Raw genomic sequence first — 57,671 nt, forward strand, 5'->3', positions numbered from 1 at the left:
AAAGAGTAAAACCAAAAGAGCAAAACCCAAAGAGCAAAACTAAAGAGTAAAACCAAAGAGTAAAACCAATGAGTAGAACCCAAAGAGCAAAATCAAAAGAGCAAAACTAAGAGTAAAACCAAAAGAGCAAACCCAAAGAGTAAACCCAAAGAGTAAAACCAAAAGATTAAACCTAAAGAGTAAAACCAAAAGAGTAAAACCAAAAGAGTAAAACAAATATCTTTGGGCAGCCGGAAATATTGTCGGCTGCCCGTATATCGGATTGAGCGGGTGATAGCGTGTCAGTGTCAGCGGTACAGCAGCAAGTTGAAGAAAGGCAAGGAGAGCAGGAAGCCAAGCAGCAACGGAGCAGCAGACTCTTTTTCCTCGTGATTGTATTTATGTTTTGGTTCTCTTCTTATATCTATGTTCCGGTATTGTCGCCGTACGTGGAGCATCTTGGTGCCTCTTACGTCATGGTTGGAGCGGTGCTTGGCATCTACGGCCTGATGCAGATCCTGTTTCGCGTGCCGATCGGTATCGGTTCGGATCTGCTCAACCGGCGCCGTCCGTTTATTATGCTTGGGCTAATCGCCAGCGGCGGGAGCTGCCTGCTGTTTATGGCCGGCTCGCAGCCCGGCTGGGCGCTGGCCGCCCGGGCCGTGTCGGGGATCGCCGCATCGGCCTGGGTCGTATACTCCGTGATGTTCAGCGGATATTTCAAAAAGGAAGAAGCCGGTTCGGCGATGGCGATGCTGCAGTTTACGACGGTCGTTGCCCAATTGACCAGCATGATGATCAGCGGGTATATGGTCGATCACTGGGGCTGGCATGCCCCATTTATTGCCGGTACCATCGTGGCGGTCGCGGCCATTCTGCTGAGCTTCCGGCTGCCGGAGCAACGGCGGGATCCGCAGGCGAGTGCGATCCGGCTCAAGGATTTGGCGTCTGTCATTAAGGAGCCGCTGCTGGTAAAGGTATCGCTGCTGTCGGTACTGGCGCATTGCGTGCTGTTTATTACGATGTTCGGCTATACGCCGAATCAGGCGCTGGACATCGGGGCCAGCAAAGGCGACCTCGGCTGGTTGACGCTGGCGTTTATGCTGCCGCATGCGCTGGCTACGCTGTACGGTTCGCGGATGTTCGGCCGGTGGCTGGGCGATCGCGGAACGCTGATGCTCGGTTTTGCCGGAAGCGCCTTGTTTACGCTGCTGATTCCCTCCATGCCGACATTGCTCGCGCTATGCGCGACGCAGATTGGCAACGGTTTTATGCAGGGATTGATTTTTCCGTTATTGCTGGGCAAATCAGTGGCTAGCGTGGAGCCGGCCAAACGGGCAACGGCCATGGGTTTTTATCAGGCGGTTTATGCCATCGGCATGTCCGGCGGGCCGTTTGTGGCGGGCTGGATGAGCGCGGAATACGGCTTGACCGGCGGGTTCTGGCTTGGAGCCATCGCTGCCGCGCTTGCGGCGGTGTTGTCCTTCCTGTGGATGAAAGAGCGGAAAGAGTCTTCGGCAAAAGAGCTCGCGAAATAGGCAAGCCGTGTGCGGGACAAATTGGTTTTTCGGCAAGAAGGGGACTATAATAGAAATAGAGCTAGCCGCTCGCGGCGGGGGAGGCCTGTAAGGGGAATGGTAAGACTTGTCTTGTTCTGGTTTGTGATTATTAATGTGATCGGTTATGTGGTGATGTCGGAAGACAAGAACAAAGCCCGTAAACGGAGGGACCGGGTGCCGGAGCGGACGTTGTTTCTGCTGGCCTTTATGGGCGGATCGCTCGGCGTCCTGATCGCCATGTACCGCAAACGCCACAAGACGCGCCACGCTTCCTTCCGGATCGGCATTCCGCTTCTGCTGCTGCTCAACATGGTACTCTATGGTTACTTTTTAAGGTAACGGGTTAATGAGGATTTGGGCAACATATTCTTCGCAAAAGAGGTGGCACACATGTTATTCTCAAAAATTTTGCTTGCCTATGACGGTTCCAAAGCTTCCAACAAAGCGCTGGAGCGGACCATTGAACTTGCCAAGGTGACGCCGGGTTCCTCCGTGTATGTCGTGCATGCGTATGATTTTCCACGGTTTTTTATCGGGGAAGCGATCGCGCCGGTGCCGGCATCGGTGAACAAGGACTATTATGATCTTGCCGTGCAAACGACGGAAGAAGTAAAAAGCCGGCTGGAAGCCGAAGGTCTGAATGCGACCGTGGATATGGTGCAGGGGCCTCCTGCCGAGGTAGTGCTGAATTATGCCAAGGAGCAGGCGGTAGACGTGATTGTGATCGGCAGCCGCGGACTTGGCGGTATCCGGGAGTTCGTGCTCGGCAGCGTCAGCCATAACGTCGTACAAAACGCGCGCATTCCGGTGCTGGTCGTTAAATAATATAGCGGGAAAAGAGCGCCTAGGCGCTCTTTTTTTCTGCGCGGCAGGCGGCGAGCGATGTCGAAACTGCGCGGGAGATGTGCCTAAAAGCGAACGATTTTCATCCTGATTATTACAATGTTCGTGTTTAAGTTGACATCTCGTGTAGGGCATTGTTAAACTGAATCTATGAAGAGCTCGTATATATCCGGGAATATGGCCCGGAAGTCTCTACCCGGTAACCGTAAACTGCCGGACTACGAGGAATAGGGAAGGCTTCGGCGCTAGATGCACCGCTCTGTTCAAGGGGCGGCAGACGGCGCGCCCGCAACCGGATTTTTGCGCGAGCGAATCGCGCTCCGGGCAGGTCTGACCTCTCATTCCTTTGTAGTCTGGGTCCACCCGCAGCATGTTGCGTCTGGAATCCAGGCTTTTTTTTTCGGTATTATGGAATAATAGAGAAGTTCAATCTGGAATGGAAGGTAGGCTGAAATCATGTCTGTGCAAGTTGGCGTCATCATGGGCAGCACATCGGACTGGGAGACGATGGAGCATACCTGTGCAGTGCTTGAAGAGCTGGGCGTACCCTATGAGAAAAAGGTGGTTTCGGCGCATCGCACGCCGGACCTGATGTTTACGTATGCAGAGGAGGCGGCGGGCCGCGGGCTGCGCGTGATTATCGCCGGCGCGGGCGGCGCGGCGCATCTGCCGGGCATGGTGGCGGCAAAGACGCTCCTGCCGGTCATCGGCGTACCGGTGCAGTCCAAAGCGCTGAGCGGACTCGACTCGCTGCTCTCCATCGTCCAGATGCCGGGCGGCATTCCGGTGGCGACTGTGGCGATCGGCAAGGCCGGAGCGGTGAATGCCGGTTTGCTCGCGGCGCAAATGATCGGCGCGTATGAGCCTGAGGTGCAGGAGCGCCTGCGGCAGCGGCGCGAAGCGCTGACCGCGGCCGTGCTGGAAAGCAGCGATAGCCTATGAGCGGCTGGAAGGAACGGAAGCCGGATGGCGCGGCAGAGCGGCGATACGCAGCGGATCGCGGCGGGACGGAGAGCGGAAATGCCGGCGAAGCAGCGAGTTACGCAGTTCCAAGCGGCGGCGCTGAGCACGCGCATGTGGCCGATGTGAAGCGCTCGGCGCGGACGCTGGCGCCCGGCGCGACGGTCGGCGTGCTCGGCGGCGGCCAGCTCGGGCGCATGATGGCGCTGGCCGGCAGCGCCATGGGCTACCGCTTCGTGGCGCTGGACCCTGCGCCGGATGCGCCGTGCGGTCAGGTGTCGCCGCAGATCACCGCGGCGTACGATGACCGCGAGGCGGCGCGCGAGCTGGCGCGCCGCTCGGACGTGATCACGTACGAATTCGAGAACGTCGACGCGGGCGTAGCCGCGCTGCTGACGGAGGAAGCGTACGTGCCGCAAGGCAGCCGGCTGCTGTATACGACCCAGCACCGGCTGCGCGAGAAAGCCGCCATCGAGGCGGCAGGCGTGCCGGTCGCCCCGTACCGGGCGGTCGGCAGCCTTGCCGAGCTGCAGTCGGCGGCGGAAGAGCTTGGCCTGCCCTGTGTGCTGAAGACCGCCACAGGGGGCTATGATGGTAAAGGGCAGGCCGTCATCCGCCAGCCGGAAGAGCTGGATGCCGCGTTCCGGCAGGTGGCGCCGGGCGCGGACCTGGACGGAGTGCCGGTTCCCGAGCTGGTCTTGGAGAAATTCGTCAAGTTCCAGTGCGAAATTTCCGTCGTGACGGCCCGCAGCGCGTCGGGAGAAGTCAAAAGCTTCCCGCCTGCGGAGAACATTCACGTCAACAACATCCTGCACCTGTCTATCGTGCCCGCAAGAGTACCGGAGGAATTGCAGCGGCGGGCCTGCGAGCTGGCCGAGCGGCTGATCGCCGGACTGGAGACGGTCGGGCTGCTGGCGGTAGAGATGTTCGTGACGGAGGACGGCGAGTTGTTCGTCAATGAATTGGCGCCGCGCCCGCATAACTCCGGGCATTACACGATGGATGCCTGCGTGACTTCGCAGTTTGAGCAGCATGTGCGGGCGATCTGCAATTTGCCGCTCGGCGACACCTCGCTCACCAGTCCGGTGGTCATGGTCAACATTCTCGGACAGCATCTCGAAGGCGCAGTCCAGCGCATCACTGAACCGGATGAAGCCGCAAACCGGCTGGGCGTCAGCCCTAAGCTTCATATATACGGCAAAACCGAAAGCAAAACCGGCCGCAAAATGGGCCACATCAACCTGCTCTGCAAGGACACGCAAGACGGCTTGTCCTGGGTAGAGGAAACTAACCTTTGGAGGAACTGAAATCCTATGATCGAACGTTACAGCAGACCGGAAATGCGGGCCATCTGGACCGAAGAAAATAAGTTCAACGCCTGGCTGGAAGTCGAGCTTTGCGCCTGCGAAGCTTGGGCCGAACTGGGTGTCATCCCGCAAGAGGACACCGTCAAGCTACGGCAGAACGCGAAATTCGACATCGACCGCATCAGCGAAATCGAGCTCGAAACGCGTCACGATGTCATCGCTTTTACCCGCGCCGTGTCGGAAAGCCTCGGCGACGAACGCAAATGGGTCCATTACGGCCTGACCTCCACCGACGTGGTAGATACGGCGCTCGGTTACCTGCTGCGCCAGGCGAACGAGATTTTGGAGAAGGACATTCTGAATTTCATCGAAATTCTCAAAAATAAAGCCATTGCCTACAAAGATACGCCGATGATGGGACGCACCCACGGCGTCCATGCCGAGCCGACGACCTTCGGCCTCAAACTGGCATTGTGGCTGGAAGAAATGAAACGCAACCTGGACCGTTTCCGCCATGCCGCGAAGGGTGTCGAATTCGGCAAAATCTCCGGTGCGGTCGGAACCTATGCCAACATCGACCCGTTCGTCGAAGAATTTGTCTGCCGCAAGCTGGGCACCAGCCCGGCGCCGATTTCGACGCAGACGCTGCAGCGCGACCGCCACGCCGAATATATGGCGACGCTGGCGCTGATCGCCACCTCGCTCGATAAGTTCGCGACTGAAATCCGCGCGCTGCAGAAGAGCGAGATCCGCGAGGTCGAAGAAGCTTTTGCCAAAGGACAAAAAGGCTCCTCGGCGATGCCGCATAAACGCAACCCAATCGGCTGCGAGAACATCTCCGGCCTGTCCCGCGTCATCCGCGGCCATATGATCTCCGCATACGAGAACGTAACGCTGTGGCATGAACGCGACATTTCCCACTCCTCGGTGGAGCGGATCATTTTGCCGGATGCGACCATGCTGTTGAACTACATGCTGAACCGCTTCGGCAATATCGTGAAGAACCTGACCGTATTCCCGGACAATATGAAGCGCAACATGGAGCGCACCTACGGTGTTCCGTTCTCCGGACGGATTTTGACCAAGCTGATCGACAAGGGCTTCAGCCGTGAGCAAGCGTATGACACGGTGCAGCCGCGGGCCATGCAGGCTTGGGAGACGCAAACCCATTTCCGCGACATCGTGGAAGCGACGCCGGAGATTACTTCGGTCCTCAGTCCGGAAGAAATCGTCGATGCGTTTAACCCGGCTTGGCATCTAAAACATGTCGATACGATTTTCCGCAAGCTGGGCCTTATTGATTAATATGCTGAAGCCTTAAGGGGGAAAGGTCATGACACATCCGGCTGTAGCCACTGCCGTGGAGCTCATCGATGCGCCGTTGATTTACAAAGGAAAAGTTCGCGAGTTGTATGATTTGGGGGAAGAAATGCTCGTTGTGGTCACCGACCGCATCTCGGCTTTCGATTATGTGCTGGAGCCGGCAGTGCCGGAAAAAGGCAATGTGCTGAACCGCCTGAGCGCGTTTTGGTTCGGCGTGACGCATGATCTGATCGACAACCATGTCGTGCATATCGACGTGGACAAGCTGGGCGGCATCGTCCGCGACCGCGAAGCGCTGCGCAACCGGATCATGGTGGTACGCAAAGCCGAGCGGATCGACATCGAATGCGTGGTGCGCGGCTGCATTACGGGCGGCGGCTGGCGGCAGTATCAGGCGACCGGCAAGGTCAACGGCATCGCGCTTCCGGCAGGACTGCGCAAAAATGCGCAGCTGGCGGAGCCGATTTTTACCCCGGCGGCCAAAAACGATGTCGGCCACGACGAAGATATCCCGTTCGAACGGATGCAGGAGCTGGTCGGCGTGGAGCTTGCGCTGGAGCTGAAGGAGAAGAGCCTTAAGCTGTTTGCTTTTGCCCGGGAATACTGCGCGGAGCGCGGCATTATCCTGGCCGACTGCAAATTCGAATTCGGCATTCTGGACGGTAAGGTCATTTTGATCGACGAGATTTTTACGCCCGACGCTTCCCGCTTCTGGGCCAAAGAGAACTTCGCTCTGGACATTGAAATCGACAGCATGGACAAAGAGCCGGTACGCACGTATTTATCCGCTTCTTCCTGGGATAAGAACAGCACGCCGGACCCGCTTCCCGCAGAGGTCGTGGAAGAAACGACCCGCCGTTATCTCGATATTTATCACCGTCTGACCGGCAAGGCCCTGTAAACGCAAACGTAATTCAAGCCCACTTTATTTTAGGAGGAACTACTAGCAATGTTAAAAGCGACCGTTTATGTCACCATCAAAAAAAGCGTGCTCGATCCCCAGGGCGTAGCCGTGCAAGGCGCGCTGCATTCCATGGGTTTTCAGGAAGTGGAAAGCCTGCGCATCGGCAAATACATGGAGCTGACGCTGGATACCGATAACCGCGCGGAAGCCGAAGCCCGTCTCAAGGATATGTGCGAGAAGCTGCTGGCCAACACGGTGGTTGAGGATTACCGCTACGAATTGGAGGACTAAACGTCATGAAATTTGCTGTACTTGTTTTTCCGGGCTCCAATTGCGACATCGACTGCTATAAAGCAGTGGAAGACACGCTGGGCGAACCGGTGGATTATGTGTGGCATACCTCGACCGACCTGTCGGCGTATGACTGCATTCTGGTGCCGGGCGGCTTCTCTTACGGCGATTATCTGCGCTGCGGGGCGATCTCCCGTTTTGCTCCCGTAATGGCGGAAGTGGCCAAAGCGGCGGAGCAGGGCAAGTTCGTACTGGGCATCTGCAACGGGTTCCAAATCCTGACCGAGGCGAACCTGCTGCCAGGCGCTTTGCTGCGCAACACGTCGATGAAATTCCGCTGTCATGACACGGTGCTTAAGGTCGTGAATAATACAACCCCGTTTACTATCGATTATGCGGAAGGCGAGGAGATCGTCATTCCGATTGCCCATGGCGAAGGAAACTACTATTGCGACGAGGAGACGCTGGCTGAGCTGCAAAAGAACAACCAGATCGTGTTCACATACGGCGAGAACCCGAACGGCTCGCTGTCCGATATCGCGGGCGTCAGCAACGTGAACGGCAACGTCGTCGGCATGATGCCGCATCCGGAGCGCGCGGTGAGCAGCCTGCTCGGCTCCGAAGACGGCAAACGGATGTTTACATCCATTCTCAAGACATGGAGGGATCGTTATGACGCAGCAGCTATCCGTTAAGGAGCCGACCGCGGAGCAAATCGCGGAGCAGAAAATTTACAGCCAATTCGGTGTGTCGGACAGCGAATACGAACTGATCACCCAGTTCATGGGACGCCTACCGAATTATACGGAGATCGGCGTGTTCAGCGTCATGTGGTCCGAGCACTGTGCCTATAAAAATTCGAAGCCGCTCCTCAGCCGCTTCCCGACCAGCGGACCGCGCGTCCTGATGGGGCCGGGCGAAGGCGCGGGGATCGTCGATATCGGCGACAACCAGGCGGTCGTGTTCAAAATCGAAAGCCATAACCACCCGTCAGCGGTAGAGCCGTATCAAGGCGCGGCGACCGGCGTGGGCGGGATTATCCGCGATATATTTTCCATGGGCGCAAGACCGGTAGCCTTAATGAACTCGCTGCGCTTCGGCAAGCTGGAGAGCGACCGGGCCAAATATTTGTTCGAGCATGTCGTGTCCGGCATCGCCGGCTATGGCAACTGCATCGGCATCCCGACGGTGGGCGGGGAAATCATGTTCGACGACAGCTACGACGGCAATCCGCTCGTCAACGCAATGTGCGTCGGCCTGATCGACCATGACAAAATCCAGCGCGGCGTCGCCAGGGGTGTAGGCAATCCGGTGTTCTATGTCGGACCTCCTACCGGACGTGACGGCATTCACGGCGCTACCTTTGCTTCCGTGGAGCTGAGCGAAGAATCTGAAGCGAAAAAGACGGCGGTGCAGGTTGGCGATCCATTTATGGAGAAGCTCGTCATGGAAGCCTGCCTGGAGCTGATCGATACCGGCATTGTGCTGGGCATTCAGGATATGGGTGCCGCCGGCCTGACCTGCTCCAGCTCGGAGATGGCGAGCAAAGCCGGAAACGGCCTGGAGCTGTATCTGGATCAAGTGCCGCAGCGTGAAGAAGGCATGACTCCTTATGAAATGATGCTGTCGGAATCCCAGGAACGGATGCTGTTCGTTGTCGAGCCGAAGGATGAAGCGCAGGCGCAGGAGATTTTCGACCGCTGGGGCGTCATCTGCTGCAAGGTCGGCAAAGTCACGGACGACGGCCGCCTGAAGCTGTACCATCACGGCGAAATCGTCGGCGATATGCCGGTGAAGGCGCTCGTAGACGAATGTCCGATTTATAAGAAGCCTTCGGCGGTTCCCGCTTATTATGAAGACAACGCTAAGGTGGATACGCTGCGCTACGAAGAGGTTACAGACCTTGGCGGCGCACTGCGCAAAGTGCTGGGCTCGCCGACGGTGGCCAGCAAGGCATGGGTGTACAATCAATACGATTACATGGTGCGTACGAGCACCGCTGTCCGTCCCGGCTCCGATGCCGCGGTGGTAACCATTCACGGCACGCGTAAGGGACTCGCGATGACGACCGACTGCAACGGGCGTTATGTGTATCTCGACCCGGAAGTCGGCGGACGGATCGCCGTCAGCGAAGCGGCGCGCAACATTGTCTGCTCCGGCGCGAAGCCGCTGGCGATTACGGACAACCTGAACTTCGGCAGTCCGGAGAAGCCGGAAATTTTCTGGCAGATGGAAAAAGCCGTCGACGGCATGGCCGAAGCCTGCCGCGTGCTGGATACGCCGGTTATCGGCGGCAACGTCAGCCTTTACAATGAAAATGCCACCGGAGCCATCTATCCGACCCCGGTTGTCGGCATGGTAGGTCTGGTTGAAGATACCGACCATATTACGACGCAAGCTTTCAAGCAGGAAGGCGACGCCATTCTGCTGCTGGGCACCACGTACGCCGAGCTGGGCGGCAGCGAATTCCAATATGCCGTACACGGCGTAACGGAAGGCCGCCCGCCGGCGCTCGACCTGGCGACCGAGCAAAAGCTGCATGGCGCCGTGCTCGAAGCGATCCGCGCAGGCCTTGTGACCTCGGCGCATGACCTGTCCGAAGGCGGCCTCGCAGCCGCGCTGGCCGAAAGCTGCATCGGCGGCCGCATCGGCGCGAACGTGGAGCTGTCCGCAGGATCGCTGCGCCATGATGTGGCGCTGTTCAGCGAAAGCCAGTCGCGCATTCTGCTGACCGCTTCGCCGGCCCGTGCCGACGAGCTGAAAGCCGTAATTGCCGCAGCGGGCGTGCCGGTAGAGATCATCGGCACCGTCGGCGGCGACCGGCTGCGCGTCCATCTGGACGGCACAGCTGCGCTGGATGAAGAAGTGAGCGGACTCAAACAAGTTTGGGAGGATGCTATTCCATGTCTTATGAAATAAAGACCGGGAACAAGCAGGCGGACCCTATCCTGTGGACCGGCGAGTATTACAATGAGGGCACGGTCTCGGGCGATATTTTTGACACTTTAAAAGAAGAATGCGGCGTCTTCGGGGTCTTCGGACACCCGGAGGCGGCCTCCATGTCGTATTATGGCCTGCATGCCCTGCAGCACCGCGGCGAAGAAAGCGCCGGGATCTGCGTCACCGACGGCAAGCAGTTCAACTATCACCGCGGCATGGGCCTGGTGAAGGAAGTATTCGACAAGGACAAGATCGCGTCGCTGGTCGGCGGCATGTCCATCGGACATGTACGCTATTCCACCAGCGGCGACAGCCGGCTGACCAACGCCCAGCCGCTGATCTTTAAATACCGCGACGGCGATCTGGCGATCGCGACGAACGGCAACATCGTCAACGAGCCGCTGATCCGCAAACAACTGGAGCAAAGCGGGTCGATCTTCCAGACGACCAGCGACACCGAGGTGCTGGCGCATCTGATCGCGCGCTCGCCGAAGGATTTCGTCGAGGCGAGCAAAGACGCGCTGCGCCAGCTGGTCGGCGGCTTTGCCTTCCTGCTGATGACGAACGACAAGCTGATCGTGGCCTCGGATCCGAACGGACTGCGTCCGCTAGTCATGGGCCGCATCGGCGAAGCCTATGTATTTGCGTCCGAGTCGTGCGCGCTGGAAGTGATCGGGGCCACCCTGGTCCGCGATATCCTGCCGGGCGAGCTGCTGGTGCTCGACCGGGACGGCATGCGCGAAGACCGGTTCGCCGAGCCGCAGCGCAAGGCGCTGTGCGCGATGGAGTACATCTACTTCGCGCGCCCGGACAGCGACATGAATGGCTCCAACCTGCACACCGTCCGCAAGCGGATGGGCAGCCGGATGGCGCTCGAATCGTTCGTGGACGCCGACATCGTAACCGGCGTTCCGGATTCCAGTATCTCTGCGGCGATCGGCTATGCCGAGCAGACGGGCATTCCTTATGAGCTCGGACTGATCAAGAACAAATATACCGGCCGGACATTTATCCAGCCGAGCCAGGAGCTGCGCGAGCAGGGTGTGAAGATGAAGCTGAGCGCCGTGCGCCGGGTCGTGGAAGGCCAGCGCGTCGTCATGATCGACGACTCCATCGTGCGCGGCACCACCTCGCGCCGGATCGTCAACCTGCTGCGCGAAGCCGGAGCGGTGGAAGTCCATGTGCGGATTACGTCGCCGCCGTTCAAGAACCCTTGCTTCTACGGCATCGACACGCCGGACCGCCGCGATCTGATCGCTTCTTACAAGTCGATCGAAGAGATGCGCGAGGAGATCAACGCCGATTCGCTGGCATTCCTCTCGCCCGAAGGATTGATCCAATCCGTGGGCGGCCATAATATCGGCGATTACAAAGGCGGGCTTTGCCTGTCCTGCTTCGATAACGATTACCCAACGCAGGTGGATTTCGGCGGGGAAGAGAAGGACGGCTGCAGTTGCTAAGTTTCCCTCCCCCTAAGTCCCCCTTGCCAAGGGGGATTCCGAGAGCGCTGCCCTCCGGCCACCCGAAAGCTTGGCGGTGGGAGTTTGGTCCTTTCTTGCTAAGGAAGCGCTGGCGCAGGGCTCGCTTTATCCCTGTATGCTGCGCACAGGCGGGATACGCTTAAAGGCGTCCGCGCCCCGGGCGGCCTTCGGGCCCCCGCCAGGGCAACCCAAGGCTTGCGCCCCTGTCCTGCTTGCTCTGCAAGTTCGGCGGTGAGCTCGCCTGATGACACGCATGGCCTTGCACATGCGCGAGTAACTACGGGCAAGGCGTGCGCGTGGCGCTGCGGCTTGCGATTAAGGTCTGCCTACGGTGGCCTGGTGGCCATGGAGAGGAAGTTTGGAACTGGAGAAGCGTAGCGTTCGCCTTTAAATTTGGATTTCAACCGCAGCGGCGGTTTAATTCAGGAAATCCAAATTTAACAGCGATCGGAAGTCCAAACTTCCCGTAATGGCCCCTATGGCCACCAACCCAAGCCTTCTTCGCCCCGCAACACCCTGCACACAAAACTAATTAAATGAGGTGTTACGTTTGTCGGAAGCTTATAAAAACGCCGGAGTGGATATTGCAGCTGGCAATGAAGCCGTGGAACGCATGAAGAAACATGTGAAGCGCACTTACCGCCCGGAGGTCATGACCGAGCTTGGCGGGTTCGGCGCCTTGTTTGGCCTGAACAAAGACAAATATGAAGAGCCTGTGCTCGTCTCGGGAACCGACGGCGTTGGCACCAAGCTCAAAATTGCCTTTGCTGCCGACCGTCATGACACCATCGGAATCGATGCGGTGGCGATGTGCGTGAACGACATCGTCGTGCAGGGCGCGGAGCCGCTGTTTTTCCTCGATTATCTGGCTTGCGATAAAGTGGTGCCCGAGAAGATCGAAGCCATCGTGGCGGGGATTGCCGAAGGCTGCCATCAGGCGGGCTGCGCATTGATCGGCGGCGAGACGGCGGAAATGCCGGGCATGTACTCGGCCGGCGAATACGATATCGCCGGATTTACGGTAGGTGTTGCCGACAAGGCTAAGCTGGTAACTGGCGCCGACATTGCTCCGGGAGATACGGTAATCGGTCTTGCCTCCAGCGGCGTGCACAGCAACGGATTTTCGCTCGTGCGCAAGTTGCTGCTGGACGACGGCGGTTACGCGCTGGATCAAGTACTGCCGGAACTGGGCGCGCCGCTGGTCGACGTGCTGCTGGCTCCGACGAAAATTTATGTCAAACCGCTGCTTAAGCTGCTCGAAGCGCTGCCGGTTAAAGGCATGGCTCACATCACCGGAGGCGGCTTTATCGAGAATATTCCGCGCGTCTTGCCGGATCATGTGAATGTAGAGATTCACTACGGCTCCTGGCCGATTCTGCCAATCTTCGGGCTGCTCCAGCAAAAAGGCAGCGTCAGCAACCGCGATATGTTCACCACCTTCAACATGGGGATCGGCCTTGTGCTGGTCGTGAACGAAGCAGATGCGGCGCGGGCGCTGGATACACTGAAGGCTGCAGGGGAAGAAGCTTATGTGATCGGAACGGTAACGGCCGGCGAACGCAAGGTGACCTTTACGGGAGCTGAGGTGTAATGCGGCCGGACCGCATCGCCGTTTTCGCCTCCGGGCAAGGGAGCAATTTTGCCGCACTGGCAGAAGCGGAACGGGCAGGACGGCTCGGGCCGGGGCGCATCGAGCTGCTCGTCTCCGACAAACCGGAAGCGCCGGTCGCCAAGCGGGCGGAAGAAGCGGGCGTGCCAACGCTGCTGCTGCGCCCGAAGGAGTTTGCCAGCCGCGAGCGCTATGAAGCGGCGATCGTAGCCGAACTGCAAAAACGCGGGATTGGCCTGATCGTTCTGGCAGGTTACATGCGGCTGATTACGCCGGTGCTGCTGGAGCCTTTTGCCGGCCGGATCGTGAACGTCCATCCCTCGCTGCTTCCGGCGTTCGCCGGTAAGGATGCCATCGGCCAGGCGCTGAATTACGGCGTAAAGGTAACGGGCGTAACGGTGCATTTTGTCGATGGCGGCATGGATACGGGTCCGGTCATCGCGCAGCGTCCCCTTGCGGTTGAACCTGGGGATACGGCGGATTCGCTGGCGGCAAGGATTCATGAGATCGAGCATGAACTGTATCCTGAAGTAGTGGCGGAGCTGGCTGCCGGAAACATTGAATTACACGGAAGAACAGCAGTCTTTAAGCGCAGATGATCGCAGATGGATCACAGCTAAATCGCGGAGCGGCGACAAGGTTCGCCTTCTTCGGACGAAGCTGCCGCCATCCGATATTTCTCGGGAAATAGCGCTCAAGGCTGCCAGAAATGTCGGATGGCGCACCAATTGCACGTAGACATCGCCAAATGTTGCGCGGCTGCTGAATTTAGCGAAATTAATATGTTTTCATAAAGTCACTGAAGTACGCATTCACATTACCCGGAGGAGGAAATATCAAAGTGAGTATCAAAAGAGCGCTGGTCAGCGTGTCGGACAAACAGGGGATCGTGGAATTTTGCCGCGAGCTGTCGAAACTGGGCGTAGAGATTATTTCCACAGGCGGTACCAGCACGTTGCTGGCCAAGGAAGGCGTGCCGGTCATCGGCATTTCCGACGTTACCGGATTTCCGGAGATTATGGATGGACGCGTGAAAACACTGCACCCTGCGGTACATAGCGGACTGCTTGCGGTACGTGACAATGAGGAGCATACCCGCCAGATGCAGGAGCTCGGGCTGGATTATATCGATCTGGTCGTCGTGAACCTGTACCCGTTTGCGGCTACGATTGCCAAGCCGGATGTTTCTTATGAAGAGGCGATCGAGAATATCGACATCGGCGGACCGACAATGCTGCGTTCGGCAGCGAAAAACCATGCGTTCGTCAGCGTCGTCGTCGATTCTGCGGATTATGCGGCCGTGCTGGAAGAAGTGCGCGCGGGCGGCGATACGACGCTTGAAACGCGTAAACGCCTAGCCGCCAAAGTCTTCCGCCATACCGCAGCTTATGATGCGCTGATCTCCGATTATCTGGCTAAAGTGACCGGCGACCCGCTGCCGGAGCGTTATACGGTGACTTACGAGAAGGTGCAGGATCTGCGTTACGGCGAGAACCCGCATCAAAAGGCCGCGTTCTACCGCAAGCCGCTGGCTGCCGCGGATTCTTTGACTGCCGCCGAGCAGCTGCATGGCAAAGAGCTGTCCTACAACAACATCAACGACGCTAATGCGGCGCTGCAAATCGTTAAGGAATTCGAGGAGCCGGCCGTTGTCGCCGTTAAGCATATGAATCCTTGCGGTGTAGGCGTGGGTGCAAGCGTGTATGAAGCTTACCAAAAAGCCTATAATGCCGACCCGACCTCGATCTTCGGCGGAATTGTCGCTGCCAACCGCATTATCGATGCGGATACGGCCAACCTGCTCAAGGAAATCTTCCTGGAGATCATTCTGGCGCCGGGCTTTACCGATGAAGCGCTGGAGATTTTGACGAAGAAGAAAAATATCCGTCTGCTCAAGCTCGGCAATCTCAGCACCGGCGCCGCGCGCCAAAGCAACTTTGTCGTGACCTCTATCGAGGGCGGCATGGTCGTGCAGGAGAGCGACGTGCATTCGGTGAATGCCGAAGACCTGCAAGTGGTGACGGACCGCAAGCCGACAGAAGAGGAGTTGAAGCAGCTCCTGTTCGGCTGGAAGGTCGTTAAGCATGTGAAATCCAACGCCATCGTTTTGGCGGCGGACGACATGACGATCGGCGTCGGGGCCGGACAGATGAACCGCGTCGGTGCGGCAAAAATCGCCATCGAGCAGGCCGGAGACAAAGCGAAGGGAGCCGTCCTTGCGTCCGACGCCTTCTTCCCTATGGGCGATACGCTGGAGCTTGCCGCCAAGGCAGGGATCACCGCTGTCATTCAACCGGGCGGCTCGGTGAAGGACGAAGAATCGATTAAGGTCGCCAACGAATACGGCATCGCCATGGTCTTCACCGGCGTGCGTCATTTCAAACACTAGGACGCGGGGAGGACACAGCGCGGATGGATATTTTAGTAGTGGGCGGCGGCGGCCGCGAGCATGCGATCATCTGGAGCCTCTCGCAAAGCCCGAACGCGGGAAAAATCTACTGCGCCCCCGGCAATGCCGGAATCGCGCAGCTGGCCGAATGCGTACCGATCGGCGTGTTTGAATTCGACAAGCTGACGGCGTTCGCCAAAGAACGCGAGGTCGGCCTCGTCGTCATCGGGCCGGATGATCCGCTGGCGGCGGGCATTGTCGATGCCTTCGAGGCGCAGGGCATCAAGGTCTTCGGCCCGCGCCGTAACGCGGCGGAAATCGAAGGCAGCAAAACGTTCATGAAGGATCTGCTGCATAAATACGGCATCCCGACTGCCGCGTATGAGAAGTTCGGCGATTATGAAGCAGCGCTGGCCTATCTGCGCGCACAAGACGTGCCAATCGTTATCAAAGCGGACGGACTGGCCGCCGGTAAAGGCGTGACCGTCGCTTATACGCGCGAAGAAGCGGAAGAAGCGCTCCGTCACATTATGGTCGACAAAGTGTTCGGCGAAGCCGGCGCCCAAGTCGTCATCGAGGAATTCCTGGCCGGGCAGGAGATGTCGATCCTTGCGTTCGTGGACGGCGAGACGGTGCGCCCGATGGCAGCCGCGCAGGATCACAAGCCGGTGTTCGACGGCGATAAGGGCCCGAATACCGGCGGTATGGGCACCTATTCTCCGCTGCCGCATATCCCGGCCTCCATTATCGAGGAGGCTGTGAAGACGATCATCGAGCCGACGGCCAAAGCGATGGTAGCGGAAGGCCGCAGCTTTAGCGGCGTGCTGTTTGCCGGCCTGATGATTTCGCCGGACGGCAGGCCGAAGACGATTGAATTCAACGCCCGGTTCGGCGACCCGGAGACCCAGGTCGTGCTTCCGCGGCTGAAAAGCGATCTGCTGGAGATCTTCCTGGCGGTCACGGAAGGCCGGCTGAAGGATACCGACATCGAGTGGAGCGACGAGGCGGCGGTCTGCGTGGTGCTTGCTTCCGAAGGTTACCCGGGAACGTATCCGAAGGGCGTGCCGATAACCGGCCTGGACGACCAAGAAGCCGGTCTCGTATTCCACGCCGGAACCGCCCGCTCTGCGGACGGCGGCTGGGTGACGAACGGCGGCCGTGTGCTCGGCGTTGTCGGCAGAGGCGCGACGATTGCCGAAGCGCGCGAAGCGGCGTATAAAAAGGCCGAAGGGATCTCTTTTGCCGGCAAGCAATGCCGCAGTGACATCGCCATGAAAGCGCTGGTCTGAAAGGACCGGGTCGGTTTACGCATTACGGTTGCGCGGTCCGACTATATTCTCAGATGGCCATCGCCATTAGGCGAAAATTCACGAGCGAAGTCCTAAAAAAGGACTGACAAGCGGCGGCAGAGGTGCTATAATACAACTCGTACGGGGGAAAATGTACGGAATAAATACAGATAAAGGGTCTTTCCTTTCATGGAAAGGCCTTTTTTAAGCTTATAGCATTTATAAGTCTCCGGGGTCCCCGCAAAGTACTTAAATATGCTGCATAGTTAAAGCTCCACTTTGTGGGGTGTTTTATTTAAGGAGGAATTAGGTTTGAGTAAGGTTGGAAGAAACGAGTTATGCCCGTGCGGCAGCGGGATCAAATACAAAAAGTGCTGTCTGGGCAAAGAAACGTCCGCAGTAGAATCGATTTTGCGTCTGGTGACCCAGGATGACCCAGTCGTGCTGGGTACAGCGGCGATCGAAGCGGCAGCTGGCGCAGCGGTGGCGGCTGACGTTCCTGAACCAACGCTCAAGCTTACTTTGCCTAAGCTTAAGAAGCTGGTAACCGGCGAGCTGAGCTGGGAGCAGCCCTCCCATCAGGAGCTGGCGCTGCATTTGATCGACAAGATGCGCGAATCCTACGACCGTGAGCTGATTTTCGAAGCGCTGGTGTTGTGGAACGGGTTCTCCCGGCACAACAAGCCGGCGGTGAAGAAGATGGGGTCGTTCTGTGCAGCGATTGAATATTTGCTGTCGGAAGAATACGGCTTGAACGTCTCGCAGACAGAGCTTGCCGCCAAATACGAAGTGACTGCAGGCACGATCTCCCGTAAGGTGAAAGAACTGCTGGGCTATGTGGAAGAGTTCGGCATGGGCGGCGATCTGCAGGCGCCGGCTTCGGCGCAGGGCGCCGGCAGCCCGAAGGAGCAAGCGCAGGCGCTGATCTATCAGGCAATGGACACGCATGCCGCCAAACGCCGCGTGCAGTTGGCCGAAGCCGCGCTGAAGCTGTATCCGGACAGCGCCGACGCCTACCTGATTCTGGCCGAGGAGTGCGAGGATGAAGCGGAAGTGCGCGGGTTGCTGAAGGCAGGCATCGCCGCAGGTAAACGCGAACTCGGCGAACTCTTTTTCACCCAGCATAAAGGGCACTTCTGGGAGTTGAACGAGACCCGGCCGTATATCCGTGTCTGCAAGAGTTATGCCGAAGCCTGCTGGCTGGGCGGAGACGCCGCCGAAGCGGCTTCCATGCTGGAGCACATCCTGGAGCTGAGTCCCGGAGACAATGTCGGCGCCCGCTATCTGCTGATTGCCGCTTATCTGCACACGAACAAGCTGAATGATGCGGAGCGGATCATCAAGAAATACGGAAAAGAAGACAATGCGGCAGCTTTCGCATACGCGCGGATGGTGCTGGAATATAAGAAGAACGGTCTGACCTCGCAGCTCAAAATGCTGTACCGCGTCGCCAAAGGCATTAACAAGCATGTCCCGGATTATCTGCTCGGCGTGAAGCGCCTGCCGAATAATTTGCCGGATTTTGTCGGTATGGGCGATTCCAATGAAGCGATCGAATATGTCATTATGCATTCCCGCCTGTGGGCCGGCATGCCGGAGCTGCTGAAGTGGATGCTGAAGCAATAACGCCCGCATTATCTGCCAATATACAAAACGAGAAACCTGTGGCCTTTGCGGCTGCAGGTCTTTTTTCACCCTTGCGAAAGCGTTTCGATGATCCGAGAATTATGTTGACCCGCCGTTCTCCTTCTGGGTATATTTGTAATACACTGGGAGATTTGCGCAAGGATCGGCGAACATCGGGCCTTTGTCATCATTTCCAAAATGGGACCTTTAGGGGGTTGGTTAGGTTTGGACCACACAACCACGATTCGCACGGAGCTGAAGGATTTTATCGGACGGGAACGGCTTAGCTTCAGCCAGCTGGGTCAAAAAGCCGGATTAAATGCAGGTACGGTAAGTTCGATCCTAAAGGGAAGCCGCGTAATGTCCGTCGATCAGCTGGACCGGATGACCGCGGTGCTGGGCTACCCCGAAGGTTTTTTCTACGATGAATATCTTAGGGAATGCATGGTGGATACGGTTCCGAATTGGCGCCGGGTCAAGCCCTTCGTGCTGCGCTGCGCAGAGCTGGACAAGCTGGATTGCATCCGCCGGATGGTGCAAATGCTGCTGGATAATCTAATGTACTCCCCGCTGTTGTTCGAGGTGGCCGAGGTCTTTTTCTCAGAGGGGAAAAAGGAAGCGGCCGAGGTGCTGTACACCGGCGTGGCGGCCAGCGAACGCAGACAGCATTCCGAGCGGCTGGCTTTCTGCCAATACCGGTTATTCTCGCTGCGGCTGGGCCAGGACCCCAGTGCCAATCTGCAGGCCGCGCTACAATTCGAGCCTTATGTGGACCGCCTGGATGAAGTGGACCAGCTGGACGCCTTGAAGGATCTGGCCAATACCTATCATCTGCTCCGCCGCTGGGACAAGGTAGACCGGATCGCCGAGGAGCTGGCCTATAAGGCCAAAATTCAGCTGCTGCTGACCAATCAGACCGGACGCAAGCGGCAGGAACCGCGTAAACAACCGGAGTACCCGCTGTTCTCTTATCTGGCGATATCCAATCTGCTTCGGGCCAATGTGTGCGACGAACGGGGCGACCATGGCGTGGCGCTGCAGTGGGTCGATATCTCCACCGAGCTAAGTCTCGCAGAGGAGGATCATCAGGAGACGGCATATTGGGTCGGACTCTTCATGGACTGGGCGCAGTCCAGCACCTATGTGACGAAGCTGATGTCCGGGGACGACAGCGTGTTGTGGGATTATGTGGCCCATATCGAAGCCAGAATCGAGAACCTGCCGATCGGCTTGCTGCATATTATACGTGCGGCCAACCAGTACGGGATGAACGTGGACAGCATTTTGCAGTATTTCGAAAAGGATCTGGCGGATTTGTCGGACAACCTGGTTACGGGCGTCAAATATACGGAACAGCTGATTAATGACCGCTGTGCCAATATGATGTATGAAATGGCCCGATACCATTTTTCCCGTCAGCGGCATGTCCAAGGGCTGGTGTGCCTGACAAATGCATTGACCAAATACGCTTCCTTAAACGACAACGCCTGCATGCTGCGGTGCGTGAGGCTGTTCGAGCAGTACCGTGACTATGCCACGCCGGAAGCCGTGCAGGAATACCGCAGTATAATGGATTTGATGCCTGTGTAACGCATTGCGGTAAAGTTAAAGACCGGCCAAGCGGCCGGTCTTTAACTTTGTAAAATATTATATATGCAAATAATTATTATCCGAAATTAGGCATAACTCAGTATCATATTCAATTAAGGGGTGATAACACATGAGTATTGAAGAATCCTTGCGAAATGCCATGGAGGAAGTCCGCCGGGAGCTTAACAATCTCCAATACCAGTACGGCTTGGGACATCCTTGTTTTATCCGCCAATCCATGGTTTTGGACGAGCTCATCAACCAGTACAACCGGATGTTTTACGGGCAGACCCGAGAGTGTTTGCCGACGGTCAGCAATTTGCAATACGGGGGCTATTAATCCGGTCGACTCTGTTTGGCATGAGGCTATTCTGATGCTGCAGCGGCTAAAACGGAATAGCCCTCTTTTTCCTATCCTCGAATGACGTCTAAATCTATTACTCCCTTCTGACATATAACCTTACTCCTGCAATTTGAATCAGCCGATGAATACAATCCTAAGGGAAAACTTCGCATTTTATAAATGAAAATGTTTGTTTATTCATGGAAATTTGTGAAAAAACATGACATGGTCACATTATTTTCACAGCTCACGGCGAAACGTTAAAGGGATGAAGAAGAGAATTGCCGAAATAAGTCGAAATAATGCGAGACTCACTACAGTATGCGTAGGAGTATTGCTTGAACTTTTAGGAGGAGGCGGAAACGCTATGCCCTTGTGGAAAAGAAAGAATGAAAAGGCTGTGAGCGGCCCGCAGCCTGAGCTTATGGAATCGACTACGCACCCGCTGAACGGTGAAGCAGAGAACGGAAAACCTGCTGTACCCAAGCTGCCCAAAGCGATGCTCTCGCGATTCGCTCGGATGGGCATTCGCGGCAAATTGTTCGTGACGGTGCTGATGTCGGTGGGGGTTATCTTTGTAGCTGTCGCCGTCATTATTTACATCAATGCCAAGAACATCATCGTCGATGATTTGAATAGCTCCCTGACGTACGAGAAGACAGGAATCAGCGCCAAAATCGACCAGCTGCTTCAGCCGGCCTCGGACAGCGTGGGGCTGCTGAATGCCAATGCCTATGTCCGCGATTTCCTGACCCGGGTCCCTTCCGCCGATGCGCTGAAGGAAACCGAAGGCTATCCGGAATTCATCCAGACGCTTAAGCTGATCAAGAACGGGAACAAGAGTCTGCTTAATGTTTATGTCGGCGTGGCTTCCATCAACCGGCTGGTTACACAGGACGAGTTCGATCCGCCGGCCGATTACAATCTGAAGGAACGGGGCTGGTATGCGACTACCGCCAAGAACAAGCGTTTAACCGTCACCGATCCGTATATCGATGCCGCTACCGGCAAGATGGTCGTCAGCGTCAGCGCGCCGATCCTGAATCAGACCGGACAGCTGATCGGTGTCGCAGGCGCTGATATTGCCACCGACCAGATCATTGCGGCGCTCAGCTCTTTCCAGTACAACGACAGCGGATACGCATTATTGATCGACAAATCGGGTACGTTTATTTACCACCCGAATACGGACAATATCCTGCTCAAGCAGATCCGCCTGCTGGGAAAAGACTGGGAGAAGGTCGGCGACCGGATGCTGCAATGGGGCTCCGACGTGTTCAAGACGACCGTGGACGGCGTCCCGAGCTATATCTCCTATGCCCCGGTGGTCGACAACCAATGGTCGGTAGCGCTTGTCGTTCCGCAGAAGGCGGCGGAACAGGAGCTGCAGAGCTTTGAGGTCATCTTTGTCATTTCGATTGCGGCTTCGCTTGTGCTGATGGCGCTGCTGCTGTATTTCGTCTCGAACAGCATTCTGAAGCCGATTCCGCGGCTGACGGCAGCGTTCAAGCAGGCGATGGCCGGCGATCTGTCGGCACGGGCGAAGGTACGGGACAAAGGCGAGATCGGCCTGCTGGCCGACGGCTTCAACGATATGCTCTCGACGCAGCAGGCACTGATCTCCGAGATCAAGCGTACGTCGGAGAGCATCTCCGGCGCGGTGGACAATACGGAGAAGAATGTATTTTCGCTTGACGTCAGCATCAACGATATTTCCGCGATTACCGAAGAGCTTTCGGCGGGTCTGCAGCAGACAGCCGCTTCAATGGAAGAAATGAACGCCAGTACGACGGAATTCGAGCATGCCGTCGGCAGCATCGCCCATCAAGCGGAGCAAGGCGCAGTCGCCGCCCGCGAGATCAACGAACGGGCGGAACGGCTCAAAACGGCTTCGCATCTGGCCCGCGAGCGCGCGGACGCCGCGTACCGGGAAGGACAACGCGATCTGCGCAGCGCGATCAAGCAGTCGCGGACGATCGGACAAATTAAAGTATTGTCCGATGCCATCCTTGAGATTGCCTCGCAGACCAATCTGCTCTCGCTGAACGCTTCCATTGAAGCGGCGCGGGCGGGCGAAGCCGGACGCGGCTTTGCCGTCGTAGCCGAGGAGATCCGCAAGCTGGCGGAGGGGGCGAGGGATACCGTGTCCGAGATTCAGGACGTCACGGAATCGGTGGTCCGCGCGGTCGCCGGCCTGGTGGGCAGCGCTGAAGGCATGCTGCAGTTCATGGACAGCCATGTGCAAAGCGACTACAACACGATGCAGACGACCGGGGAGCAGTACAGCGAAGATGCCCGGTACATCGAGAAGCTAATGACCGGCTTCAGCGAGACGTCGGGGCAGTTGCTCGTATCGATTCAGAGCATGCTGACCGCGATCGGCGAGACCAGCATTGCAACCGGCGAAGGTGCGGAGGGCGCAAGCAGCATCGCTGCCCAAGCCGAGCAGATCATCGGCAAATCCGGCGGCATCGTTACGGAGATGGAAGAGATCCGCCACAGCGCTTCCGAGCTGCTCAAAGCGGTCTCACGCTTCAAGGCATAAAACATTTATCGCCTTAAATGAACAGCCGCGTCTTCCTTGAGGGAACTCGCGGCTGTTTTTTGTGTTTCCACGGAGGACAATGCTTGAAAAAAAAGCCGTATAAGAGTATGTTACAAGAAGCGTATTGATAAGTTAGAGACAGTGAGGCGAGGAAGACATGAGAGAAGGCGAAGGCCGTATCGTTGGAATGGAAGATATCGTGCGGGCGCATCATGTGCTGCGGGAGGTTATTGTCCGCACGCCGCTGCAGCTTGACGCGGTGCTGTCGGCCAAATACGGCTGCAGCGTGTATTTGAAACGCGAGGACCTGCAGATTGTCCGGTCGTTTAAAATCCGCGGCGCATACAATATGATCCGCAGCTTGTCCGAAGAAGACCGTAAGAAGGGCATCGTCTGCGCGAGCGCCGGAAACCATGCGCAAGGCGTGGCGTATTCCTGCAAAGCGCTCGGCATTAAAGGCAAAGTCTACATGCCATCCACTACGCCTAACCAGAAGATCAAGCAAGTCCGGCGCTTTGGCGGGGAGTTTGTGGAAGTGATTCTGAAGGGCGATACGTTTGACGATGCCTATGACGAGGCCCTGCAGGCCTGCATCGACCATGGCATGACGCTGATCCATCCGTTTGACGAGCCGCGGATTATCGCTGGCAACGGGACGATTGCCATGGAAGTCATGGAGAGCATGGACAAGCCGGCCGATTTCGTGTTCGTAACCATCGGTGGAGGCGGACTGGCCGCCGGCGTCGCTACTTATGTGAAGACCGTTAGCCCCTCGACGAAGGTGATCGGCGTAGAGCCGTCCGGCGCGGCTTCGATGAGCGAAGCGATCCAGCGCGGCGAAGTGGTCACCCTGCAGGAGATCAACAAATTCGTCGACGGCGCGGCGGTGAAACGGGTCGGCGGCTTGACATACGATATTTGCGCCCGCCAGCTGGACGATGTGGTGAAGGTTCCGGAAGGCAAAGCCTGCACCACAATCCTGGAAATGTACAACGAGAACGCCATCGTGGTGGAGCCGGCCGGCTCGCTGCCGATTGCCGCGCTGGATCTGTACCGGGACAAGATTGTCGGCAAGACGGTGGTCTGCATCGTCAGCGGCGGCAACAACGACATCGACCGGATGCAGGAGATCAAGGAACGTTCGATGATCTATGAGGGACTGAAGCATTACTTCATGATCAACTTCCCGCAGCGTGCGGGAGCGCTCCGCGAATTCCTGAGCAGCGTGCTCGGCCCGAACGACGACATCACAAGGTTCGAATATACGAAGAAAAACGATAAAGAGAACGGTCCCGCCCTCGTGGGCATTGAGCTGCTGCAGCGCGAAGATTACACGCCGCTGATTGAGCGGATGCAGGCGAAGGGCGTTGATTTCACGGAGATCAACAAGGACGTCAATTTGTTCAACATGCTGATCTGAGTTTCTCTATAAATCAAACTGCCCCATACCGCCGCTAACCGGCGTGTATGGGGCAGTTTTTGGTTTATCGGGCGGTTATTTCTGCGAGAGTGGAACCTGTTCCTTCAAATACTGCAGTACCGCGTCGTCCTGCTTGTAGCCGTTCTCCTTCAGCAGCTTCATCAGGCCGTCCAGCTTCTTCAGGAACGGGCTGTCACTGTCCGGATATTTGGCGAGAATCCCGGCATAGGCCTTCTGCGCCTCCAGATCCATCTCCAGATTATCATAATGGAACAGCGGCGTATTGTTTAACCCGTAGAACGTATTCAGAACATAATTCTGGTATAACGCCTTTACGGCGGCGTAACGGTTGGATTTCGGATAGTTCAACGTGAATTTCTCCTGAGTCAGCGTCCGTGCGGTGACATCGGCCCACGAGATGATCAGCCCGTTGTCCTTGGCAGGCGGCAGATCCGATTCGGCAGCCATAATGCTGATATAATCGCGGATGTCCGCCGTCACGTACAGCTTGTATTTGCGGTAGGCGGCATAATCGATCACCGGGAAAAAGCTGCCTTCGGCCGTCTCGATTTTGTAGCCGCTCTCCGCCGCGCTTTTCAATAGGGACTGCAGCGCAGGATCGGACGCCGCCGAGATCAATCCCGACATGCTGATGCCCGGCTTGTAGATCGCCGTCAGCTTCCGCTGGACCGCCGGGCTGCTCAACTTGTCCTGCCAGGCGGGGAGCAGTGCCTTATGAAGGTTCTCCAGCTTCAGCGCCAGAACGGTCGCCCGGTACGACCCGACGGCATAAATATTGCCGTTCAAATACTGGATGGCCTGCGGCAGCTTGCCGGATGCCAGAAGCGGCAGCGCTCCCTGATAGACGGCTTCGGCATGGCTGGTCGTCTGGGACGAAACAGAAGCCGGCGCGGCTTGAACGGCCGCAGGCAGAGTCATGGCGGTAGTGGTTCCGAGAAGGATGACGGTAAGGGCGGCAGTAAAGACCCGTTGCTTCTTCATAAGGCGTTTCCTCCCGATAGAATAATGAAGTTAGTCTGAACTAAGAACGGAAGAAGATAAACTTCAATCCCAGCCCGCCTACAACGGCCAGCGCAAGACTGACCCAGGGCGAAATCGTAATGACCGGGAACAGCTTGTCCAGGAAGAGGCCGGCAAAAATAACGACGACGGAAAGGGCGACATAGATGCCGAGTCCCTTGATGTCAAACGTCCTCTGTTTCGGCGCATCGTTGTCCGAGAGGGAGCCGAGCCATTTCAGCAGCAATTGGATGAGCACGATGGAGCCGACGGGAACCGCCAGCAGCGTGAACAGGCTGATGCTGCCGAAATGTCCGGCTGCCCCGCTCTCCCAAATGGAGATGAGCCCGAGGACGGCGAGGGCGGCAAAGAGGCAGGTTAAGGCCGCCCAGGGAATAAGCGCATATGGATAGGCGGCGCTGCGCGGCTTGCGTTCCGGCTTGCTGTTCATCAGCTCGCGGAAATAATCCTCCGGCTGCTCGCCGAATACCTGCTTGGCGTTTTTGCCTTTCTTTTGCTCTCGGAGCAGCAGCTCGGCCGCTTCCAGCAGCAGTGTTTCCGCCTGGATGCGGTCCACGCGGCTCGCCCGCAGCGCCAGCAGCATATCTTCATAATAAGAACGGTTAAAAGGCGTCATTTGTTCCCGTAGAATATTATTTTGTTTGATCATTTCTTTGACGTTCATAAGCCGGCAGTAAACCTCCAGAAATAAAATAGGCATGGCCTATCCTCTAGAGTATACGTAACGGATGCGGAGTGCAAGGACATCCATTTTGCCCGCCTAATGAATAAACGGGGTGCAGGAGTGAACACTGATAATGCAGTTGCTTCAGATCACTCTTGGAGGAAGGCAGGGAGCGTTATGGGACAAAACAAGAAACAAGATTCCGAAAAGTTTATGGGCGACGGATTTGACAGCGGCGGATATGAGACGGGAGATTGGGGCGGCTCAGACGGCTTCAGCCTCTGGGATTCCGCTGTAGGACACGGGTTTGAAGACTGGGAAGGCCGTCAGGAGACCCACGACATGGTAAACGACAGCTACGATTGACCCCATCGCCGGGTACGCTGGACCTCACTTGTTCCTTCAAGGGCAAGTGGGGTTTTTTCTTGCGTGAATGTCCATAGGCGGAGGGCGCAGGCTGTTGACATTCGGGCAGCGGAGCGTATAATAGAAATAAAATCATACTATTTTAATCGGAATTATTATAAATTAAAAGGATTGGCATTTTGGAGGAGGATTCGCGATGGAACGGAATATCATTATCCGCTATAACGGCGAGGAGCTAACAGCCAGCGTCCATTACCCGGCAGGAGGGAAAGCGAATACGGGACGCTGCAAGAACAGGGTTCCGCTGGCGGTAATCTGCCACGGCTTTGTCGGCACCCGCATCGGCGTGGACCGGATCTTCGTCAAAGCCGCCCGCGAGCTGGCGCTGGAAGGATACCTGGTGATCCGTTTTGATTATGCGGGCTGTGGCGAGAGCAGTGGCGATTACGGCAACGAGGACATGGAATCGATGATCGCCCAGACGCGATCGGTGCTCGATTATGGCCTTGGGCTGGCGGATGTCGATCCGCAGCGCGTGACTTTGATCGGCCATAGTCTCGGCGGCGCCGTTGCGCTGCTGACGGCCGTGCGCGACCGCCGGGTCAAAACGCTGGTGCTGTGGGCTGCGGTTGGTTATCCCTTCAATGATATCGTAAAAATTGTCGGAAGAGAAGCATACGACCGTGCCGTAAAGAGCGGCTCTGCGGACTATGCGGGCTATTCCTTCACGCCGGGCTACTTCAACTCGCTGGCCGCCTTCCAGCCGTTCCAGGAAGCGGCCAAATTCGGCGGCGACGTGCTCGTCGTGCACGGCACCTCTGATGATGTCATTCCGGTGGATTACGCCTTCCTCTACCAGAAGCTGTTCTGGACCCGGCCCGAAGGCCGCTGCGACAAAGAAATCATCTTCCAGGCCGACCATACATTCTCCTCGGGACCGGCGCAGGAGCAGGTGCTGAAGCGGACGAAGGAGTGGCTGGAGCAGCAGGTCAATATACAGGAAGAGTGGCAAAATTGGATGATATAGGGGGTTGTCCTCCACTCGCAATCGCCAACAATTAGCGGTAAAATATAGGGGCGCACCACTATACTGGGTTATGGAGGTTGGCACCTATGAGATTACCGGCATTTTTCATCGCACATGGTTCCCCGCTCCTTGCCCTAGAGGACAACGAATACACCCGATTCCTGGAGCGGCTCGGGCAAGATTTGGGCACGCCCCGCGGCATCGCAGTGTTCTCTGCCCACTGGGACAGTCCGGAGCAGCTGATATCGGTGGACAGCCGCCATGAGACCATGCATGATTTCTATGGATTCCCGGAAGAAATGTACTCGCTAACCTATCCCGCCCCCGGTGACACGCAGCTCAGCGGCCGAATCTCGGCGCTGTTCAAGGACGGCAACCTGCCGCATCAGCCCGTGCTTGGCCGGGGCCTTGACCATGGCGTCTGGGTCATCTTGAAGAAGATGTTCCCGCAGGCCGATATTCCGGTCGTTGCGTTATCCGTAGACTCGCTGCGCTCGCCCGAAGAGCAGTACCGGATCGGGCAAATGCTCAAGCCGCTCCGGGAGGAAGGCATTCTGGTGCTCGCCAGCGGCGGCCTGGTTCATAACCTCAGGATGCTGAGACAGGATGATCAGCCGGAAGACTGGGCGCAGACTTTCGATGCCTGGATCGCCAAACAGCTGGAACGCTGGAATTTGCCGGCATTGTTCAATTACGAGAAGCAGGCGCCGCATGCGCGCGATGCCGTACCGGCTTATGGCCGGGAGCATTTCGTTCCGTTCTTCTACGCCATGGGCGCTGCCGACGATGGCAGAAGGGCCCAGTTGATGATTCAAGCCTACCAGTACGGAACGCTCAGCCTGAACTGCTGGATGTTTGATTAATCCCTAATAGCTAATATCATTCCGGATACTTCCGCCAATCTGCGGGGTATCCTTTTTTAGTATGGTCCCCATGTAATAGGGATTCTTTTTAACACGGAGGGGTTATTTTCGTCTGGGACAAAACCGGTCCGATATGTTTTAATGAAATCAAAAGCTAACCATACCCGCTATATCCCATTAGGAGGATTTGTTGATGATAACCTCGAATCCGCATCGTCTTTCGTTTGCTTCCCGCCTGCTGCTGGGTGTCCTGCTGCCCGCACTGGCGTTGTCCGCATGCGGCGGCGGCAATGCCGCGAATCCGGCGCCCCCGGAGTCTTCCGCCGCCGTCACGGCCATGGCTTCGGTGACTCCGCTTGACCCGTCGCCTTCTCCGTCGCCGGTTGCGAGCGCAGTTTCGCCCTTGACCGGACTGCCGGTTCAAGGCGAGCTGCCCCGGCCGCTGGCCGTAATGATCAACAATGCCCCGGCGGCGCGGCCGCAGTCCGGCATCAGCGAGGCGGATGTCCTGTACGAGGTGCTGGCGGAAGGCGGCATTACGCGTCTGATCGGCATTTTTCAAAGCCACAGCGGGGTGGTGAAGATTGGGCCGATCCGCAGCATCCGCCCGTACCTGATCGATCTTGGCGAAAGCTACAAAGCCGTTACGGTTCATGCCGGCGGCAGCCCGGCGGCGTACGCCATTTTGCAGCATGAGCATAAGGAGGATATGGACGAGATCGGCAAAGCCGGGCATTACTTCTGGTGGGACGCCACGCGCAAAGCGCCGCATAATCTGTACAGCAACGACGCCAAGCTACGGGAGGGCGCGGACAAGCTGGGCTATGCCCAAACGGCGGCGGTGCCGGGTTATTCGTTCACGGACCCCGATTATTTCCTGGCCGAAGGAGCACCGGCGCCGAAATTCAGCGTCCAGTTCCTGTTAAAGAGCTATACGGTGGGGTATGAATACAATGAGCAGACCCGCAATTACGAACGCCAGGTGAACGGACAGCCGCATCTTGACCTGAACGACGGCCAGCCGGTGGCCGCGGCGAATGTCATGGTGATGGGAGCGGACCATAAGGTACTGGACGACGTCGGGCGGCTGCAGATCGATGTGGAGCTGGGCGGCGAGGCCATGTTGTTCCAGCGCGGACAAGTCCTGAAGGGCCGCTGGTCCCGCGAGCCGGGCGATATCATCCGGTTTGTGAAGCAGGATGGCAAGGAAGCGGAAATGTACCCGGGTGTTACCCATATCCTGATCGTGCCGAATACCCCGTCTTTTGCAAGCCATGTCGAAATGACTGCGGATTTGGCCACAAACTGAGTGCGAAAAGTGGCGGAAATGAGAATTATTTGATCCGTTACGGGGAAATGTTAATATCGTGTAAAAAAGAATCGAAACTTATCTTTCAATCCCTTTCACCAGTATGTTAAGATAACAAGGGTTGTCATTCATTTTCATGAATTTACATAGTGGATGACTGCCGATTTCCGATGGAAATTTATGTAAAGGGGTCTAACGAATGAAGTTGAGAAAAAAGGACATCTTCTTTGAGACGCTGGAAAATATGGCTGATACCATTGTCCAGGCTGCCGATTACTTCGCACAAAACATCACCAGTCTCCGGGATAATGTCGATAATTTCACCGCTGTGATGAAGAAATACGAGTCGCAGTGCGACAGCTACACGCACACTGTCATCAAGGAATTGAACAAAACCTTCATTACACCGCTGGAACGCGACGATATTATGGAGCTCATTACCAGCATGGACGATGTCATCGACGGCCTGGAAGCTTCGGCTTCGCGCTTCTATATGTATAACCTGCTGGAGACGGACGAGTATATCGTTCAGTTCGCGGAAATTCTGCGCCAGTCGGCCTATGAGATCCAGAAAGCCGTGCATCTCCTGTCCCAGAAAAAGCTTCTGGCCATTCGTGAATACACGATCCGCCTGAACGATCTGGAGAATCAAGGCGATGAAGTGCTGCGCATTTGCACCAAGAATCTGTTTGCAACAGTCACAGATCCGATTGAGCTGATCAAACGCAAAGAGCTGTACGAACGGCTGGAGACGACGACGGACAAATGCGAAGACGTCGCCAACACGCTGGAATCGATCATCATGCGCAACTCATAAGGAGTCTGAATTATGGATACATCAATATTTGTGCTAGGATTCGTCATTGTCCTTGCGCTTGCGTTCGATTTCATCAACGGCTTCCACGATACGGCGAATGCAATTGCAACCTCCGTATCCACGCGGGCCCTGCGGCCGCGCACGGCGATTCTGCTGGCGGCTACGATGAACTTCGTAGGTGCGCTGCTCTTTACGGGCGTTGCGAAAAAGATCGGCGGCAGCATCACCGACCCGGCGCTCCTGGATAACGGGATTGCCGTCGTAACGGCGACACTGATTGCGGCGATCATCTGGAACCTGGTCACCTGGTGGCTCGGCATTCCGTCCTCCTCGTCGCATGCCCTGATCGGTGCGCTGGTCGGCGCGGTATATGTCGGCGCAGGTTCGGAGCATATCAAATGGAGCGGTTTCGTCGAAATCGTTGAAGGCCTTATTTTCTCTCCTCTGATCGCTTTTGCCGTCGGGTATGTTGTCATGATGATTCTCAAGTGGATCTTCGCCCGGCGAAGTCCGCATACGATTAATAAAGGCTTCCGTTCGCTGCAGGTGCTGACGGCGGCATTCCAGTCCTTCACGCACGGCACCAACGATGCGCAGAAAGCGATGGGGATCATCACCTTCGCGCTCGTGACTTCCGGACATCTCGACTCCATGGAAGTTCCGCTGTGGGTCAAGATCGCGGCGGCGACCTCGATGGCGCTTGGAACCTCGATCGGCGGCTGGAAAATCATTAAAACGATGGGCACGAAGATTTTCAAAATCGAGCCGATCAACGGCTTTGCGGCGGATATCTCCGCGGCTTCCGTTATTTTCACCGCAACCCTGATGCATTTGCCGGTCAGCACCACCCACGCCATTACGTCGTCGATTCTCGGCGTCGGCTCGGCCAAGCGGTTCTCGGCGGTAAAATGGGGTATTGCAGGCCGGATCGTCGTTACCTGGTTCATCACCATTCCGATCACGGCCGTGTTGTCGGGCATCATTTTCAAGCTGTTTTTCTAAAATTGATCATCACCAGAGGATGTCATGTTGGCCGGCGGGCTGCGGGCATCTTTTTTATTTCGTTGCTTGGAAAAGGAGGGCTGACGGATGATTCGTACGCTGGCGATAACCCCAGAAGGCGAGGTGCGGACCGGACTGCCGCTGGAGCAGATCGTTCTTGCCGACTATGCCTGGATTTGGGCTGATTTCAGTCAGCCGACGGCGCAGGAGAATCTGCTGCTGGATACCTATTTTCACTTCCATCCCTTGGCTATCGAGGATTGCATGCATACGCTCCAGCGGCCAAAGCTGGATTATTACGAGGATGTGCAGTTTTTTGTGCTGCATGCTTTGAACGAAATGACGCTGGATGCGGAAGAAATCGACCTGTTCTTGAGTAAAAGGTATCTGGTAACCTATCACCAACAGCAAAAAAAGGAAATGGAAGAGGCATGGGAGTTAGTGCAGATGGAAATCGACGGCCGCGAGAACTGGTCCGGAGGTCCCGTTGCGGCTGCCTATACCGTTATGGATAAGCTGGTGGATAATTATTTTCCGAGCTTGTACGCTTTGGAGGATGAGCTGGCTGAACTGGAGAGCCGCGGCGGGAGCGAGTCCGTGGAGGAGCTGATGGGCCAGGTATTCGGGCTGCGCGGCCGGCTGCTGAAGCTGCGGCGGACGATCGTGCCGATGCGCGACCTGATGTACCGGATCGTCAACTCGCAGCATGTCCAGAGCAACAACGAGGAGCGGGTGTACTTCGGCGATATTTACGATCATCTGCTGAAGCTGACGGACATGATCGAGGTCGACCGGGAAATGACCGCCGATCTGCGCGACAGCTACATCTCCCTGAATTCCAACCGGATGAACTCGATCATGAAGACGCTGACGGTCATTACGACGGTGTTCATGCCCTTGACCCTGATTGCCGGAATTTACGGCATGAACTTCCGGGTGATGCCGGAGCTGGACTGGCATTACGGATATTTCGGTGTTCTCCTGCTGATGCTCGTCCTGGGCCTCGGCATGTTCCGCTGGTTCCGGCGCAGCGGCTGGTTTAAATAAAAGTGTTCTCTTGAAAAATAAAGCCGCCGCCGTTATTTGCGGCGGCGTTTCACTGTACGGCGGCGGTTGTTCGCGGAAGACGTTTTGCGGCCTTTGGGCGCGGGACGTCTTTTTTTGCGCCGCTTCGGGGTGTACATCGCCGCATCCTCTTCGGCGGCAGCGGCTCCGGCAGCGCCTTTATTTTTACCGAAGCTGCCCATCACGAGTTTAACCATGGGCGCCATTTGCGAGAAGCCCTGCATCACCTTCTGAACCTTGCCCATGTTGTTGACCAGACCATCAATGCCGCCCATCCGGTCGATAAAACCTTTGATCTGTTCCATGTTGGCCAGATTGCCCAGCCCGCCGAGCAGACCTCCGGCTTTGGATGTTGCCGCTTCCGCCGCTTCGGCGGCCGGAACGGCCAGCGCGGTGTCGACGACTTCTGCGCCTAAAGGCGGAAGGGGGGCAGGATTGCCGGGATATGTCATACCCGGGTAGGCATGAAGTCCGGGATAAGGCGACGAAGGGAAGGATTCGGTCAGCGCACGGCCTTCCTTGCGGGAATGATTATAGTAATGATTAGGCATTTTTAATCACATTCCTTCGTTAGTGGTTTGCTATACTGTATGTCATGGGCGAACATAAGGTATAGACATCCGCCCGGTTTACCGGGATACCCGCGGAAAAGGGCGCCTGCCCAGATGGTCCGGCGAAAGTGAATAAACCGTGTACACGCTTGATTTTCGACACTTTTGTAGTACTATTATGAAGGCAGTTAATTCCGTCTGCGATTCGGGGAGAATCTATCAGGGGTTTGGTAGATTGTCCACTCGAGGTGGACAAATGTCCGCTGTTTTCGTTCTTTACAGCGTGAAATCGTTAATGCTTGAAAAAACTGCTCCGTTACAATATAGTAGAGGCAGAAACTCATACTCGCGATGATACCAGTATCAGTTTTATACGAAGGGATGATATCCGATGCAACTGAAGAAGTTGAATGATAAAAGCATTGATCAATTGTTTGAAGCGATTTTGACCCTCAAAAATATGGAAGAATGTTATATATTCTTTGATGACCTCTGCACCGTAAACGAAATCCAATCGCTGTCCCAGCGTCTGGAAGTCGCCCGCATGCTCGGTAAAGGTTCTACATACAACCAGATCGAAGCCGAGACCGGCGCCAGTACGGCCACCATCTCCCGCGTCAAACGCTGCCTGAACTACGGCAATGACGGCTACAAGATGACGCTGGACCGGCTGGGGCGATAAACAATGGTGCCGGGCGTACTCATTATCTGTCACGGCTCCCGCGACAGCAGCTGGGTTACCCTCGTTGAGGAGGCCGTCAGCCGTTTATCACTGAAGCGGAAGCTGCCGGTAGAGGTATCTTTTCTGGAATTGGTGGAAGGCCGGCTCATTCAAAATGGCATAGATCGACTTGAAGAAGCGGGAGTCACGGATATCATTGTGATCCCGTTATTTGTTTCTTCGGGCAGCACCCATGTCGATGAGATAGCGTATGCGCTTGGGGTCAAAGCGGAGCCTGACTGCGACACGGATCTTGTGCCGTTCCGGGTGGCCGCGCGCATCCATTACGGCGAGCCGGCCGACGACGATCCGGATATCGCCGTGATGCTCTGGGACAAGGTCAAGGGCCTGTCCCTCGCGCCTGAGCGCGAAATGGTGCTGCTCGTCGGGCACGGCAGCCGTCACGACGGCTTCCGTCAGCGCTGGGAAGCCGGCATGTCCTCGCTGGCCGAGCGGGTGCGGAAGCTCAGCAGGCTGGCGGCCGCCGACTTCGGCCTGATCAGCCTCGGCACCGTGCGCCGGCGCGCGGAGCATTGGCGGAAGCTGGGCTACGACGTGCTGGTCGCGCCGGTCTTTCTGAGTGAAGGCTACTTCACGAAGGTCGTCATCCCGGACCGGCTTAAAGGGCTGGACTACGCCTATACCGGCGACACGCTGCTGCCGCATCCGCTGCTGCCGCACTGGATCGAGCGGCAGGTGAACGCGATGGTAGAGGCGCTGGAGGGGGAGCAGGGCTGAGGTCCGGAACCCCGGAACCCCGGAACCCCGGAACCCCGGAACCCCGGAACCCCGGAACCCCGGAACCCCGGAACCCCGGAACCCCGGAACCCCGGAACCCCGGAACATTTAGCACCCCGCCGCTGCTTTTTCGCAGGGTATGTTTGTCCATGGGCGCACATATACATCTGGAATAACCCGCTGATTGTTCATGTCGCTTGATGCAACCTCTGTGCTGCACCGGGCCGCTTGCCGTCCCGACATTGCTACAGGGGCCATATATTGGTTATAATCAGTAAGGTTATCTATTTTATTAACAGGTGGCGTTCCGGTAATGAAAACTGCGAGATTGATCTATAACCCGACTTCAGGACGGGAAGAAATGAAAAGGCGACTCGCCGATATTTTGGACCGGCTGGACAAAGGCGGCATTGAAGCCTCTTGTCATGCCACGAGCGGTGAAGGCGATGCGACGGCAGCCGCTGCGGAAGCGGTAGAACGCGGCTGTTACGACCTGATTATTGCCGCCGGCGGCGATGGCACATTAAATGAAGTCATCAACGGGATGGCCGAGAAGCCAAACTGTCCTCCGCTTGGCGTACTGCCGCTGGGCACGACTAACGATTTTGCCCGGGCGATGGGGATTCCGAAGAATTGGGAGGATTCCTGCGACCTGATTCTCCGTCAGGAGTCGCGAATGATCGATCTCGGTAAAGCCAACGACCGTTATTTTATCAATATTGCGGGCGGCGGCAGCTTGACTGAGCTCACCTACGAGGTGCCGAGCCGGCTGAAGACGATGATGGGCCAGCTGGCCTATTATCTAAAGGGCATCGAGAAAATGGCCAGCCTCTCCCCGCAGGAGCTGTACATCCGCGCCAATGGCCAGGAGATGATCCACGGCGAATTTATGATGTTCCTGATCGCCAATACCAATTCGGTCGGCGGTTTCGAACGCCTTGCACCCGATGCGCGCATCGACGACGGCCTGTTTGACGTGTTGGCCATCAAAAAATGCAACCTCGCGGAATTCATCCGGCTGGTCACATTGACCATTCGCGGCGAACATCTGCAGGACAAAAAAGTCGTTTATTTCCGCACGGATGCGATGGAAGTAACCTCGCCGGGATATGTCCAGCTGAACCTGGACGGCGAGCTCGGCGGCACGCTGCCGGGGAATTTTCATATTTTGCCGCGGCATTTGGAGATTTTTGCGCATAATCATTAAGCAGCAGCGGAGTCGTTATTTTCGATTTTTTAATTTTATTTAGCGTAGTTACGGACATGAGCGCCGTTATTTGCCCGAATCTCGGCCTTTTGGGCAGGTTGAGACGGGAATAACGGCGCTCATGCCCGATAAAGGTATATATCCGGCGTTTTGAGCGAAATAACGGCTGTGGTGTTCTTAAGCCGTCAACGAAAGAAGTGAACAACGAACATGGCAAAACAACGCAGCAATTCCGGCACGAACCGGGGACAACGTCCGCCGGCGGAGCTGGCCGGGCTGCCGGTAAATAAAAACGATGTGGTGATGCTGGAGATCATCGGCATGACCCATGAAGGCGAAGGGGTAGGCCGGGTAGAGGGCTTTACCCTTTTTGTGCAGGGCGCGCTTCCCGGGGAGAAGGTCCGGGCGAAGGTGCTCAAGACGAAGAAGCAGTATGGCTACGCCAAACTGCTGGAGCTGGTCGAGGCCAGTTCGGACCGCATCGGGCCGCCGTGCCCGATCTATGACCAATGCGGCGGCTGCCAGCTGCAGCATATGGACTACGCCGCCCAGCTGCGCTGGAAGCGGCAGCTTGTCGTGGACAACCTGGAGCGGATCGGGAAGCTGAAGGTGGCGCCGGTGGAGACTGCAGACGCCGGTATTACCGTCCGCCCGACGCTCGGCATGGCCGAGCCGTGGCGCTACCGCAACAAGGCGCAGGTGCCGATCGGCGTAACCGAAGGCGGGCTCGTCGGCGGTTTCTACGCTCGCGGCAGCCACCGGATCATCGACATGGAGACGTGTCTCATCCAGCATGAGCATAACGATGCCGTCGTGGCGGCGGTTAAGGACATCGGACGCCAACTCGGCATCACTGCATATAACGAAGAAACTGGCCGCGGCCTGCTGCGCCACGTGGTGGTCAAGAAAGCTTTCCGCACCGGGGAGATGATGCTCGTGCTCGTCACGAACGGGCGGGATATCCCGCATAAGGACGCCTGGATCGGCAGCATCCGGGAGCAGCTGCCGGACGTCGTAAGCATCTGCCAGAACGTTAACACCCAGCGGACGAATGTGATTTTTGGCGATGATACCAAGGTGCTGTGGGGCCGTGAGGTCATCTATGACTACATCGGCGATGTGCAATTTGCGATTTCGGCGCGTTCTTTCTATCAAGTGAACCCGGTGCAGACCGAGGTGCTGTACAGCAAAACTGTGGAATACGCCGGCCTGACCGGCCGCGAGACCGTCATCGACGCCTACTGTGGAATCGGCACGATTTCGCTGTTCCTGGCCCAGCATGCCGGACAAGTCTACGGCGTCGAAATCGTCCGCGAAGCCATCGAAGACGCCCGCGCCAATGCCGTCCTTAACGGCATGAACAATGTAGAGTTCGAAGTCGGAGCGTCCGAGGATGTCATCCCGAAGTGGAAGGAACAAGGCATCACTCCGGACGTCATCGTCGTCGACCCGCCGCGCAAGGGTTGCGACCCGCGCCTGCTGGAGACGATCCTGCAAATGCAGCCGGAGCGCGTGGTGTATGTGTCGTGTAATCCGTCGACACTGGCACGGGATCTGCGGGTGCTGGAGGATGGGGGATATAAGACCGTGGAGGTTACTCCGGTGGATATGTTCCCGCATACGGTGCATGTGGAGACGGTAGTTTCACTACAACGTCAAAATACGTAGAAATCCTTGTATTTAGGCACTTTGTGAAGCATGGTGTTTAATAATGACGGTGAAAAAAGCCAAAATAAGCTACTCAAAAACTTCATCACTGTTAAAGTTGTAATTGATATGGAGTGTTGGAACATAAGAAAATAGAATAAAATTATCTATAACAATTAAAAATGGATCTGATCCACTATAATAAATTTGAAATCACCAACGACGATCGAATGGGAATAATCAAGCGACACTCTATACACTGAATTTTATGCTGTTTAGGTAAAACTCATAAGACTTTCTGAGAGCAAAATTCTTTTGAATTGTCTCCAAGATTGTCGCCAAAAACTCTCGCCGAATGATTATCGGTGGGAGTTTTTATTTAAGCTTTAGCCGGTTGAGTGCATGAACGCGCGAAACATAAAACCACCTGCTATTGAAGTGCCCCCTTAAAGATAGACATTATCTAACTATTGAAGGTGCAGTTCATTGGACAGGTGGTTCTGATTATGGCTGAAAATGTAGACAGATTGGAGACATGTGATTGCAGGAGAAGGATCTACTGAAGTATTGTATACAGATGACAAAAATACAAGTCGAATCCAGTCACGACACATGTGGAGTCGGTCATATTGATGGTTCGTAAACGAGATGTGGAAAGTTCGCTTAACTTATCGATGTGTGTTCGATAATGAGTAAATCTGAAGGGGGAGTGCAAGGTGCATTACCTCTTTTTTCTCGACATCAAATCCCATTATATTTGAATAACAAAATATCCACATCTAGCTCTCATTGTAGTACACTAGTCGTATTATAGAGAGGTTATGTCTTAATTTAATTACTCCCAATATATTTTGGACAGAAACGAGCTTCTTAGAAACGGGGGAATTACAATATGAGATTAATAGATTTGTTTGCTGGGCTTGGTGGCTTTCATCTAAACTTAAGTAACCTAGGACATACATACGTTTTTGCACTCTCGAAACATTGATATCGAGCCACATGGGGATATAAGAAAAATAAAAGTGGGGGTTCCTTGTCAACCGTTTTCAAAGGATGGTGAACAAAACGGTTTTCAAGAAGAAAAGTCAGGAAACTTGGTTTACCGCATATTAAAAGTGTTGAGATATCATAAGCCAAACTCCCTAACTGTGGATAATGTTCCAACTTTACAGAACATGAGGGGATAGCAATAGAGCATAACACTATTATTCCTTATTCGATAATCTTTTTGCCGGTGAAGAATTCAGGAAAAATCTTAATTACGGGGGATTAAGCAAATGAACCACGAAGCCCAAACAGAAAAGAGTTTCATTGAAATCTTAACTCAAAGGGAAAACCAATGGACATATCGTGATGATATAAAGACCGAAGCTGCTATGTGGGATAATTTGCGAAGACATATCAATCGTATTAACTTGGCGCGACTGGACGGTGTGCCGCTTACAGACAAAGAGTTCGAACAGTTAAAAGTTGAATTTATGAGACTGACAGCTACTCCCTTTAACGCTTCTCAATGGCTACGAGGCGAAAATGGTGTTGCCGCCATTCATATTGAGCGAGAAGATGTGAAACGTGGCAGGGTGTCGCTTGTGCTATTCAGCAATAAGGATATTGCTGGCGGCATTTCAAGCTATGAAGTTGTAAATCAAATTAAGCCGCATACAAATACTGATATGCGTGGCGATGTAACCCTACTGATAAATGGCTTGCCGATTATTCATGTTGAATTAAAAGCTGAATCTGCCAAAGATGGTTATATGCAAGCGTTCGAGCAGATACAACGGTATGCAGAAGCTGGATTTTTTGATGGCATTTTTGCGACCACCCAAATTTTTGTAGTTAGTAACAAAGTATCTACAAAATACTTTGCACGTCCTGGAGCCAACACATCTAAAGCCTTTGAAGCGGCAAAGAAATTCCTGTTCAACTGGAGAACGTCGGATAATGAGCCTATCGAAAATCTTTACGATTTCACAAGGCAGGTTTTGAGTATTCCTTCTGCCCACGAATTGATTAGCAAATTCACTGTTTTGGTGGACGATCAGAAAAGCCAAAAGTTTTTAATGGTTCTAAGACCGTACCAAGTCCACGCTATTCAAAAGATTATCGGTCAAGCGGCGAAGCATGAGGGAGGTTTTGTTTGGCACGCCACCGGCTCAGGGAAAACAATAACAAGTTTTGTGGCAACCAGACTTTTAGCACAAATATCCATCGGCGTAGACCGTACCGTTATGGTTGTTGATAGAACAGATTTAGACAGCCAAACCAAAGATGAGTTTAATAAATTTGCATCTGAGTTCCACACAGGGTTGGCATCGGGCAATGTTAAAGATAATGCGCTTATTGTCGGCGTTGATAATCAACGTCAACTTAGCAATAGCCTATTAAGCAATAAAAATAACAACACCATTATCGTCACAACCATTCAAAAATTGAGTGCGGCCGTCAGAGGTGCTAAAGAAACGGAAAACAATAAATTCGAGAAGCTTAAAAGCGAACATATTGTTTTTGTGGTGGATGAGTGCCATCGTGCAGTCAGCGATGAGCAGATGAAAGAAATTAAAAAGCTCCTGCCTAACTCAACATGGTTCGGCTTAACTGGCACGCCAATTTTTGAGGAGAACCAAAAACAAGAAAACGGAACATTCGCAAGAACAACACAACAACAGTATGGAAACTTACTCCATGCCTACACAACGAAAAATGCTATGGACGATAACTCCGTTTTGAACTTCCAAGTGGAGTACCATTGCCTATTAGATGAGGATAGCAAAGCAGAATTTTTGTACAGAACGGTAAAAGGAAAATACCCGAAGCTTGATCCTATCAAAAAACTTGCCGACATGACAGAAATTGAAAAAGAGGAGCTGCAAGACAGAGAGTTATTTGTGCGTGATGAATATATTGAAGCGATGCTTAAAAAAATATTCAAGCGCCAATCCGTGATAGAGCGTTTCAAGGTGATAAACGGATACCCGACTATGAGTGCTGTTTTAACAACACACTCTATCGCTCAAGCTAAGCGTATTTATCACAAGCTACAAGAAATGAGAAGTAGTGGAATTTTGTTAAATGGACGAGAGTTAGATGAACGCCACACGCTTCGTGACCCTGATTTTCCGAGAGTGACAATCACTTACTCCACTAGCGAAACTCAAGGTGAGATGAACGAAGCGCAAGCAGAAGTCAATGCCATTATGCAGGAATACAACACTGTTTTTGGTACGAATTACACAGATACCGATCAGTTTAACAAAAATATTAATAATCGTTTAGCAAGAAAAGACGCTCAGTATCAAAAGGACGGAAAATGGCTTGATATGGTTATTGTAGTTGACCGACTGCTGACAGGATTTGACGCGCCTACGATACAGACTTTGTATGTTGACCGAGAACTGAAATATCAAAAGCTGCTACAGGCATTTTCACGCACAAATCGTATTGCACCTGGCAAAGAGCATGGCATCGTGGTATCGTTCCGAAAACCTGCTACTATGCGAAAAAATGTAGAGGATGCCATTCGACTTTTTACGAACCAACAGCAAAATTGGGAAGCCTTAGTGCCACAAGAATATGCTGAAGTAAAAGCCGCATTTTTAACGGCACATGAGGAACTTCAACAAGCAAAAGACGATCTGAAAGACGACCCAAATAATATAAAAAAGAAGATTGCACAAGTAAGAGCCTATCAAAAACTTGAAAAAATTCAAAGAGCCATGAAAAGCTATGAGAATTATCAAGAAGATTTTGAGGAAATTGAACATATAGTGAAGGTTCTTCCCGAAGAAAAGGGACATTGTGAAAATCTAAAAGCTGAAATTCGAGCCGAGTTAGAGGATCAAACTGGGGATGAGATGGAAAGCTTGCTCCAAGACATCGAATTTACGAGCGGACAAAGGGCTGTGCATGAGGAACGCATTGATAGCTTCTATATAAATCAGCTTCTGAACAGATATCAGAAGTCTTCGGACAAAACAGATAAATATGATTTGCGCGGAAAAATTATGAAAGAGATTAATACAAAGCCCGCATCCGTTCAGGCAATATATAATGCCATATTAGACGACATTGACAACAATCGACCGACAAAGGATTGGACGGCATATTTCGCTGATGAGATTGATTATATACTACAGAATACTGCTGGAATATTGAAAGTGCCTGTCGCTAACCTGCAAACTAGCTTTAACGAATATCGCCCAAGTAGCGGGGTTGTACCTTTTATCAATGTAATAAGCGAAGCGTCAGGGTTAAGCAAGGAAAATTTTGAAGCTATGTTTAACGAAAAATACAGAAAGCGTCTTCTCGTTATAGAGCATTATTGGAAAACTGTGTTAGATGAAAAATTAGTACCTCTAAGAGATGAGTGTTAGGGTGGCGATGATATGGATTTGAGTAAATTATTGCGAAAACCGCCAGCGGAGGATTACCAACAAGTTGACACGTTCTGGTTTCCAGAAGAAAGGGAAGACTATGAATATAGTGATGAAAATGAGGATGATACCTCCCTGTTAATTGGGCAACATATAATTTTAGAGGCTGGACAAGTATCTTTGAACTACTACTGCACAGAATGTGAGGACTTACGCACTTTTAACTCTAATAAAGAGCAAGGGCTTCGAGGAATTATTGTAAATAAACAAGTAATTAGCATTGATTGCATTTTGCAATGCAATTGTGGTTCAGTTGTCCATACTTGGTTTTTAGTCGAAGCCGAAGAGGATATTCGGTATCAGTCACCTAGAGTACGCATATTGCATTTTAGAGAAAAATTAACCGAACGTGTGAAATTACAATCTGAGAAATACGGTGAGTTTAGCGATTGGCTCGAAAAAGCAAACCGAGCACACAGAGATGGACTTGGTTCAGGTGCAATTATTTATCTAAGAAAAATATATGAATCTATAACCTACAGCATTGCAAATGCCAATAACATTCCTCTTTATAGGGGGAATGGAAACAGACGCTTTTTTTCTGACATACTGAAAGAGGTGGATGAGCAGCACTCAATTATCCCAGTGTCTTTCTCGGCAAATAGATATAAGCTCTTCAGCCAACTCAGCGAAATAATACATGGCGATGGAAGTGAGGAAGATGCACTTGAATATTTCGGGGCGCTGTATACATTAGTCACAAGCGTGTTAGATAATGTAACCCGGAAAGAAGAGTTAAAAAGTGCCGTACAGAAATTCAACTGGTCTACGAATAATGTCAGTACAAATTAGTGTTTGTGTCTGCAACCAACTTTCAAATAATCTGTCTATAGGAAGGAAGTAAATATATGAGTCGTTTAGAGCAACAACTATGGGCAAGCGCAGATATTCTTAGAGGGAAAATGGATGCGAGCGAATATAAAAACTATTTGCTCGGTCTTGTTTTCTATAAGTATCTTTCTGATTTAGAGTTACGCGCTGTGTACGAAGAAGCAAACGGAAAGCCCGATGAATACCCATCTCGTGATATACAATTTGCCGAGCTTATGGATTGGTTTAACGATGATGCCGAAGAATTAAAGAATACGATGCGCCGCAAACTCGGGTATTTCATAGAGCCGCAATATCTGTTTTTCATGCTCCGTAATAAAGCATCACAATATGAATTTCAAATAGTTGATTTGCAGAGTGCCTTTATCGAACTTTCTCGTCAAGGCGAAAATTTTGAAAGCTTGTTCGATGATGTTGACTTAAACTCAACGAAGCTTGGATCACACGCACAGCAAAAAAGTACAACCATTATGGAAGTTATAAAAACTTTGGATGAGATAGACTTATTTGGGCATGAAGGTGACGTTATTGGGGATGCTTATGAATACCTTATCGCCCAATTTGCCGCAGGCGCAGGCAAGAAAGCGGGAGAGTTCTATACCCCGCAAGCTGTTTCAAAAATCATTTCAGAGATTGTTAGTATCGGGCAAGAGGAACTAGCACCATTCCATATTTACGACCCCGCTATGGGTTCGGGTTCGCTGATGTTGAATATCCGTCAGTTTCTAAGCAATCCCGATAAGGTGTATTATCACGGACAGGAGCTAAACACCACCACTTACAACCTTGCTCGAATGAACCTGATTCTACACAACGTTAACCGTGAGCAAATGCGGCTCAATAATGGCGATACTTTAGATGCAGACTGGCCGACAAACGAGCCTTTCCTTTTTAACGCTGTTGTTATGAATCCTCCGTACTCTGCGAATTGGAGTGCTTCAGATAAGTTTTTAAGTGACCCACGTTTTGAACGCTATGGAAAACTTGCACCAAAATCTAAAGCCGACTTTGCGTTTTTGCTCCATGGCTATTACCACCTAAAAGACAGTGGTACGATGGGAATTGTACTGCCGCATGGTGTTCTGTTCCGTGGTGCTGCCGAGGGTGTCATTCGCAAGGTGCTTCTTGAAATAGGCGCAATAGTCGCTGTAATTGGCTTGCCCGCTAACATTTTCTATGGAACGGGCATACCAACTGTTGTTCTTATCTTGAAGAAAAACCGTGCAAGTCGTGATGTGCTTTTCATTGATGCTTCTAATGATTATGAAAAGCAGAAGAACCAAAACACCTTACGCCAGCAAGATATCCTGAAAATTGTGGATGCCTATAAAAGGCGTGAGAACATTGTGAAATACGCACATTTAGCAAATTTTGATGAAATAGTGGCGAATGACTACAATCTCAACATTCCTCGCTATATAGATACCTTTGAGGAAGAAGAACAAATCGACATTGTAGCACTTGGACGTGAAATGGCTGACTTAAATTTGCAAATAAAGAAAAAAGAAACGGATTTCTTAGCCTTGCTTGATGAGCTTGCTGTGACTGACGAAACGAAAGAGCTAATCGAAGCTACAAAGCGGATTTTTGTGTGAGGTGGTGGAGATGATTACAGAAAACAAACAGCATTCAGTACCTGAAATCCGATTTAAAGGCTTCACTAACGATTGGGAACAGCGAGAGTTGGGAGAAGTGACGGAAGTTTACGACGGAACGCACCAAACTCCAGACTATAAACATGAAGGGATTATGTTCCTTTCAGTTGAAAATATTAAAACGTTGCAGTCCGACAAATACATTTCTGAAGAAGCATTTGAGAATGAATTTAAGGTTCGGCCAGAAAAGGGTGATGTGTTGATGACCCGCATAGGAGATGTCGGGACTGCTAATGTTATAACATCAAGTGAGCCTATTGCTTATTACGTAAGTCTTGCATTGTTAAAGAAAAAGGCTTTAAATCCATACTTCTTGCAAGCAAGTATTCATTCGTTTGCGGTACAAGATGAGATATGGAAACGAACCTTGCATATAGCATTTCCTAAAAAGATAAATAAAAACGAGATTGAGAAAGTTCCTATCAACTTTCCAAGTGAAGAAGAACAGGATAAGATTGGTTTGTTTTTTAAAGAGTTGGACCACCTCATCACCCTGCATAAGCGTAAGCTAGATGGGCTCGTAACGCTGAAGGACGGATTTCTACAGCAGATGTTCCCGGCAGCCAATGAAGTCATGCCAAGAGTAAGATTCGCTGGGTTTACAGGTAATTGGGAAGAGCGGCGGCTGGAAGAAATGCTTACTGAAAGAAATGAGCAATTTGAGGAATCGGAAGATTACCCATTGATGTCGTTCGTTGGGAATGTTGGTGTTGTACCCAAGGGGGAACAGTATGACAGAAGTTTTTTGGTAAAAGGTGATGGGAAAAAATATAAAAAAACCGAACTGGATGACTTTATATACAGTTCAAACAACTTAGAAACAGGGTCTATTGGTCTTAATAGAACAGGCAAGGCGGTAATATCGCCCGTATATAGCATTTTTTATTCAAGCAACGATTCAGAGAGTCTATTTATTGGATTACTATCCAAACGGAAAGACTTCATTAATAAAATGATTCATTATCGACAAGGTGTAATGTACGGACAGTGGCGCATACACGAAAGGGATTTTTTAAAGATAATCGTTTTAACACCCACAATTTCTGAACAAAACAGAATCATTGACTTTTTCAAGAACGTCGACGAGCAAATCGCCGCCCAAACTGCTAAACTTGAGCAGCTACGACAGTTAAAGGCGGCGTATTTACAAAGGATGTTTATATGAGCGCGGATAAATGCCGTGCGATTTTATCGTTATCTTGATTCTCCAACTCTCGAATGTTGTGCAAATATGCTTCCTGAAGGAAAACACAGCAGCTTCAATAAGAGTAGTTAGAAATTGGTTTGCGCTATGACTCGTAAGCTGATCGATGATGATACGTTTCTGATGAGCAATGCCGCTTTAAAGGATGAACAACATGCTATGAAGGCAAGAGCAGCCATCTTGGAGGCGATTCTGAGTCGGGGTGAAGCCAATGAATCGGGCGGAGATTCAAGGAAGAAGTCTGGCGCTTTGCAGAGTTGCAAATTGATGACGAGGAAGCCCTCCGAGACGTACTGCAGCGTTTGATTGGACACATCGAGATTGAGTTGGATGATGGAACAGAAGCACCGAAGGATGCGAATTTCATACCGGATCTTAATTATCAAATAATTGATAAGGAATTAGCTCTAATTAAATTGCGGAAAAAGTCCTTTATAAATGGAGCAAATCAGAGGAGTAGCGGATAAGGGTTTAACAATCATGGACTTCAACAGTTGATGTGTGGGGGAAGAAATGGAGAATAAGCGGAAGCTGCTTGAAGAATTTCTTGTACTTGAGAACTATAAAATTGAAGATGAACTTGCGGAAATTATTGATAGATTTCGGCAGTATAATCCGCATGAAGTTTTTTGGTTAATAAATAGTTTAATTATGGATAATACAAAATACGCATTTGAAAACAGAGATAAACGTATTTCTCCAAGATTGGCAAATAGATTATTTTACTTATATAAAAAGAACTCCAAAATAGATAGTGGTTTAAAAATTAAGAATAAAGAAATTGAATTAGAATGGTTGAGAGCGAAGTTTATTAAAATATATGATTACTACTGTATGGAACAATTTAATCAGAATGAAGTGTTAGAAGATGAAGTCGCAGAAGATTTTACACATATGTCGTTAAGGAATTTCCATCCTCAAAATTTTTTAACTTATCATTTTGATTATCCTGATACATCTTGGTTTCAGTATTTGCGTGCCATCGAACTTAATCGGGAAGTAATTGATGAAATCTTAAGTAAAGATAACCTTACAACAATTGAAGTGGAGAAGGGTTTATTGATTTGCATACTATACGATTTTTTTCATCATAAATCATACTCAAAACGATTATTAAATAATTTGTTTTATGAAAAAGTAAAATATAAATTCGAAGGATTCTTAACCAGTTTTTCTAGAGGACAGTTGTCAAATATGTTAAGCATATTTGGCATAAGAGATAAAGAGTTTATCGCAAGATTTTTTCCGGAGATTAAAAATGAGAAATTTACAACATTAAGTTACCCAACTGACAAATACTATAAAGAGGAATTCTCACTTGGGGTTAGCCATAAAGAGAGAATCTTCTTCCCACGTTCTAACTTCGTGCTTGATGAATTTTGGAATTATATTTTAGAATGTAAAGAAATGGTTGGTAGGAAAGATGATTTCGTTGAGTTATATACAATTATGTTGTTAACCATGTTCTTTGGCAAAGAGAATGTTTTTTTTAACTTGTATGATGACAACGGCGCGGAACAGGATATAATCGTGGTTTGTGGAGAAGATGTACTATGTTTTGAGTGTAAATCTGAAGTGCTAAAAGAACCTTTTAGAGATTCTGATAAATCTGATACAAGAATGCAACAAAACTTTAAACGTGTTATACAAAAAGCCTACAATCAAGGTCAGCGAGTTAAAGAGAACATTAGAAGTAATAAGGGTAGATATTACGATAGTGATAAAAAAGAGTCTCGAGAAATGGTATTGGATTTAAGTGCATACAGCCACCATAATGTACTTGTTGTTTGTGTAACAATTAATAACTACTTAAATTTATCGAATCGTGTAAATAAATACCTGAGAATTGAAGGAAAGGATAAAGTATATCCTTGGGTTATTGATATTTTTAGTCTCGAGCATATCTTAAACAAAATCAAATCAATAAATAAAGATGAAGCATACTTCATACGGTATATTCGGGATAGAATTAAATCATATTTAGGTGTTCAATCTATGGGAGCGGAAGAACTAGAGTGTTTTGGGTATTATCTCCGATATGAAAAGTTTTGGGACTCAATGAATGGTTCGTCTATGCTAAATCTAGGCAACGGATACGCAACTTTTGTATTGGATTATATCCCTAGACCTGAAATTGACCTTATGCTGCACTATTTTTCTGAACTTGCAAATTTAGAAGTTGAATAATGATTTGAGCAAATGTCATTCCATTTAGAAATTCTAATGCTGTACTCCCTGTCACCTCGACACATGTGGAGTGTATAGCAAGTTTGTATGGGGAAGATTTATTGTAAGATAGATGGACGGGGTTTTATTCTGAAAAAACAAAAACCAATGTCTATGGACGAACACTGGAGGATTTACAGGGTTAGAAAACGATTCAGGAAGACTCAAGTTTTATTTCATTGAATTTCCACAAGGGGACGGAGGTTTTTTCATGCGAACCGTATGCATTCGAGGCATTATAGGGGAGAGTCGAATATCGCGCAGTCAGCTACCGTTATTTACCGGATAAAGCAGGACAATGTAATATTGCTGAAAATAAAAGGAATGTACTCAATATGAGTGATGGTACTATCTATATTGGTTTTGAGAAAAAGGCGTGATGAACCGAATACATACGCTCCTTCAAGTAGGACAAGGCTATTATGGCTTTGTCCTTTTTTATGCTTCAATGATGCCGTTTGTTCGATCTGAAGGGAAGTTTCCGTTAATATAATTAACACAATATGTAGTAAAAAGTTACCATAAATAATGGTGGAAAGTTTACATCGTTCTATTTTCAGGCGGAAAAAAGTTGAGTATTATAGTTTTAAAGTTAATATTAACGGATTTATGTTAAGTGTATGTAAGTTATTTCGCAGAACTGAGGCGATAATGATGAAAACACAGCACAGGGGAGCTTATCATGAACTCCCTTTTGAACAACAGATCGAGCATGTGAAGCGCGTGGGAAGACGTGCCCTCGTGAAGTGGGGATATCCCGAACGGGCGACCATGACATTATTAAACTTTACGGAGAATGCGACGTTTTCCGTGGAGTCGGATGGTAAACCCACCATCATTATGCGGGTTCACCGGCTGGATTATGCGAGTGAAGCAACCATCCGTACGGAGCTGCAGTGGATCATGGACTTGAAGAAAGAAACGGATGTTCATGTAGCGGATCCCGTCCCATCGGAATCGGGAACGTATGTCGAAGAAATCGAAACCCCGGAATATGGAGAAAAGAGATATGTCGTATGTTTTTCGTATTTGCAAGGGGCTGCGCCTGTGGACAGCAGCGATGACAACAAAGCGGTAGGAGATATGATTCGTAAAATTGATAAAATCCCGGATCCAATTACGGTTCCTTTGTTCAAGCTGGCAGCTGTTCTATATGCGAAAGTGGGAAAGCTGATAAGGAAATCTTCCATGAACGAGATGGATCGCAGGCTCTTTCGCGAAGTGGGCAGGATTGCCGGAAAGATCCATCTACAATCCAAAAAATGGAGCCGGCCGGCTTATTATGAAAGAATGGAATGGGATTTCGAGGGGACCTTCGGGGAAGAATGGAACAACTTCTACGGAGAAAGCTATCGCTCGAAAGAGTGGTTATCCGATTCGGACATCGGGGTGCTGGACCGTTGCGTAGCGCTAATCAAGCGGCGTTTGGATTCCTATGGAACATCTCCGGACCGTTATGGAATGATCCATAGCGATTTACGGACAGCCAATCTTTTGCAGCATGGAGACGTCATCAGTGTATTGGACTTTGACGACTGCGGCCAAGGCTGGTACATGTATGAGATCGCAGGTGCCGTAGCCTTGATCGAACATCGGCCTGACTTAGACGAAATTATTCAAGAGATCGTAAAGGGCTATGAGTCCGTATTGCCGGTATCCCAAGAGGATAGAGATGAAATTTGGACTTTCATCATGATGAGAAGAATCGGGATGCTGCAAAGCTTAATAAGCCGGATCAGCTGCGTGATGCCCGGAAGCGGGGAAGCCGCCGAGCTGACTCCGGAAATCCTGACTTTTTATGCCAAGGGAACAGTGATCCTCGCCCAGGACTATTTAAAAAAATATAAGGAGAAAAGATTGCCGGTACCAGTAGCAGACCCTGTTTTTACTAAGCCAAGTTTGCATCACATCCACAAATAAGGGAGGACTCAATAGATGAGCCAGGCACATGAAATTTATGAAGAAGCGTACAAGGTGTGGAACCCGAATAAAGTGGATACATTCCGAGGATATGGTATAGAGCTGTCCATGGGGGAAAGAGCAGGCAGCTATTTTAAAGATCTGGATGGCAATGAATTTATTAATATGCACTCCAATGGAGGTGTCTTCAATTTAGGCCACCGAAATGAGGAAGTCAAGGAAGCCTTGATCAAAGGCGCGGAATTGGTAGACGCGGGGAATCACTATTTTCCTTCACAGTATAAAAACGAGTTGTGCAGTGCGCTATTGAACGTGTCCCCCAGTAACATGAAGTATGTGTACATGCTAAATGGCGGCGGCGAGGCCAATGATGCGGCCATCAAGTTCGCCCGGAGAGCAACCCGGAGAAATAGAGTCATCGCTCTGGATTGTGCCTTCCACGGTTCCACTGGAATATCCATGCAGGCCGGATATGAAAATATGGCCGAGTTCTTCAACATGAAACCGAATCCTGAACACTATACTCATATTCCGTATAATGATCTGAACAGCTTGGAAGACATATTGAAATTACAGGATACGGCGTGTGTCATTATTGAAACCATTCCTGCTACGGCAGGCTTTCCGATGCCGGTGGAAGGCTACCACAAGGGAGTCGAAGAATTAGCGCACAAATACGGTGCAATGTATATTGCCGATGAAGTGCAGACGGGTCTCATGAGAAGCGGCCAGATGTGGTGCGTTAGTAAATTAGGGGCGACACCGGACATCATTGTAACGGGAAAGGGACTCTCCGGCGGTTATTATCCGATGTCCGCCGTTATTATGTCGGAGGAAGCGGGAGCATGGTTAAAGGAAGATGGATTTGCACATGTTTCTTCTTTTAACGCATCGGAGTTAGGGTGTATCGTAGCGACTAAAGCGATGGAAATTACATCGAGGCCATCTACGCAAGAAAATGTAGAGATGCTGACGGCTCTGTTTGCGAAGGGGCTCGATGACATGAAGAGGAAGTACCCAGAATGGATCACCGAAATCCGGCAGTGCGGAGTGATTATGGGGATCAAGACGTCCCATCCGATGGGCGGACCTGCGTTAATGCAATCATTAATGCGACATGGGGTCTGGGCGGTTATGGCGAACTTCGACAAGTCGGCATTGCAGTTCAAGCCGGGTTTATTGATGAAAGAGGAAACCGCAAAGGAAGTATTGGTAAGGCTGGACAAGGCCATAAGCGAAATGAAGGTCGCTTTGCATGTATAACCGATCATGAGCCGATCCGCTTTTTTGGGGGAAGAAAGGAGATAACCATGGAGAATACAGCACGAACAGAGCTATTCCGAACGTTGAAATATTTCACATTCGCAACATCTGCCGGAATCATTGAAATGCTTATGTTTACCTTGCTGGATCAGTTTACGCCTTGGACCTATTGGTTGAGTTACCTCATTGCGCTAGTCGTGTCTGTCCTGTGGAATTTTACATTGAATCGGGAGTTTACCTTTAAATCCAACAATCATATTCCCACCGCCATGATGAAGGTAGCGGCCTATTATGCGATTTTTACCCCTGTCACAACGGTGCTTGGAAATCATCTTGTCGAGAATCTTTCGTGGAATGCCTATGTGGTCACTTTGCTTAACTTATTATTAAACGGGGTGACGGAATATTTGTACCAAAGATTGTATGTGTTTGGCAAATCCATTGATAGCAAAGGAAAGATCCCCCGCCATAAGCTGGACGCTTCATCATCGATCAGTCCTTAATTCGTAGGCCAATACGCGGATAATGGGATTTCTGCTCGACATCGAAGGCAGTAAGGGAATCCTTCATGGAATATTCCGAATGGATTAAAGGTGCTAAGTGCAATGACCCGAGAATAGGCAGGGTTTCGACAAGTTTCTTTTTGGTGTACAAAAAGGAGCTTGTTATTTTTATGTTCATCAGAAAAAACTTAATGGAGTTCATCGAAAAATCGATATCCAGGTCGTAATACACCATAAGCATCATCGTGCCGCCTCTAGCGACGAAATCTGTGGATACCGAAATCCATTCCGGATGGCTGGAGGTGAGGAACACAGACTGAAATCCAATGAAATCGGATATTTTCATGAGTTCTGTTTTGTAGGTATCTTCTCGGGGGTCGACGACAAAGTCGGCACCAAGCTGTCTGGCAAGCTTTTGGTTACCTTCCTTCGGTTCTACGACGGTTATCGATTTAGCCCCTGCCTGTTTGGCGAGCTGGAGCAGCACCAAGCCGTTGAAATCACCTCCGAAAATACAAATGTCATCTCCTCTTTGGATATTGGCTTTGGAGAAGGCTTGATACACAACAGCCACGGGTTCTAATAGGCAGCCTATGGAAAAGGGCATTTCATCGGGAATGGCGACAACCTGATTCATATTCCATACGACAACGTCGCATATTGTACCGGGATTCGGTGTGATTTCCAGGCAGTTATTCTCTTCTCCATTCACGCAATACACGCATGTCCCGCAGAATCTGGCCACCGTACCGGATACGTGCTGGCCGATATAAAAGCCGGCTTTCTTCGCTTCGGATCCCAAGTCGACAATGATACCGGACATTTCGTATCCGGCAACCCCGCTTTTGGCATAAAAATCCCATTTCCGATAAACTCTCAGATCCTGTATTCCAATCGTACAATACATGACCTTGATTTTGATGTCTTGTTCAGAACGAATGCGGGGCTCGTCAATATCTTTGAAAGCCAGGATTCCATTTTCATATTTCCATAATGCGCGCATAATGTGTACGAAATTCCTCCTTGTTTTCTCGTAGCAAGCGAAATTCAAGCGCGGAATAGCCGGTTGATTTCCGGAATGTCTTGATAAAATAACCGGTATCGTTAAACCCCACGGAAGCTGCGATATTGTACACCTTTTCGTCAGTGAATAGAAGGAGATATTTGGCTTCCTGCAGCCGCAGGATGTGAAGGCTCTCCGCGACGGTTTGGCGAAATTGCTGCTTGAATAGCCGGTTTACGTATATTTTATGGAGCCCTAGCTTGCCTGCGATCCCGTCCAGCGAAATTGTGGTGTGATATTCCCGATACAGCGTAAGCGTGCATTTTGTCACTGTATCTTGCAATGAGGAAGAGGGGAATGCGATCGGCGTAAAGAGTCCGGAGTCAAGTAACCAGGCCAGTTCTTCTTCAATCGAAGGGAATCCGGCGAAGTCTATGCTCTCCTTGAAGAATAAGAAGCTTACTGTTTGTAAATGCATTCGGACATATTCCAAGACCGAAACATCATAGCTTGCTTTGATGGTGTGCATGTACATGTCTCGCAAAATATGCTTGGCCGATTCGATATCTGAGTCCAAGAAATCCTGTAATAATAATAAAAATTGTTTCTTTATATCCTTCCGTGCAGGCATATAAGCGGATTGTTGCAATGTTTGGAAGCTTTTGCTTTCCCCCTGCAGAAAATAGAGGAGCGGAATGCGATCTACCATTTCCTCAAGAGAAGTCTGAAGTGTTTTCCAAGAAATATTTTCCTTGTATAGCATTGCGGTTTTCGGGCCTAGCATTTGAAAGACGAGAGAAGAAAGCTGGGCGTAATGAAACGCCTTTTTAATCTGGGAGCGATTCATATACAATATAGCAATGGAATCTGAAGCATGTATGAGATGTAGATTACAGAATGGATGTGCTTTTGCGATCAAGGTATGGCAAGCCGCTGCATCAAGAGCGTGATCTTCGTTAAATGTCCTCAGGACGACGATATGATAAGAATCAGGCTGAATCGTAACCGAGTGCGTCCCGTTCCAGTGGAACGTAATATCCGTATGCAGATGCTGCAAGGAAGAAGAATGCTGTCTTATTCTCTCTATAATTTCATGAAATAACTCTCTGCTAAGAGTGTCTTTGTCCAGCAAAAATACATTGTCCTTTTTGGGATAATCGAGATGAGGCTCATGGGAAATGAGAAGGACATGAAAGGGCCAATTGTATTGATACATTTGATCAAGGATATGTTCGAATGGCAAAAATAAAGATGTATCCAAGATGACGATGTCTGCATGGGTATCATGGAAAGCCTGTATGGCATCCATGCTGAACGGAACAATATGAATGCGGAACATGGCGGGATCTTCCAGCATTTCATGCACTCGTTTCAACAGAATTCTATTTTCTGAGATGATTGCGACGTGGTACAAGAAATCACCTGCCATGTGAATTTGGGATGAAGGTAACGATTGTTCTATTCGATACGTAAGCTTATTTTCCTTGGCTCGTAGCACCAATAACAAATGCTGCAATAAAAGCGTATCTCATGTGTTTCTCAGGGAACCATAATAATCGGACAAAAGCAATCTATAACAAACCGTCAATACACAGTGACATCACTGGATTGGCGGTTTGTCTTATTTGGGCTGAACCCGGAGGGCGGACTTGGCGGTACATATTGTTGCTGGAACGCTTGACGGCTTTTTTTGTGCATTTCACTAAAAGGTATATTTTTCAAATAAAAAACGAAAAATTTTTTGCAAGGATTCTTAATGGTCAGTCGTATCCAGTATAGAAAGGAGAAACAATGGCCCAATTACCGATTGACATGAGCGATAATATTTCTGCCGCACTCACCCAATATTCTGACCTTGTACGTCGAATATGCTTTCTATATCTACATAATAGCGCAGACGTGGATGATGTTTTTCAAGAAGTATTCCTGAAGTTGTTACAAAATAACTTTCGCTTTGAAAGTGCTGAACATGAAAAAGCATGGCTAATAAGAGTTACGATCAATAAATGCAAGGACCTCTTAAAAAGCTTTTGGCGAAAGAAAATGGTTCCCATTGAAGGTATGGAATTTCCATTTGAAGATCCAGCCGAAAATGAACTCCTGCAGGTCGTTTTAACGCTTCCGGACAAGTACAAGGATGTTATCTATCTATTTTATTACGAGGAGTATACCGTGCCTGAAATGGCTCAGTTGCTAAACAAAAAAGAAAATACAATCTATTCTCTCTTACACAGAGCAAGGGAACTTATGAAACAAAAGTTAGGAGGTACAGAACATGATTTCACGTTTTAAATCTGCGATCAATCAAATTAAAGCCGAAGAGGCCTTAATAAGCAGAACGGAAGGTTTTCTGAAAGACGCATTAATGAATGAGAATACTACAAACATAAAATACAGTCATCGGAGGACATTCTTTATGAAGAAAAAGTTAATCGCAGCTGCGTGCGCGGCAACCTTACTCGTTGGAGGAAGCGGGGCGGCATACGCCTATTATCAAACACCGGTATCCTACCTTAGCCTGGACATTAACCCCAGCGTAGAAATTGGAGTTAACGCATTTGATAAAGTTGTAAAAGTGAAAGGAATCAATGACGACGGCAACAAGATATTGGCTAAAATAAGCATAAAAGGTTCTAATGTTAGAGTAGCTGTCAGCACGCTGGTTTATTCTGCTGTTGATAATGGTTTTATAGCCGATAACGGTTCATCTGTGGTTTCTATTACATCGGAAACAGATAATTCAAAGACCGCAGCCAAACTTGAAAACGATGCTGAAACCGGAGCAAATCAGGCTTTAGAGGAGTCTGACACAACAGCAACTGTTATCAAAGATAATGTTGCCCTTGCCCGCAGGGATCAGGCGAGAGCTTTGGGGATCAGCCCTGGAAAGCTTAATCTTATCAATAAGCTTCAAAAAGTGGATCCAACCGCTACTGTAGATAAGTATAAAGATGCAAGTGTCAAAGATATAATGAAAACTATCAAAGATAGTAAAGACAAGCTTAAGAATAACGCGGATCATAAGGATGAAAATAAAGATCAAACCAATAGTACAACAGCCGACAATAATACTAATACTAGCACCACTACCACCGGTACTGCCGCAGACTCAAGCGAGGCCAAAAATACAAATGCAGCTAAAATAAATAATGCATCTAAAGCTAATGAACAAGAAGTTAAGATTAGCGACGAGGACAAGGATAGTAAAGAGAATAATGCCGCAAGTGTCACCAATAAATCTAAAAAAGATGATGATGCAGCTAATGATAAAAATATAGAAGACAACAAAAACCAGGGCGCAACCAAAAGTAATGCTGCAGCTCAAGGAAATAAGAAAAGTGATGGAAATAAGAATAGCGCCGCTAATAAGAATAGTGATGTAAAAGATAAGAATAGTGATGAAAAAGATAAGAATGGGCTATAACAATATCTGATGATAAGCGGCCTTCGTCCTGAATTCTATGGGACGGAGGCCGTTTTGCTTGACTTGCCGTGAAGATTTCAAGACTGGCCTTAGGATAAGAAGAGAGAAGAGGGCACTGCCATCTTGAAAAAGGACATCAGGCGTACGTGTCAAACAAGCTGCGGACGACGAGCTGTTCGCGGAATTGTGCCAGCGTAAGCGGCGACGACAGGCTGCTCTTAAGCACGATAACCTGCTTCGTGCCGGACGCCGACAGGTCGAAGATGTTATCGCTCCACGACGCGTCCGCATCGCTCAGATCGAGCGAGACGAACTTGGCGAACGCTGAAGAGCGCAACTGCACGACATAGCGATCCTCCTCTTCGGTAACTTCGGCGGCGATGCACGGGTCGAGGTATTCGAAGTGTTTTGACTTGACGAACAGCGCCGTCCCCCCGCTTATCTCCTGGTCGTCAGCCGTCAACGCGAACTCCAGGTAACGCTGGCGCAGTTTCGCCGGCGTATCCAATTCGGCGCCGAGCGCAAGCGTGATCGCTTCATGGGCGGAGAGTGCGTCAGCCGTTACCGCTGTCTCGCCAGATAGGAGCGTCTCGGAGCGATGGTCGAGCAGACGCCAGCGCAGCATTCCGTCGAAGCGCTCGAGGGTATCGTTCGTCACATGAAGCGACACGTTGGTCCCTTCCTCGCAAGCTGAGACCAGCACAGGGGCGAAGAAGCGTTTCGCAACATGCTGCGTCGCCTTCCAGCGGCCGAAATAGTCGAGGCTCGCCCAGGACGCACCGGGCCAGATATCGTTGAGCTGCCAATAGATTGCGCCCATGCACCGGCCACGGTTCCGCCGCCAGTGTTCGACGCCGACGCGCATTCCTTCAGCCTGAATGAGCTGGGAGACGTACAGCAGAGACTCGAAGTCTTTCGGATATTTGAAATATTCGCTGATGTAGTAAAGAATCTTCTCGTTGCCGGTGCCGTTCTTCTGGTGCGCTTCCATCACGTAGGAGAAGATGTTGCGGTCCTCTGGCAGCGTAAAGGTCTCCACCGTCTTAAGCGAAGGGAACGACTGAAGCCCGAATTCGGACATGAACCGCGGAAACAGCGTCCGGTATTCAGTAATCGGCTTCCGGCCGTGCCAGACGTCCCAGTAGTGCATATCGCCGACGCTGTCCAGGTTCGGTTCGTTGATGCCGCCGTACGAGGACGGCGACGACCTCCAGTAGAACGTGTTCGGATCGAGCGACGCGTTCAGCTCCGGCAGGAACTGCTCGAACTGGTGCAAATAATCGTCGCGCTGCTTCTCGCCGTACCGCTCCGTCCAGCCCCATTCCGCCCATGCGTATTCCAGCTCGTTGTTGCCGCTCCAAATACCGAGGGAAGCATGATGGCGAATGCGCTTCACGTTGTCCATCGTCTCCAGCCGGATGCTCTCTTTGAAGGCGTCGTTGAAGTCGTAGGTGCCGCACGCGTACATATGGTCCTGCCAGACGATCAGCCCGAGCTGGTCGCACAGATCGTAGAAATGATCTTCGGGGTAATAGCCGCCTCCCCAGATGCGGATGCAGTTAAAATTCGCTTCCACGCAACTTCTTAGCAGCCGTTCCGTCCGTTCGGGGCTCAGCCGGCCGAAGACATTGTCCTCCGGAATGTAGTTGGCGCCCATGGCGAAGACGCTCTGTCCGTTGACGACGAATTCGAACGTCTCGCCCCACGCATCCTTCTCCTGCCGAACTCCAAGCGTCCGCAGGCCGAGCCGGAGCGTCCGCTCATCAACGTCGCCTGCATCGCTGTGCAGGCCG

The 57,671-nt window shown here is 51.7% G+C and carries 48 protein-coding genes and 1 riboswitch (1 of these 49 only partly in view); of the genes, 42 read left to right on the top strand and 6 right to left on the bottom strand.

The window, feature by feature from the left end; all coding sequences use genetic code 11:
- Positions 1 to 278: 278 nt before the first annotated feature.
- The 20 genes from BMW84_RS21530 (at position 279) to ilvA (ending at position 24,398) form a co-directional block, all read left to right on the top strand.
- Positions 279 to 1,517 carry an MFS transporter gene (locus tag BMW84_RS21530; RefSeq protein WP_254773088.1) on the top strand — a complete coding sequence of 413 codons (1,239 nt, stop codon included), beginning with the start codon at positions 279 to 281 and terminating at the stop codon, positions 1,515 to 1,517.
- Positions 1,518 to 1,613: 96 nt separating this feature from the next.
- The gene (locus tag BMW84_RS21535; protein ID WP_091071927.1) at positions 1,614 to 1,877 is read left to right on the top strand and encodes a DUF1294 domain-containing protein; all 264 of its coding nucleotides are present in this window, start codon (positions 1,614 to 1,616) and stop codon (positions 1,875 to 1,877) included.
- 51 nt (positions 1,878 to 1,928) lie between these two features.
- On the top strand, positions 1,929 to 2,363 hold the full coding sequence (locus BMW84_RS21540) for a universal stress protein (RefSeq protein ID WP_091071929.1): 435 nt from the start codon (positions 1,929 to 1,931) through the stop codon (positions 2,361 to 2,363).
- A gap of 157 nt (positions 2,364 to 2,520) precedes the next feature.
- Positions 2,521 to 2,622, top strand: a riboswitch (purine riboswitch).
- A 215-nt stretch (positions 2,623 to 2,837) separates the two neighbouring features.
- Positions 2,838 to 3,323, top strand: a complete 486-nt coding sequence (gene purE, locus BMW84_RS21545; protein ID WP_091071931.1) for a 5-(carboxyamino)imidazole ribonucleotide mutase — start codon at positions 2,838 to 2,840, stop codon at positions 3,321 to 3,323.
- Entirely contained in the window at positions 3,320 to 4,648 is a 1,329-nt protein-coding gene (gene purK, locus BMW84_RS21550; protein WP_091071932.1) for a 5-(carboxyamino)imidazole ribonucleotide synthase, read from the top strand. Before purE ends, purK begins: the two co-directional genes overlap by 4 nt.
- 6 nt (positions 4,649 to 4,654) lie before the next feature.
- Entirely contained in the window at positions 4,655 to 5,953 is a 1,299-nt protein-coding gene (gene purB, locus BMW84_RS21555) for an adenylosuccinate lyase (RefSeq protein ID WP_091071934.1), read from the top strand.
- Positions 5,954 to 5,981: 28 nt separating this feature from the next.
- A complete protein-coding gene (locus BMW84_RS21560; RefSeq protein ID WP_091071936.1) occupies positions 5,982 to 6,872 on the top strand; it encodes a phosphoribosylaminoimidazolesuccinocarboxamide synthase in 891 nt (296 codons plus the stop codon).
- Positions 6,873 to 6,920: 48 nt separating this feature from the next.
- The gene (gene purS / locus BMW84_RS21565) at positions 6,921 to 7,166 is read left to right on the top strand and encodes a phosphoribosylformylglycinamidine synthase subunit PurS (RefSeq protein WP_091071938.1); all 246 of its coding nucleotides are present in this window, start codon (positions 6,921 to 6,923) and stop codon (positions 7,164 to 7,166) included.
- Positions 7,167 to 7,171: 5 nt separating this feature from the next.
- A complete protein-coding gene (gene purQ, locus BMW84_RS21570; protein WP_091071940.1) occupies positions 7,172 to 7,861 on the top strand; it encodes a phosphoribosylformylglycinamidine synthase subunit PurQ in 690 nt (229 codons plus the stop codon).
- Complete coding sequence (purL, locus tag BMW84_RS21575) at positions 7,839 to 10,085, top strand: phosphoribosylformylglycinamidine synthase subunit PurL (protein ID WP_091071942.1); 2,247 nt, start codon at positions 7,839 to 7,841, stop codon at positions 10,083 to 10,085. The genes purQ and purL overlap by 23 nt, the downstream gene beginning before the upstream one ends.
- Positions 10,070 to 11,566, top strand: coding sequence for an amidophosphoribosyltransferase (gene purF, locus BMW84_RS21580; protein WP_091071944.1), 1,497 nt, complete (start codon positions 10,070 to 10,072; stop codon positions 11,564 to 11,566). The genes purL and purF overlap by 16 nt, the downstream gene beginning before the upstream one ends.
- Positions 11,567 to 12,137: 571 nt before the next feature.
- On the top strand, positions 12,138 to 13,178 hold the full coding sequence (purM, locus tag BMW84_RS21585) for a phosphoribosylformylglycinamidine cyclo-ligase (RefSeq protein WP_091071945.1): 1,041 nt from the start codon (positions 12,138 to 12,140) through the stop codon (positions 13,176 to 13,178).
- Positions 13,178 to 13,795: a phosphoribosylglycinamide formyltransferase gene (gene purN / locus BMW84_RS21590; protein WP_091071948.1), complete on the top strand. Its 618-nt coding sequence runs from the start codon at positions 13,178 to 13,180 to the stop codon at positions 13,793 to 13,795. Before purM ends, purN begins: the two co-directional genes overlap by 1 nt.
- Before the next feature lie 242 nt (positions 13,796 to 14,037).
- Complete coding sequence (gene purH, locus BMW84_RS21595) at positions 14,038 to 15,585, top strand: bifunctional phosphoribosylaminoimidazolecarboxamide formyltransferase/IMP cyclohydrolase (RefSeq protein WP_091071950.1); 1,548 nt, start codon at positions 14,038 to 14,040, stop codon at positions 15,583 to 15,585.
- 23 nt (positions 15,586 to 15,608) lie between these two features.
- Entirely contained in the window at positions 15,609 to 16,874 is a 1,266-nt protein-coding gene (purD, locus tag BMW84_RS21600; protein WP_091071952.1) for a phosphoribosylamine--glycine ligase, read from the top strand.
- A 312-nt stretch (positions 16,875 to 17,186) separates the two neighbouring features.
- Positions 17,187 to 18,500, top strand: coding sequence for a tetratricopeptide repeat protein (locus BMW84_RS21605; RefSeq protein ID WP_091071954.1), 1,314 nt, complete (start codon positions 17,187 to 17,189; stop codon positions 18,498 to 18,500).
- Between the two features lie 225 nt (positions 18,501 to 18,725).
- Positions 18,726 to 20,090 carry a helix-turn-helix domain-containing protein gene (locus BMW84_RS21610; protein ID WP_091071957.1) on the top strand — a complete coding sequence of 455 codons (1,365 nt, stop codon included), beginning with the start codon at positions 18,726 to 18,728 and terminating at the stop codon, positions 20,088 to 20,090.
- A 130-nt stretch (positions 20,091 to 20,220) separates the two neighbouring features.
- The gene (locus tag BMW84_RS21615; protein WP_091071959.1) at positions 20,221 to 20,430 is read left to right on the top strand and encodes an aspartyl-phosphate phosphatase Spo0E family protein; all 210 of its coding nucleotides are present in this window, start codon (positions 20,221 to 20,223) and stop codon (positions 20,428 to 20,430) included.
- A gap of 370 nt (positions 20,431 to 20,800) precedes the next feature.
- The gene (locus tag BMW84_RS21620) at positions 20,801 to 22,978 is read left to right on the top strand and encodes a methyl-accepting chemotaxis protein (RefSeq protein WP_175498974.1); all 2,178 of its coding nucleotides are present in this window, start codon (positions 20,801 to 20,803) and stop codon (positions 22,976 to 22,978) included.
- A gap of 157 nt (positions 22,979 to 23,135) precedes the next feature.
- The gene (gene ilvA, locus BMW84_RS21625) at positions 23,136 to 24,398 is read left to right on the top strand and encodes a threonine ammonia-lyase IlvA (RefSeq protein WP_091071965.1); all 1,263 of its coding nucleotides are present in this window, start codon (positions 23,136 to 23,138) and stop codon (positions 24,396 to 24,398) included.
- Between the two features lie 75 nt (positions 24,399 to 24,473).
- On the opposite strand, the gene BMW84_RS21630 is transcribed toward ilvA, so the two are convergent.
- On the bottom strand, positions 24,474 to 25,400 hold the full coding sequence (locus BMW84_RS21630; RefSeq protein WP_091071968.1) for a hypothetical protein: 927 nt from the start codon (positions 25,398 to 25,400) through the stop codon (positions 24,474 to 24,476).
- Positions 25,401 to 25,440: 40 nt separating this feature from the next.
- Positions 25,441 to 26,139 (bottom strand): DUF1129 family protein, encoded by a 699-nt coding sequence (locus BMW84_RS21635; protein WP_091071971.1) that lies wholly within the window; start codon positions 26,137 to 26,139, stop codon positions 25,441 to 25,443.
- Between the two features lie 141 nt (positions 26,140 to 26,280).
- Here BMW84_RS21635 and BMW84_RS21640 point away from each other — a divergent pair, with 141 nt between their 5' ends.
- The 7 genes from BMW84_RS21640 (at position 26,281) to corA (ending at position 32,534) form a co-directional block, all read left to right on the top strand.
- Positions 26,281 to 26,469, top strand: coding sequence for a hypothetical protein (locus BMW84_RS21640; RefSeq protein ID WP_091071974.1), 189 nt, complete (start codon positions 26,281 to 26,283; stop codon positions 26,467 to 26,469).
- A gap of 196 nt (positions 26,470 to 26,665) precedes the next feature.
- A complete protein-coding gene (locus BMW84_RS21645) occupies positions 26,666 to 27,496 on the top strand; it encodes an alpha/beta hydrolase family protein (protein WP_091071976.1) in 831 nt (276 codons plus the stop codon).
- An 86-nt stretch (positions 27,497 to 27,582) separates the two neighbouring features.
- Positions 27,583 to 28,359: a DODA-type extradiol aromatic ring-opening family dioxygenase gene (locus BMW84_RS21650; protein WP_091071977.1), complete on the top strand. Its 777-nt coding sequence runs from the start codon at positions 27,583 to 27,585 to the stop codon at positions 28,357 to 28,359.
- A 193-nt stretch (positions 28,360 to 28,552) separates the two neighbouring features.
- On the top strand, positions 28,553 to 29,668 hold the full coding sequence (locus BMW84_RS21655; protein ID WP_091071978.1) for a DUF3048 domain-containing protein: 1,116 nt from the start codon (positions 28,553 to 28,555) through the stop codon (positions 29,666 to 29,668).
- Positions 29,669 to 29,867: 199 nt separating this feature from the next.
- Positions 29,868 to 30,485: a DUF47 domain-containing protein gene (locus tag BMW84_RS21660; protein WP_091071981.1), complete on the top strand. Its 618-nt coding sequence runs from the start codon at positions 29,868 to 29,870 to the stop codon at positions 30,483 to 30,485.
- A 12-nt stretch (positions 30,486 to 30,497) separates the two neighbouring features.
- Complete coding sequence (locus BMW84_RS21665) at positions 30,498 to 31,487, top strand: inorganic phosphate transporter (RefSeq protein ID WP_091071983.1); 990 nt, start codon at positions 30,498 to 30,500, stop codon at positions 31,485 to 31,487.
- A gap of 87 nt (positions 31,488 to 31,574) precedes the next feature.
- On the top strand, positions 31,575 to 32,534 hold the full coding sequence (gene corA / locus BMW84_RS21670; protein ID WP_091071985.1) for a magnesium/cobalt transporter CorA: 960 nt from the start codon (positions 31,575 to 31,577) through the stop codon (positions 32,532 to 32,534).
- A 32-nt stretch (positions 32,535 to 32,566) separates the two neighbouring features.
- Here corA and BMW84_RS21675 read toward each other — a convergent pair whose 3' ends face one another.
- Entirely contained in the window at positions 32,567 to 33,103 is a 537-nt protein-coding gene (locus BMW84_RS21675) for a hypothetical protein (protein WP_091071988.1), read from the bottom strand.
- Positions 33,104 to 33,494: 391 nt separating this feature from the next.
- Here BMW84_RS21675 and BMW84_RS21680 point away from each other — a divergent pair, with 391 nt between their 5' ends.
- From BMW84_RS21680 to BMW84_RS21750, 13 genes are all read left to right on the top strand, one after another.
- Complete coding sequence (locus BMW84_RS21680) at positions 33,495 to 33,785, top strand: YerC/YecD family TrpR-related protein (RefSeq protein WP_091071991.1); 291 nt, start codon at positions 33,495 to 33,497, stop codon at positions 33,783 to 33,785.
- A 3-nt stretch (positions 33,786 to 33,788) separates the two neighbouring features.
- Positions 33,789 to 34,562 carry a sirohydrochlorin chelatase gene (locus tag BMW84_RS21685; RefSeq protein ID WP_091071993.1) on the top strand — a complete coding sequence of 258 codons (774 nt, stop codon included), beginning with the start codon at positions 33,789 to 33,791 and terminating at the stop codon, positions 34,560 to 34,562.
- Between the two features lie 313 nt (positions 34,563 to 34,875).
- Positions 34,876 to 35,769, top strand: a complete 894-nt coding sequence (locus BMW84_RS21690; RefSeq protein WP_091071996.1) for a diacylglycerol kinase — start codon at positions 34,876 to 34,878, stop codon at positions 35,767 to 35,769.
- A gap of 210 nt (positions 35,770 to 35,979) precedes the next feature.
- Entirely contained in the window at positions 35,980 to 37,437 is a 1,458-nt protein-coding gene (gene rlmD, locus BMW84_RS21695) for a 23S rRNA (uracil(1939)-C(5))-methyltransferase RlmD (protein WP_091071998.1), read from the top strand.
- 947 nt (positions 37,438 to 38,384) lie between these two features.
- Positions 38,385 to 38,603: a DNA cytosine methyltransferase gene (locus BMW84_RS25220; RefSeq protein WP_175498976.1), complete on the top strand. Its 219-nt coding sequence runs from the start codon at positions 38,385 to 38,387 to the stop codon at positions 38,601 to 38,603.
- A gap of 90 nt (positions 38,604 to 38,693) precedes the next feature.
- Positions 38,694 to 41,789: a type I restriction endonuclease subunit R gene (locus BMW84_RS21705; RefSeq protein ID WP_091072003.1), complete on the top strand. Its 3,096-nt coding sequence runs from the start codon at positions 38,694 to 38,696 to the stop codon at positions 41,787 to 41,789.
- A gap of 12 nt (positions 41,790 to 41,801) precedes the next feature.
- Positions 41,802 to 42,641: a hypothetical protein gene (locus BMW84_RS21710; RefSeq protein WP_091072006.1), complete on the top strand. Its 840-nt coding sequence runs from the start codon at positions 41,802 to 41,804 to the stop codon at positions 42,639 to 42,641.
- A gap of 56 nt (positions 42,642 to 42,697) precedes the next feature.
- Positions 42,698 to 44,275, top strand: coding sequence for a type I restriction-modification system subunit M (locus BMW84_RS21715; protein WP_091072009.1), 1,578 nt, complete (start codon positions 42,698 to 42,700; stop codon positions 44,273 to 44,275).
- Positions 44,276 to 44,285: 10 nt separating this feature from the next.
- On the top strand, positions 44,286 to 45,500 hold the full coding sequence (locus BMW84_RS21720) for a restriction endonuclease subunit S (RefSeq protein ID WP_091072010.1): 1,215 nt from the start codon (positions 44,286 to 44,288) through the stop codon (positions 45,498 to 45,500).
- Positions 45,501 to 46,052: 552 nt separating this feature from the next.
- The gene (locus tag BMW84_RS21730; RefSeq protein ID WP_091072015.1) at positions 46,053 to 47,726 is read left to right on the top strand and encodes a hypothetical protein; all 1,674 of its coding nucleotides are present in this window, start codon (positions 46,053 to 46,055) and stop codon (positions 47,724 to 47,726) included.
- A gap of 690 nt (positions 47,727 to 48,416) precedes the next feature.
- Positions 48,417 to 49,685: a phosphotransferase enzyme family protein gene (locus BMW84_RS21740; protein WP_175498978.1), complete on the top strand. Its 1,269-nt coding sequence runs from the start codon at positions 48,417 to 48,419 to the stop codon at positions 49,683 to 49,685.
- Positions 49,686 to 49,700: 15 nt separating this feature from the next.
- Positions 49,701 to 50,948 carry a class-III pyridoxal-phosphate-dependent aminotransferase gene (locus tag BMW84_RS21745; RefSeq protein ID WP_091072019.1) on the top strand — a complete coding sequence of 416 codons (1,248 nt, stop codon included), beginning with the start codon at positions 49,701 to 49,703 and terminating at the stop codon, positions 50,946 to 50,948.
- Between the two features lie 47 nt (positions 50,949 to 50,995).
- On the top strand, positions 50,996 to 51,451 hold the full coding sequence (locus BMW84_RS21750; RefSeq protein WP_091072022.1) for a GtrA family protein: 456 nt from the start codon (positions 50,996 to 50,998) through the stop codon (positions 51,449 to 51,451).
- Here BMW84_RS21750 and BMW84_RS21755 read toward each other — a convergent pair.
- A complete protein-coding gene (locus tag BMW84_RS21755; RefSeq protein ID WP_091072025.1) occupies positions 51,441 to 52,454 on the bottom strand; it encodes a zinc-dependent alcohol dehydrogenase in 1,014 nt (337 codons plus the stop codon). The genes BMW84_RS21750 and BMW84_RS21755 overlap by 11 nt on opposite strands.
- Positions 52,432 to 53,811, bottom strand: coding sequence for a helix-turn-helix transcriptional regulator (locus tag BMW84_RS21760; RefSeq protein WP_175498980.1), 1,380 nt, complete (start codon positions 53,809 to 53,811; stop codon positions 52,432 to 52,434). The genes BMW84_RS21755 and BMW84_RS21760 overlap by 23 nt, the downstream gene beginning before the upstream one ends.
- A gap of 434 nt (positions 53,812 to 54,245) precedes the next feature.
- On the opposite strand from BMW84_RS21760, the gene BMW84_RS21765 reads away from it, so the two are divergent.
- The gene (locus tag BMW84_RS21765) at positions 54,246 to 54,746 is read left to right on the top strand and encodes a sigma-70 family RNA polymerase sigma factor (RefSeq protein ID WP_091072030.1); all 501 of its coding nucleotides are present in this window, start codon (positions 54,246 to 54,248) and stop codon (positions 54,744 to 54,746) included.
- Positions 54,730 to 55,878, top strand: coding sequence for an anti-sigma-I factor RsgI family protein (locus tag BMW84_RS21770; protein WP_091072032.1), 1,149 nt, complete (start codon positions 54,730 to 54,732; stop codon positions 55,876 to 55,878). The genes BMW84_RS21765 and BMW84_RS21770 overlap by 17 nt, the downstream gene beginning before the upstream one ends.
- 136 nt (positions 55,879 to 56,014) lie before the next feature.
- Here BMW84_RS21770 and BMW84_RS21775 read toward each other — a convergent pair whose 3' ends face one another.
- Positions 56,015 to 57,671: the 3' portion of a beta-mannosidase gene (locus tag BMW84_RS21775; RefSeq protein WP_091072035.1), read on the bottom strand. Its footprint extends 815 nt past the window's final position; 1,657 of the gene's 2,472 nt are visible here — the last part of the coding sequence; the start codon falls outside the window, past its right edge; the stop codon is at positions 56,015 to 56,017.

This window comes from Paenibacillus sp. NFR01 (genome assembly GCF_900111565.1).
GTDB lineage: Bacteria > Bacillota > Bacilli > Paenibacillales > Paenibacillaceae > Paenibacillus_AQ.

What these genes read in the sequence shown, in the direction of transcription:
- BMW84_RS21535 (WP_091071927.1), top strand. Translation starts at nt 1,614, where the DNA reads ATGGTAAGACTTGTCTTGTTCTGGTTTGTGATTATTAATGTGATCGGT.
- BMW84_RS21540 (WP_091071929.1), top strand. Translation starts at nt 1,929, where the DNA reads ATGTTATTCTCAAAAATTTTGCTTGCCTATGACGGTTCCAAAGCTTCC.
- purE (WP_091071931.1), top strand. Translation starts at nt 2,838, where the DNA reads ATGTCTGTGCAAGTTGGCGTCATCATGGGCAGCACATCGGACTGGGAG.
- purK (WP_091071932.1), top strand. Translation starts at nt 3,320, where the DNA reads ATGAGCGGCTGGAAGGAACGGAAGCCGGATGGCGCGGCAGAGCGGCGA.
- purB (WP_091071934.1), top strand. Translation starts at nt 4,655, where the DNA reads ATGATCGAACGTTACAGCAGACCGGAAATGCGGGCCATCTGGACCGAA.
- BMW84_RS21560 (WP_091071936.1), top strand. Translation starts at nt 5,982, where the DNA reads ATGACACATCCGGCTGTAGCCACTGCCGTGGAGCTCATCGATGCGCCG.
- purS (WP_091071938.1), top strand. Translation starts at nt 6,921, where the DNA reads ATGTTAAAAGCGACCGTTTATGTCACCATCAAAAAAAGCGTGCTCGAT.
- purQ (WP_091071940.1), top strand. Translation starts at nt 7,172, where the DNA reads ATGAAATTTGCTGTACTTGTTTTTCCGGGCTCCAATTGCGACATCGAC.
- purL (WP_091071942.1), top strand. Translation starts at nt 7,839, where the DNA reads ATGACGCAGCAGCTATCCGTTAAGGAGCCGACCGCGGAGCAAATCGCG.
- purF (WP_091071944.1), top strand. Translation starts at nt 10,070, where the DNA reads ATGTCTTATGAAATAAAGACCGGGAACAAGCAGGCGGACCCTATCCTG.
- purN (WP_091071948.1), top strand. Translation starts at nt 13,178, where the DNA reads ATGCGGCCGGACCGCATCGCCGTTTTCGCCTCCGGGCAAGGGAGCAAT.
- purD (WP_091071952.1), top strand. Translation starts at nt 15,609, where the DNA reads ATGGATATTTTAGTAGTGGGCGGCGGCGGCCGCGAGCATGCGATCATC.
- BMW84_RS21615 (WP_091071959.1), top strand. Translation starts at nt 20,221, where the DNA reads ATGAGTATTGAAGAATCCTTGCGAAATGCCATGGAGGAAGTCCGCCGG.
- BMW84_RS21620 (WP_175498974.1), top strand. Translation starts at nt 20,801, where the DNA reads ATGCCCTTGTGGAAAAGAAAGAATGAAAAGGCTGTGAGCGGCCCGCAG.
- ilvA (WP_091071965.1), top strand. Translation starts at nt 23,136, where the DNA reads ATGAGAGAAGGCGAAGGCCGTATCGTTGGAATGGAAGATATCGTGCGG.
- BMW84_RS21630 (WP_091071968.1), bottom strand. Translation starts at nt 25,400, where the DNA reads ATGAAGAAGCAACGGGTCTTTACTGCCGCCCTTACCGTCATCCTTCTC.
- BMW84_RS21635 (WP_091071971.1), bottom strand. Translation starts at nt 26,139, where the DNA reads ATGCCTATTTTATTTCTGGAGGTTTACTGCCGGCTTATGAACGTCAAA.
- BMW84_RS21640 (WP_091071974.1), top strand. Translation starts at nt 26,281, where the DNA reads ATGGGACAAAACAAGAAACAAGATTCCGAAAAGTTTATGGGCGACGGA.
- BMW84_RS21645 (WP_091071976.1), top strand. Translation starts at nt 26,666, where the DNA reads ATGGAACGGAATATCATTATCCGCTATAACGGCGAGGAGCTAACAGCC.
- BMW84_RS21650 (WP_091071977.1), top strand. Translation starts at nt 27,583, where the DNA reads ATGAGATTACCGGCATTTTTCATCGCACATGGTTCCCCGCTCCTTGCC.
- BMW84_RS21655 (WP_091071978.1), top strand. Translation starts at nt 28,553, where the DNA reads ATGATAACCTCGAATCCGCATCGTCTTTCGTTTGCTTCCCGCCTGCTG.
- BMW84_RS21660 (WP_091071981.1), top strand. Translation starts at nt 29,868, where the DNA reads ATGAAGTTGAGAAAAAAGGACATCTTCTTTGAGACGCTGGAAAATATG.
- BMW84_RS21665 (WP_091071983.1), top strand. Translation starts at nt 30,498, where the DNA reads ATGGATACATCAATATTTGTGCTAGGATTCGTCATTGTCCTTGCGCTT.
- corA (WP_091071985.1), top strand. Translation starts at nt 31,575, where the DNA reads ATGATTCGTACGCTGGCGATAACCCCAGAAGGCGAGGTGCGGACCGGA.
- BMW84_RS21675 (WP_091071988.1), bottom strand. Translation starts at nt 33,103, where the DNA reads ATGCCTAATCATTACTATAATCATTCCCGCAAGGAAGGCCGTGCGCTG.
- BMW84_RS21680 (WP_091071991.1), top strand. Translation starts at nt 33,495, where the DNA reads ATGCAACTGAAGAAGTTGAATGATAAAAGCATTGATCAATTGTTTGAA.
- BMW84_RS21685 (WP_091071993.1), top strand. Translation starts at nt 33,789, where the DNA reads ATGGTGCCGGGCGTACTCATTATCTGTCACGGCTCCCGCGACAGCAGC.
- BMW84_RS21690 (WP_091071996.1), top strand. Translation starts at nt 34,876, where the DNA reads ATGAAAACTGCGAGATTGATCTATAACCCGACTTCAGGACGGGAAGAA.
- rlmD (WP_091071998.1), top strand. Translation starts at nt 35,980, where the DNA reads ATGGCAAAACAACGCAGCAATTCCGGCACGAACCGGGGACAACGTCCG.
- BMW84_RS21705 (WP_091072003.1), top strand. Translation starts at nt 38,694, where the DNA reads ATGAACCACGAAGCCCAAACAGAAAAGAGTTTCATTGAAATCTTAACT.
- BMW84_RS21710 (WP_091072006.1), top strand. Translation starts at nt 41,802, where the DNA reads ATGGATTTGAGTAAATTATTGCGAAAACCGCCAGCGGAGGATTACCAA.
- BMW84_RS21715 (WP_091072009.1), top strand. Translation starts at nt 42,698, where the DNA reads ATGAGTCGTTTAGAGCAACAACTATGGGCAAGCGCAGATATTCTTAGA.
- BMW84_RS21720 (WP_091072010.1), top strand. Translation starts at nt 44,286, where the DNA reads ATGATTACAGAAAACAAACAGCATTCAGTACCTGAAATCCGATTTAAA.
- BMW84_RS21730 (WP_091072015.1), top strand. Translation starts at nt 46,053, where the DNA reads ATGGAGAATAAGCGGAAGCTGCTTGAAGAATTTCTTGTACTTGAGAAC.
- BMW84_RS21740 (WP_175498978.1), top strand. Translation starts at nt 48,417, where the DNA reads ATGATGAAAACACAGCACAGGGGAGCTTATCATGAACTCCCTTTTGAA.
- BMW84_RS21745 (WP_091072019.1), top strand. Translation starts at nt 49,701, where the DNA reads ATGAGCCAGGCACATGAAATTTATGAAGAAGCGTACAAGGTGTGGAAC.
- BMW84_RS21750 (WP_091072022.1), top strand. Translation starts at nt 50,996, where the DNA reads ATGGAGAATACAGCACGAACAGAGCTATTCCGAACGTTGAAATATTTC.
- BMW84_RS21755 (WP_091072025.1), bottom strand. Translation starts at nt 52,454, where the DNA reads ATGCGCGCATTATGGAAATATGAAAATGGAATCCTGGCTTTCAAAGAT.
- BMW84_RS21760 (WP_175498980.1), bottom strand. Translation starts at nt 53,811, where the DNA reads ATGCTGGAAGATCCCGCCATGTTCCGCATTCATATTGTTCCGTTCAGC.
- BMW84_RS21765 (WP_091072030.1), top strand. Translation starts at nt 54,246, where the DNA reads ATGGCCCAATTACCGATTGACATGAGCGATAATATTTCTGCCGCACTC.
- BMW84_RS21770 (WP_091072032.1), top strand. Translation starts at nt 54,730, where the DNA reads ATGATTTCACGTTTTAAATCTGCGATCAATCAAATTAAAGCCGAAGAG.